At 69.4% G+C, this 57,430-nt stretch carries 45 protein-coding genes, 3 rRNA genes, 2 pseudogenes and 1 riboswitch (1 of these 51 cut by a window edge); of the genes and pseudogenes, 36 read left to right on the top strand and 14 right to left on the bottom strand.

Features of this window, described 5'->3' with window-relative positions; translation table 11 throughout:
- The 13 genes from OG897_RS35875 to OG897_RS35940 all read left to right on the top strand — a co-directional run.
- Positions 1-840, top strand: a 16S ribosomal RNA gene (locus tag OG897_RS35875); the annotation flags it as partial.
- Between the two features lie 295 nt (positions 841-1,135).
- Positions 1,136-4,261, top strand: a 23S ribosomal RNA gene (locus OG897_RS35880).
- Positions 4,262-4,337: 76 nt separating this feature from the next.
- A 5S ribosomal RNA gene (gene rrf, locus OG897_RS35885) occupies positions 4,338-4,454 on the top strand.
- Between the two features lie 151 nt (positions 4,455-4,605).
- The gene (locus tag OG897_RS35890) at positions 4,606-5,214 is read left to right on the top strand and encodes a CDP-alcohol phosphatidyltransferase family protein (protein ID WP_266663778.1); all 609 of its coding nucleotides are present in this window, start codon (positions 4,606-4,608) and stop codon (positions 5,212-5,214) included.
- A 117-nt stretch (positions 5,215-5,331) separates the two neighbouring features.
- Positions 5,332-7,827: a mannose-1-phosphate guanyltransferase gene (locus tag OG897_RS35895; protein WP_266663780.1), complete on the top strand. Its 2,496-nt coding sequence runs from the start codon at positions 5,332-5,334 to the stop codon at positions 7,825-7,827.
- 88 nt (positions 7,828-7,915) lie between these two features.
- Positions 7,916-8,851, top strand: coding sequence for a DUF881 domain-containing protein (locus tag OG897_RS35900; RefSeq protein WP_266663782.1), 936 nt, complete (start codon positions 7,916-7,918; stop codon positions 8,849-8,851).
- The gene (locus tag OG897_RS35905; RefSeq protein WP_040019805.1) at positions 8,848-9,180 is read left to right on the top strand and encodes a small basic family protein; all 333 of its coding nucleotides are present in this window, start codon (positions 8,848-8,850) and stop codon (positions 9,178-9,180) included. The genes OG897_RS35900 and OG897_RS35905 overlap by 4 nt, the downstream gene beginning before the upstream one ends.
- Complete coding sequence (locus OG897_RS35910) at positions 9,177-9,989, top strand: DUF881 domain-containing protein (RefSeq protein WP_266663785.1); 813 nt, start codon at positions 9,177-9,179, stop codon at positions 9,987-9,989. Before OG897_RS35905 ends, OG897_RS35910 begins: the two co-directional genes overlap by 4 nt.
- Before the next feature lie 478 nt (positions 9,990-10,467).
- Positions 10,468-11,007, top strand: a complete 540-nt coding sequence (locus OG897_RS40930; RefSeq protein WP_323188152.1) for an FHA domain-containing protein — start codon at positions 10,468-10,470, stop codon at positions 11,005-11,007.
- Between the two features lie 18 nt (positions 11,008-11,025).
- Positions 11,026-11,769 carry a MerR family transcriptional regulator gene (locus tag OG897_RS35925; protein ID WP_266663786.1) on the top strand — a complete coding sequence of 248 codons (744 nt, stop codon included), beginning with the start codon at positions 11,026-11,028 and terminating at the stop codon, positions 11,767-11,769.
- A 65-nt stretch (positions 11,770-11,834) separates the two neighbouring features.
- Positions 11,835-12,308 (top strand): bifunctional nuclease family protein, encoded by a 474-nt coding sequence (locus OG897_RS35930; RefSeq protein ID WP_185033262.1) that lies wholly within the window; start codon positions 11,835-11,837, stop codon positions 12,306-12,308.
- 238 nt (positions 12,309-12,546) lie between these two features.
- A complete protein-coding gene (locus OG897_RS35935) occupies positions 12,547-13,158 on the top strand; it encodes a MerR family transcriptional regulator (protein WP_266663788.1) in 612 nt (203 codons plus the stop codon).
- Between the two features lie 91 nt (positions 13,159-13,249).
- Positions 13,250-14,662 carry a DNA polymerase IV gene (locus tag OG897_RS35940; RefSeq protein WP_266663790.1) on the top strand — a complete coding sequence of 471 codons (1,413 nt, stop codon included), beginning with the start codon at positions 13,250-13,252 and terminating at the stop codon, positions 14,660-14,662.
- A gap of 253 nt (positions 14,663-14,915) precedes the next feature.
- On the opposite strand, the gene OG897_RS35945 is transcribed toward OG897_RS35940, so the two are convergent.
- Positions 14,916-15,233 (bottom strand): PRC-barrel domain-containing protein, encoded by a 318-nt coding sequence (locus OG897_RS35945; RefSeq protein ID WP_266663791.1) that lies wholly within the window; start codon positions 15,231-15,233, stop codon positions 14,916-14,918.
- 124 nt (positions 15,234-15,357) lie between these two features.
- Positions 15,358-15,454: riboswitch (glycine riboswitch) on the top strand.
- A gap of 199 nt (positions 15,455-15,653) precedes the next feature.
- Here OG897_RS35945 and gcvP point away from each other — a divergent pair.
- Positions 15,654-18,542: an aminomethyl-transferring glycine dehydrogenase gene (gene gcvP, locus OG897_RS35950; protein WP_266663792.1), complete on the top strand. Its 2,889-nt coding sequence runs from the start codon at positions 15,654-15,656 to the stop codon at positions 18,540-18,542.
- Between the two features lie 120 nt (positions 18,543-18,662).
- On the opposite strand, the gene OG897_RS35955 is transcribed toward gcvP, so the two are convergent.
- Together OG897_RS35955 and OG897_RS35960 are read right to left on the bottom strand one after the other, a co-directional pair.
- Entirely contained in the window at positions 18,663-18,860 is a 198-nt protein-coding gene (locus tag OG897_RS35955) for a DUF5999 family protein (protein WP_308436993.1), read from the bottom strand.
- A 326-nt stretch (positions 18,861-19,186) separates the two neighbouring features.
- The gene (locus tag OG897_RS35960; protein WP_266663793.1) at positions 19,187-19,792 is read right to left on the bottom strand and encodes a hypothetical protein; all 606 of its coding nucleotides are present in this window, start codon (positions 19,790-19,792) and stop codon (positions 19,187-19,189) included.
- 505 nt (positions 19,793-20,297) lie between these two features.
- Here OG897_RS35960 and OG897_RS35965 point away from each other — a divergent pair.
- Together OG897_RS35965 and OG897_RS35970 are read left to right on the top strand one after the other, a co-directional pair.
- On the top strand, positions 20,298-21,806 hold the full coding sequence (locus tag OG897_RS35965) for a glutamate--cysteine ligase (RefSeq protein WP_266663794.1): 1,509 nt from the start codon (positions 20,298-20,300) through the stop codon (positions 21,804-21,806).
- Between the two features lie 406 nt (positions 21,807-22,212).
- On the top strand, positions 22,213-23,013 hold the full coding sequence (locus OG897_RS35970) for a CPBP family intramembrane glutamic endopeptidase (RefSeq protein WP_266663796.1): 801 nt from the start codon (positions 22,213-22,215) through the stop codon (positions 23,011-23,013).
- Positions 23,014-23,026: 13 nt separating this feature from the next.
- On the opposite strand, the gene OG897_RS35975 is transcribed toward OG897_RS35970, so the two are convergent.
- Positions 23,027-23,854: a PhzF family phenazine biosynthesis protein gene (locus tag OG897_RS35975; protein WP_266663798.1), complete on the bottom strand. Its 828-nt coding sequence runs from the start codon at positions 23,852-23,854 to the stop codon at positions 23,027-23,029.
- 571 nt (positions 23,855-24,425) lie between these two features.
- Here OG897_RS35975 and OG897_RS35980 point away from each other — a divergent pair.
- On the top strand, positions 24,426-25,901 hold the full coding sequence (locus OG897_RS35980; RefSeq protein ID WP_266663800.1) for a SulP family inorganic anion transporter: 1,476 nt from the start codon (positions 24,426-24,428) through the stop codon (positions 25,899-25,901).
- 34 nt (positions 25,902-25,935) lie between these two features.
- On the opposite strand, the gene OG897_RS35985 is transcribed toward OG897_RS35980, so the two are convergent.
- The gene (locus OG897_RS35985; RefSeq protein ID WP_266663803.1) at positions 25,936-26,367 is read right to left on the bottom strand and encodes an SRPBCC family protein; all 432 of its coding nucleotides are present in this window, start codon (positions 26,365-26,367) and stop codon (positions 25,936-25,938) included.
- 365 nt (positions 26,368-26,732) lie between these two features.
- On the opposite strand from OG897_RS35985, the gene OG897_RS35990 reads away from it, so the two are divergent.
- The gene (locus tag OG897_RS35990; protein WP_266664576.1) at positions 26,733-27,194 is read left to right on the top strand and encodes a Clp protease N-terminal domain-containing protein; all 462 of its coding nucleotides are present in this window, start codon (positions 26,733-26,735) and stop codon (positions 27,192-27,194) included.
- A gap of 157 nt (positions 27,195-27,351) precedes the next feature.
- Positions 27,352-28,368, top strand: a complete 1,017-nt coding sequence (locus OG897_RS35995; protein WP_266663805.1) for a DMT family transporter — start codon at positions 27,352-27,354, stop codon at positions 28,366-28,368.
- A gap of 247 nt (positions 28,369-28,615) precedes the next feature.
- On the opposite strand, the gene OG897_RS36000 is transcribed toward OG897_RS35995, so the two are convergent.
- The gene (locus tag OG897_RS36000; RefSeq protein ID WP_266663807.1) at positions 28,616-29,314 is read right to left on the bottom strand and encodes a pyridoxamine 5'-phosphate oxidase family protein; all 699 of its coding nucleotides are present in this window, start codon (positions 29,312-29,314) and stop codon (positions 28,616-28,618) included.
- Between the two features lie 23 nt (positions 29,315-29,337).
- Here OG897_RS36000 and OG897_RS36005 point away from each other — a divergent pair, with 23 nt between their 5' ends.
- Entirely contained in the window at positions 29,338-30,699 is a 1,362-nt protein-coding gene (locus OG897_RS36005; RefSeq protein ID WP_266663810.1) for an aminotransferase class I/II-fold pyridoxal phosphate-dependent enzyme, read from the top strand.
- Between the two features lie 34 nt (positions 30,700-30,733).
- Here the strand turns inward: OG897_RS36005 and OG897_RS36010 are convergent, their stop codons facing one another.
- A complete protein-coding gene (locus tag OG897_RS36010; RefSeq protein ID WP_266663812.1) occupies positions 30,734-31,759 on the bottom strand; it encodes a DMT family transporter in 1,026 nt (341 codons plus the stop codon).
- 74 nt (positions 31,760-31,833) lie between these two features.
- Between OG897_RS36010 and OG897_RS36015 the strand changes: the two genes are divergently transcribed.
- A complete protein-coding gene (locus OG897_RS36015; protein ID WP_266663814.1) occupies positions 31,834-32,739 on the top strand; it encodes a LysR family transcriptional regulator in 906 nt (301 codons plus the stop codon).
- 84 nt (positions 32,740-32,823) lie between these two features.
- Here OG897_RS36015 and OG897_RS36020 read toward each other — a convergent pair whose 3' ends face one another.
- Positions 32,824-33,297, bottom strand: coding sequence for a pyridoxamine 5'-phosphate oxidase family protein (locus OG897_RS36020; RefSeq protein ID WP_266663816.1), 474 nt, complete (start codon positions 33,295-33,297; stop codon positions 32,824-32,826).
- Positions 33,298-33,435: 138 nt separating this feature from the next.
- Between OG897_RS36020 and OG897_RS36025 the strand changes: the two genes are divergently transcribed.
- Positions 33,436-34,074, top strand: a complete 639-nt coding sequence (locus OG897_RS36025) for an isochorismatase family protein (protein WP_266663818.1) — start codon at positions 33,436-33,438, stop codon at positions 34,072-34,074.
- Here the strand turns inward: OG897_RS36025 and OG897_RS36030 are convergent.
- Positions 34,047-34,280: pseudogene (locus tag OG897_RS36030) on the bottom strand (ArsR/SmtB family transcription factor); the annotation flags it as partial. The gene OG897_RS36025 and the pseudogene OG897_RS36030 sit on opposite strands and share 28 nt — an antisense overlap.
- Before the next feature lie 14 nt (positions 34,281-34,294).
- Here OG897_RS36030 and OG897_RS36035 point away from each other — a divergent pair.
- Positions 34,295-34,531: pseudogene (locus OG897_RS36035) on the top strand (MFS transporter); the annotation flags it as partial.
- Here OG897_RS36035 and OG897_RS36040 read toward each other — a convergent pair.
- The 4 genes from OG897_RS36040 to aspT (OG897_RS36055) form a co-directional block, all read right to left on the bottom strand.
- Complete coding sequence (locus OG897_RS36040) at positions 34,419-36,074, bottom strand: bifunctional phosphatase PAP2/diacylglycerol kinase family protein (protein ID WP_266663820.1); 1,656 nt, start codon at positions 36,072-36,074, stop codon at positions 34,419-34,421. The pseudogene OG897_RS36035 and the gene OG897_RS36040 sit on opposite strands and share 113 nt — an antisense overlap.
- Positions 36,075-36,571: 497 nt before the next feature.
- Positions 36,572-38,227 carry a bifunctional aspartate transaminase/aspartate 4-decarboxylase gene (locus OG897_RS36045; RefSeq protein ID WP_266663826.1) on the bottom strand — a complete coding sequence of 552 codons (1,656 nt, stop codon included), beginning with the start codon at positions 38,225-38,227 and terminating at the stop codon, positions 36,572-36,574.
- 55 nt (positions 38,228-38,282) lie between these two features.
- Positions 38,283-39,986, bottom strand: a complete 1,704-nt coding sequence (gene aspT / locus OG897_RS36050) for an aspartate-alanine antiporter (protein ID WP_266663828.1) — start codon at positions 39,984-39,986, stop codon at positions 38,283-38,285.
- 3 nt (positions 39,987-39,989) lie between these two features.
- The gene (gene aspT, locus OG897_RS36055) at positions 39,990-41,675 is read right to left on the bottom strand and encodes an aspartate-alanine antiporter (protein ID WP_266663830.1); all 1,686 of its coding nucleotides are present in this window, start codon (positions 41,673-41,675) and stop codon (positions 39,990-39,992) included.
- 213 nt (positions 41,676-41,888) lie between these two features.
- On the opposite strand from aspT (OG897_RS36055), the gene OG897_RS36060 reads away from it, so the two are divergent.
- From OG897_RS36060 to OG897_RS36075, 4 genes are all read left to right on the top strand, one after another.
- Positions 41,889-42,527, top strand: a complete 639-nt coding sequence (locus OG897_RS36060) for an HdeD family acid-resistance protein (RefSeq protein ID WP_266663832.1) — start codon at positions 41,889-41,891, stop codon at positions 42,525-42,527.
- A gap of 93 nt (positions 42,528-42,620) precedes the next feature.
- The gene (locus OG897_RS36065) at positions 42,621-43,589 is read left to right on the top strand and encodes an ABC transporter ATP-binding protein (RefSeq protein WP_266663834.1); all 969 of its coding nucleotides are present in this window, start codon (positions 42,621-42,623) and stop codon (positions 43,587-43,589) included.
- A gap of 115 nt (positions 43,590-43,704) precedes the next feature.
- Positions 43,705-44,694, top strand: a complete 990-nt coding sequence (locus OG897_RS36070) for an iron-siderophore ABC transporter substrate-binding protein (protein ID WP_266663836.1) — start codon at positions 43,705-43,707, stop codon at positions 44,692-44,694.
- 22 nt (positions 44,695-44,716) lie between these two features.
- On the top strand, positions 44,717-46,795 hold the full coding sequence (locus OG897_RS36075) for an iron ABC transporter permease (RefSeq protein WP_266663838.1): 2,079 nt from the start codon (positions 44,717-44,719) through the stop codon (positions 46,793-46,795).
- 57 nt (positions 46,796-46,852) lie between these two features.
- Here OG897_RS36075 and OG897_RS36080 read toward each other — a convergent pair whose 3' ends face one another.
- Entirely contained in the window at positions 46,853-47,242 is a 390-nt protein-coding gene (locus OG897_RS36080) for a VOC family protein (RefSeq protein WP_266663840.1), read from the bottom strand.
- Between the two features lie 730 nt (positions 47,243-47,972).
- On the opposite strand from OG897_RS36080, the gene OG897_RS36085 reads away from it, so the two are divergent.
- From OG897_RS36085 to OG897_RS36125, 9 genes are all read left to right on the top strand, one after another.
- Positions 47,973-49,313 (top strand): hypothetical protein, encoded by a 1,341-nt coding sequence (locus OG897_RS36085; protein WP_266663842.1) that lies wholly within the window; start codon positions 47,973-47,975, stop codon positions 49,311-49,313.
- Positions 49,314-49,501: 188 nt separating this feature from the next.
- Positions 49,502-50,821: an acetyl-CoA carboxylase biotin carboxylase subunit family protein gene (locus tag OG897_RS36090; RefSeq protein WP_266663844.1), complete on the top strand. Its 1,320-nt coding sequence runs from the start codon at positions 49,502-49,504 to the stop codon at positions 50,819-50,821.
- Entirely contained in the window at positions 50,818-51,537 is a 720-nt protein-coding gene (locus tag OG897_RS36095; protein WP_266663846.1) for a tryptophan 2,3-dioxygenase family protein, read from the top strand. The genes OG897_RS36090 and OG897_RS36095 overlap by 4 nt, the downstream gene beginning before the upstream one ends.
- Positions 51,534-52,715, top strand: a complete 1,182-nt coding sequence (locus OG897_RS36100; protein WP_266663848.1) for an aminotransferase class V-fold PLP-dependent enzyme — start codon at positions 51,534-51,536, stop codon at positions 52,713-52,715. Before OG897_RS36095 ends, OG897_RS36100 begins: the two co-directional genes overlap by 4 nt.
- Positions 52,699-53,958, top strand: a complete 1,260-nt coding sequence (locus tag OG897_RS36105; RefSeq protein WP_266663850.1) for a tryptophan 2,3-dioxygenase family protein — start codon at positions 52,699-52,701, stop codon at positions 53,956-53,958. Before OG897_RS36100 ends, OG897_RS36105 begins: the two co-directional genes overlap by 17 nt.
- On the top strand, positions 53,955-55,607 hold the full coding sequence (locus tag OG897_RS36110) for an FAD-dependent monooxygenase (RefSeq protein WP_266663852.1): 1,653 nt from the start codon (positions 53,955-53,957) through the stop codon (positions 55,605-55,607). Before OG897_RS36105 ends, OG897_RS36110 begins: the two co-directional genes overlap by 4 nt.
- Positions 55,608-56,591, top strand: coding sequence for an aminotransferase class IV (locus OG897_RS36115; RefSeq protein WP_266663853.1), 984 nt, complete (start codon positions 55,608-55,610; stop codon positions 56,589-56,591).
- On the top strand, positions 56,588-57,370 hold the full coding sequence (locus tag OG897_RS36120) for a cyclase family protein (RefSeq protein WP_266663855.1): 783 nt from the start codon (positions 56,588-56,590) through the stop codon (positions 57,368-57,370). The genes OG897_RS36115 and OG897_RS36120 overlap by 4 nt, the downstream gene beginning before the upstream one ends.
- 12 nt (positions 57,371-57,382) lie before the next feature.
- Positions 57,383-57,430, top strand: partial view of a methyltransferase gene (locus OG897_RS36125; RefSeq protein WP_266663857.1) — the beginning only. The gene runs 651 nt beyond the window's last position; only the first 48 of its 699 coding nucleotides appear in the window; it begins with the start codon at positions 57,383-57,385; the stop codon falls past the right edge of the window.

Genomic DNA, 57,430 nt, shown 5'->3' on the forward strand with positions numbered 1-57,430 from the left:
AACACCGGTGGCGAAGGCGGATCTCTGGGCCATTACTGACGCTGAGGAGCGAAAGCGTGGGGAGCGAACAGGATTAGATACCCTGGTAGTCCACGCCGTAAACGTTGGGAACTAGGTGTTGGCGACATTCCACGTCGTCGGTGCCGCAGCTAACGCATTAAGTTCCCCGCCTGGGGAGTACGGCCGCAAGGCTAAAACTCAAAGGAATTGACGGGGGCCCGCACAAGCAGCGGAGCATGTGGCTTAATTCGACGCAACGCGAAGAACCTTACCAAGGCTTGACATATACCGGAAAGCATCAGAGATGGTGCCCCCCTTGTGGTCGGTATACAGGTGGTGCATGGCTGTCGTCAGCTCGTGTCGTGAGATGTTGGGTTAAGTCCCGCAACGAGCGCAACCCTTGTTCTGTGTTGCCAGCACGCCCTTCGGGGTGGTGGGGACTCACAGGAGACTGCCGGGGTCAACTCGGAGGAAGGTGGGGACGACGTCAAGTCATCATGCCCCTTATGTCTTGGGCTGCACACGTGCTACAATGGCCGGTACAATGAGCTGCGATGTCGTGAGGCGGAGCGAATCTCAAAAAGCCGGTCTCAGTTCGGATTGGGGTCTGCAACTCGACCCCATGAAGTCGGAGTTGCTAGTAATCGCAGATCAGCATTGCTGCGGTGAATACGTTCCCGGGCCTTGTACACACCGCCCGTCACGTCACGAAAGTCGGTAACACCCGAAGCCGGTGGCCCAACCCCTTGTGGGAGGGAGCTGTCGAAGGTGGGACTGGCGATTGGGACGAAGTCGTAACAAGGTAGCCGTACCGGAAGGTGCGGCTGGATCACCTCCTTTCTAAGGAGCATCTAGACACCACTGGTGTCCAGAGACCATTTCGTCGGCAAATGTCCGGCGGTGGTTGCTCATGGGTGGAACGTTGACTATTCGGCACGGTTCGGTGAGGGACACAAGTACTGCTTCGGCGTGGAACGTGCATCTCATGGAATCGGGTCGGGCACGCTGTTGGGTGTCTGAAGGCACGGCCGTGAGGCTGTACTTCAGTGCCGGTCCCAGTGCACTCGTTCTTCGGAGCGGGGTGATGGGTGGCTGGTCGTTGTTTGAGAACTGCACAGTGGACGCGAGCATCTGTGGCCAAGTTTTTAAGGGCACACGGTGGATGCCTTGGCATCAGGAACCGATGAAGGACGTGGGAGGCCACGATAGGCCCCGGGGAGCTGTCAACCGAGCTTTGATCCGGGGGTGTCCGAATGGGGAAACCCGGCAGTCGTCATGGGCTGTCACCCATACCTGAACACATAGGGTATGTGGAGGGAACGCGGGGAAGTGAAACATCTCAGTACCCGCAGGAAGAGAAAACAACCGTGATTCCGGGAGTAGTGGCGAGCGAAACCGGATGAGGCCAAACCGTATGCGTGTGATACCCGGCAGGGGTTGCGCATGCGGGGTTGTGGGATCTCTCTTTCACGTTCTGCCGGACGTGAGACGAGTCAGAAACCGTTGGTGTAGGCGAAGGACATGCGAAAGGTCCGGCGTAGAGGGTAAGACCCCCGTAGCTGAAACATCAACGGCTCGTTTGAGAGACACCCAAGTAGCACGGGGCCCGAGAAATCCCGTGTGAATCTGGCGGGACCACCCGTTAAGCCTAAATATTCCCTGATGACCGATAGCGGATAGTACCGTGAGGGAATGGTGAAAAGTACCGCGGGAGCGGAGTGAAATAGTACCTGAAACCGTGTGCCTACAAGCCGTGGGAGCGTCGCTGTCATTCTTCGGAATGGCAGTCGTGACTGCGTGCCTTTTGAAGAATGAGCCTGCGAGTTAGCGGTGTGTAGCGAGGTTAACCCGTGTGGGGAAGCCGTAGCGAAAGCGAGTCCGAATAGGGCGATTGAGTTGCACGCTCTAGACCCGAAGCGGAGTGATCTAGCCATGGGCAGGTTGAAGCGGAGGTAAGACTTCGTGGAGGACCGAACCCACCAGGGTTGAAAACCTGGGGGATGACCTGTGGTTAGGGGTGAAAGGCCAATCAAACTCCGTGATAGCTGGTTCTCCCCGAAATGCATTTAGGTGCAGCGTCGTGTGTTTCTTGCCGGAGGTAGAGCACTGGATAGGCGATGGGCCCTACCGGGTTACTGACCTTAGCCAAACTCCGAATGCCGGTAAGTGAGAGCACGGCAGTGAGACTGTGGGGGATAAGCTCCATGGTCGAGAGGGAAACAGCCCAGAGCATCGACTAAGGCCCCTAAGCGTACGCTAAGTGGGAAAGGATGTGGAGTCGCAGAGACAACCAGGAGGTTGGCTTAGAAGCAGCCACCCTTGAAAGAGTGCGTAATAGCTCACTGGTCAAGTGATTCCGCGCCGACAATGTAGCGGGGCTCAAGCGTACCGCCGAAGTCGTGTCATTCCAGCACATACCCCCAACGGGGGCTGGGATGGGTAGGGGAGCGTCGTGTGCCGGGTGAAGCAGCCGCGGAAGCGAGTTGTGGACGGTTCACGAGTGAGAATGCAGGCATGAGTAGCGATACACACGTGAGAAACGTGTGCGCCGATTGACTAAGGGTTCCTGGGTCAAGCTGATCTGCCCAGGGTAAGTCGGGACCTAAGGCGAGGCCGACAGGCGTAGTCGATGGACAACCGGTTGATATTCCGGTACCCGCTTTGAAACGCCCAATACTGAATCAGACGATGCTAAGCCCGTGAAGCCGTTCCGGACCCTTCGGGGAAAGGAAAGTGGTGGAGCCGGTGACCCGGATCTGTACTAGGTAAGCGATGGGGTGACGCAGGAAGGTAGTCCAACCCGGGCGGTGGTAGTTCCCGGGGTAAGGGTGTAGGGCGTTGTCTAGGCAAATCCGGACAACATATAGCCTGAGACCTGATGCCGAGCCGATTGTGGTGAAGTGGATGATCCTATGCTGTCGAGAAAAGCCTCTAGCGAGTTTCATGGCGGCCCGTACCCTAAACCGACTCAGGTGGTCAGGTAGAGAATACCGAGGCGTTCGGGTGAACTATGGTTAAGGAACTCGGCAAAATGCCCCCGTAACTTCGGGAGAAGGGGGGCCATCACCGGTGATTGAATTTACTTCATGAGCTGGGGGTGGCCGCAGAGACCAGCGAGAAGCGACTGTTTACTAAAAACACAGGTCCGTGCGAAGCCGTAAGGCGATGTATACGGACTGACGCCTGCCCGGTGCTGGAACGTTAAGGGGACCGGTTAGTGATCTTTCGGGGTTGCGAAGCTGAGAACTTAAGCGCCAGTAAACGGCGGTGGTAACTATAACCATCCTAAGGTAGCGAAATTCCTTGTCGGGTAAGTTCCGACCTGCACGAATGGCGTAACGACTTCTCGACTGTCTCAACCATAGGCCCGGTGAAATTGCACTACGAGTAAAGATGCTCGTTTCGCGCAGAAGGACGGAAAGACCCCGGGACCTTTACTACAGTTTGATATTGGTGTTCGGTTCGGCTTGTGTAGGATAGGTGGGAGACTGTGAAGCTGTGACGCCAGTCATGGTGGAGTCGCCGTTGAAATACCACTCTGGTCGTGCTGGATGTCTAACCTAGGTCCGTGATCCGGATCAGGGACAGTGTCTGATGGGTAGTTTAACTGGGGCGGTTGCCTCCTAAAGAGTAACGGAGGCGCCCAAAGGTTCCCTCAGCCTGGTTGGCAATCAGGTGTTGAGTGTAAGTGCACAAGGGAGCTTGACTGTGAGACCGACGGGTCGAGCAGGGACGAAAGTCGGGACTAGTGATCCGGCAGTGGCTTGTGGAAGCGCTGTCGCTCAACGGATAAAAGGTACCCCGGGGATAACAGGCTGATCTTCCCCAAGAGTCCATATCGACGGGATGGTTTGGCACCTCGATGTCGGCTCGTCGCATCCTGGGGCTGGAGTCGGTCCCAAGGGTTGGGCTGTTCGCCCATTAAAGCGGTACGCGAGCTGGGTTTAGAACGTCGTGAGACAGTTCGGTCCCTATCCTCTGTGCGCGTAGGAATATTGAGAAGGGCTGTCCCTAGTACGAGAGGACCGGGACGGACGAACCTCTGGTGTGCCAGTTGTCCTGCCAAGGGCATGGCTGGTTGGCTACGTTCGGAAAGGATAACCGCTGAAAGCATCTAAGCGGGAAGCCTGCTTCGAGATGAGTATTCCCACCCCCTTTGAGGGGTTAAGGCTCCCAGTAGACGACTGGGTTGATAGGCCAGATGTGGAAGCCCGGTAACGGGTGGAGCTGACTGGTACTAATAGGCCGAGGGCTTGTCCTCAGTTGCTCGCGTCCACTGTGTTAGTTCTGAAATAACGAACAGCTGTGAAAACACCAGCGTTCAAATTTCATAGTGTTTCGGTGGTCATAGCGTTAGGGAAACGCCCGGTTACATTCCGAACCCGGAAGCTAAGCCTTTCAGCGCCGATGGTACTGCAGGGGGGACCCTGTGGGAGAGTAGGACGCCGCCGAACAATCATTGTGGGAAAGCCCCGCACCAGTAATGGTGCGGGGCTTTTCTGCGTTTAAGGGGGCACGATGTACCCCTGTGCGGCCAGTGGTCGTGGCTGAGGGTAAGGTCAGGGGGAAAATCGTTGGCACGTTCCCACAGCAGGAGGCCCCCGGGTGGAGGTCCAGGAGACTCGCGTTCAGACGGACCGAGTCCTCACCATCCCCAACATCCTGAGCATGGCTCGCCTCGTCGGCGTGCCCTTGTTCCTGTGGCTGATTCTCCGCCCGGTGTTCGGTGGACCCAACAGCGACTGGTGGGCCTTGTTGGTGCTGATGCTCAGTGGCATCAGCGACTACCTCGACGGCAAGCTCGCGCGCAAGTGGAACCAGATCAGCAGTCTGGGACGGTTGCTCGACCCGGCGGCTGACAGGCTCTACATTCTGTCGACCCTCGTCGGGCTGACCTGGCGCGAGATCCTGCCCTGGTGGGTCACCGGCGCCCTTTTGGCGCGCGAGCTCATGCTTCTCGTGATGGTGGGTATCCTCCGTCGACACGGCTATCCGCCACCGCAGGTGAACTTCCTCGGCAAGGCAGCCACGTTCAATCTGATGTATGCCTTCCCGTTGTTGCTGCTCAGCGATCGCGGCGGGTGGCTCGGCGAACTTGGTGCTATTTTCGGATGGGCGTTCGCCGGATGGGGTACAACCTTGTATTGGTGGGCAGGGATTCTCTACGTGGTCCAGGTCCGTCGGCTCGTCAAGGCGGACGCCGCGACCGATTGAGCCTGTCTAAGCGGCGCAGCGCGGCGCCGGCCCTCGTAGACCTCTGAGGCTGTGAAGGTGAGCTCCGGGCGGGCTCAGTCGGCTGGATCTTTCTCTTCAAAGGAGGAATCTTCCGACATGAAGGCCGTCGTGATGGCCGGCGGTGAAGGCACACGCCTTCGCCCCATGACCTCAAGCATGCCCAAGCCTCTTCTGCCGGTGGTCAACCGGCCGATCATGGAGCACGTGCTGAGGTTGCTCAAGCGGCACGGGCTCAGTGAGACCGTCGTCACCGTGCAGTTTCTGGCTTCGCTCGTCAAGAACTACTTCGGCGACGGGGAAGAGCTCGGAATGGAGCTCACTTATGCCAATGAGGAGAAGCCACTCGGCACCGCGGGCAGCGTGAAGAATGCCGAAGAGGCGTTGAAGGACGACGCCTTTCTGGTCATTTCCGGGGACGCGCTCACCGACTTCGATCTGACCGACCTCATACGTTTCCACAAGGAGAAGGGCGCACTGGTCACGGTGTGCCTGACCAGGGTGCCGAACCCGTTGGAATTCGGCATCACGATCGTGGACGAAGAGGGGAAGGTCGAGCGGTTCCTGGAGAAGCCGACCTGGGGACAGGTCTTCTCGGACACCGTGAACACGGGCATCTACGTGATGGAACCCGAGGTCTTCGACTACGTCGACGCGGATGTCTCGGTGGACTGGTCGGGGGATGTCTTCCCGCAGCTGATGAAGGAAGGCAAGCCGATCTACGGCTATGTCGCCGAGGGCTACTGGGAGGACGTCGGCACCCACGAGAGCTATGTGAAGGCTCAGGCCGACGTGCTGGAGGGCAAGGTCGACGTCGAGCTCGACGGGTTCGAGATCTCGCCCGGAGTGTGGGTCGCGGAAGGCGCCGAGGTGCACGCGGACGCCGTGCTCCGGGGGCCGCTGTACATCGGGGACTACGCCAAGGTCGAGGCCGGGGCGGAGATCCGTGAGCACAGCGTGGTGGGGTCGAACGTGGTGGTGAAGAGCGGGGCCTTCCTGCACAGGGCCGTCGTTCACGACAACGTCTACATCGGGCAGCACAGCAATCTTCGCGGCTGCGTGATCGGTAAGAACACCGACGTCATGCGGGCCGCCCGGATCGAGGACGGAGCGGTCATCGGAGATGAGTGCCTCGTCGGTGAAGAATCGATCATTCAGGGCAATGTGCGGGTCTACCCGTTCAAGACGATCGAGGCTGGGGCCTTCGTCAACACGTCGGTGATCTGGGAGTCCCGTGGGCAGGCGCACCTCTTCGGGGCGCGCGGGGTCTCCGGGATCCTGAACGTGGAGATCACGCCGGAGCTGGCGGTGCGGCTGGCGGGTGCGTACGCGACGACGCTGAAGAAGGGGTCGACGGTCACCACCGCGCGCGACCACTCCCGGGGTGCGCGGGCGCTGAAGCGGGCTGTCATTTCCGCGCTTCAGGCGAGTGCCATTGACGTACGGGACCTGGAGAACGTGCCGTTGCCCGTGGCGCGGCAGCAGACGGCGCGGGGGAGTGCCGGCGGGATCATGATCCGTACGACGCCCGGGGTGCCGGACTCGGTGGACATCATGTTCTTTGACGAGCGCGGTGCGGACCTGTCGCAGGGCGGGCAGCGGAAGCTGGACCGGGTATACGCGCGGCAGGAGTACCGGCGTGCGTTCCCCGGGGAGATCGGCGATCTGCACTTCCCGGCGAGCGTCTTCGACTCGTACACCGGGTCGTTGTTGCGGAATCTGGACGCGACGGGAATCGCGGATTCCGGGCTGAAGGTCGTCGTCGACGCGTCCAACGGCAGTGCGGGGCTGGTGCTGCCCAGCCTGCTGGGGCGGCTCGGTGTCGATTCGCTGACGATCAATCCGGGTCTTGACGAGGCGCGGCCGACGGAGACCGCGGATTCGCGGCGGGCCGGTCTCGTGCGGCTCGGGGAGATCGTCGCCTCCGCGCGGGCCGACTTCGGGGTGCGGTTCGACCCGGTGGGCGAGCGGCTGTCGTTGGTGGACGAGCGCGGGCGGATCATCGAGGACGACCGGGCGTTGTTGGTGATGCTGGACCTGGTGGCCGCCGAGCGGCGCAGCGGGCGGGTGGCGTTGCCGGTGACGACCACCAGGGTGGCCGAGCAGGTGGCGGCGTACCACGGGACGCAGGTGGAGTGGACGACGACGTCACCCGACGACCTGACCAGGGTGGGGCGCGAGGACGCGACCATCTTCGGAGGAGACGGGCGCGGTGGGTTCATCGTGCCGGAGTTCAGCAGTGTCTTCGACGGGGCGGCTGCCTTCGTGCGGTTGATCGGGCTGGTGGCGAGGACGCAGTTGACGTTGAGTCAGATCGATGCGCGGATTCCCCGGGCACATGTGCTGCGGCGTGATCTGGCCACGCCGTGGGCGGTGAAGGGGCTCGTGATGCGCCGGGTCGTCGAGGCGGCCGGGGAACGGTCGGTGGACACCACCGACGGTGTGCGGGTCGTGGAGGCCGACGGGCGCTGGGTGATGGTGCTGCCCGATCCGGCGGAGGCCGTCACCCACTTGTGGGCGGAGGGGCCGGACGACGACTCCGCCCAGGCGCTCCTCGACGAGTGGTCGGCGATCGTCGACAGCGCAGGTCACTGACGTAGGGCCGGTGTGCCGGAGGGCGGTTCGTGACGCCTTCCGGTGCGCCGGTGGGGGCATTCGGTGGTAGGGGCTGCGACATGCGACGATGTGCGGCATGTCGCAGCAGCCCCCCGTTCGGAGCACCCCTTCTCCACCGAGGCGTCCCGATGCGTCCATGTCGCTGCTGACGAACGTGATGGAGCACAGTCTCGACGACGGGTACGCCGAGGCGGCGGCCCGTCAGAAGGCCGACGGGACCGCCGGGATGCCGCGCACCCTGCGCAGGAAGCTCGGTCTGGCGGCCTGTCTGGTACTGGCTGCCGCCGTCGTGACGCTCGGCGCGGCCAATGCGCGGATAGCGGCTCCCGTCATCGCGAAGGAACGCGAGAAGCTCGTGGACCGGATTCAGTCCGAGACCGCTGCGGCCGACAAGCTGGAGAAGAACGTCGAAACCCTGCGGGTGGACGTGGGGGAGCGTCAACGGAAGGCGCTGGAGCAGCACGGGGGTGACCAGGCCGAACTGGTTTCCCTGCTCTCCGGAGCAACCCCGGTGTCAGGACCGGGCGTCAAACTGGTCGTGGACGACGCGAAAGAGACCGGTGAGGGCAGTGACGGGCCGCGTGGCAGCAGTGGCTTCGCCGATACCGGGCGGGTGCGCGACCGGGACATGCAGCGGTTCGTCAACGGGCTCTGGCAGTCCGGTGCGGAAGCCGTCGCGATCAACGGGCAGCGGCTGACGATGCTGTCGGCGATCCGGGCGGCGGGCGACGCGATACTGGTCGACAACAGGCCCCTGGCGCCGCCGTACACGGTGCTGGCGGTGGGGGGAAAGCACCTCAACACGACGTTCAACGACAGTGCCGACGGGCAGTACCTGCACGCGCTGCAGGAGAGCTACGGCATTCGTACGAGCGTCACCGACCAGGAGGAGGTGCGGCTCCCGGCCGCGCCGAGCCTGATCGTACGCATCGCCCAGCCGCTGGCCGCCGGCGGCGGGAAAGGCGTGGCCGAACCGAAGAAGACAGAGAAGGGCACATCGTGATCGCCGTACTGGGCCTCGTCGTGGGAGTCGTGGTCGGATTGCTGGTCCGGCCCGAAGTGCCGGCGGTGGTCGAGCCCTACCTGCCGATCGCCGTGGTCGCAGCGCTGGACGCGGTCTTCGGCGGGCTGAGGGCCATGCTCGACGGAATCTTCGTCGACAAGGTCTTCGTGGTCTCCTTCCTGTCGAACGTGGTGGTCGCCGCCCTGATCGTCTTCCTCGGCGACAAGCTGGGCGTCGGCGCACAGTTGTCGACCGGTGTGGTGGTCGTCCTCGGCATCCGGATCTTCTCCAACGCTGCCGCCATCCGTCGGCACATCTTCCGGGCGTGACGCCGGTGAGCAACGAGAGCGACGGCGCGAGCACCAGCGCGAGCGATGAAGAGCCTCAGGTAGCCGAAGAGCACCACAAGCACCGGGAAGTGACGGGACGTCAGCGATTGGTCGCGGGGCTGTGGCCGCCCAGGGTGACGCGGGCCCAGCTGATCGTGGCGCTGCTGCTGTTCGGGCTGGGGCTCGGACTGGCCATCCAGGTCAACTCCACCAGCGAGGACGGGGCGCTGCGCGGTGCGCGGCAGGAGGACCTCGTACGCATCCTGGACGAACTGGACGACCGTACGCAGCGCCTTGAGGACGAGAAGCAGCGGCTCGACGCCCAGAAGACGGAGCTGGAGACCAGTTCCGACCAGGCGGAGGAGGCGCGCAAGCAGACGCTGGAGAAGGAGCGTCAGCTCGGTGTGCTGGCGGGGACCGTGGGCGCTCAGGGGCCCGGGATCACGCTGACCGTCGGCGACCCGCACAAGACGGTCGAACCGGACCGGCTGCTCGACACCATCCAGGAGTTGCGGGCGGCCGGTGCGGAGGCAGTGCAGATCAATGACGTACGGGTCGTGGCCAACACGTATTTCTCCGGGGACGCAGGCAGTATTCAGATCGACGGGAAGAAGGTCACGGCTCCGTACACCTTCAAGGTGATCGGGAAGCCGCAGGATCTGGAGCCCGCGCTGAACATCCCCGGCGGGGTCGTCCAGACTCTGGAGAAGGAGCAGGCCACCGCCGTGGTGAAGCGACTTGAGAAGATCGTCGTGAATGCCTTGCGACCGGCGAAGCGGCCTGACTACGCTCGGTCGTCATCCCAGTGAAGCCGGGGCGAATGAGCGTCGTCGGACACGGGCATGAGGTTGCGGGGGGTCGACGCACCAAGGACGTGGTGCGTGGTGGAAACTGTCCGAGTGATACGGACGTTGTGAAGATGTCCAAGTCAGCAGGTTTGTTGACGCAGGGTTCGTCCTGCCCCACGGGCGGGTCTGTTTCGGTCAAGGGGAATCGCCCGTGAAGTTGTTTGCGAAATTGTTCGGCAAGAGTGCACGTGACGACAGCAGCTCCCACACTGCGCGTCACCGTGCCCCGCGCCCCGGTGAGACGGAGGAGCAGGGCGGCGACCGCCCGCTCTTCCGTGACGAGGTCGGCGGCCACGGCGCGCCGTCTGTTGACCCGGCTGGTCCCGGCCGCATAGGTTCCGGAGAACCATCAACCTCAAGTACGGGTGGAGGGTTCACTCCCGACCCGTACGCAACCAGCGCCCATCACACTGGGCAGCCGCGGCAGGAGGATCCGTCCATGTCGGCGTTGCCTGTTTGTACGAGGTGCGGTCACCGGAATGCCGCGGACAGCCGCTTCTGCTCCAACTGCGGTGCGCCGCTGCGGGCCGGAGCCGCCGCCGAGCGGCCTTCGGAGACCACGTCGACCATCTCCATCTCGGGCCTTGAGGCGTACGAGGCGGAGAAGACCGGTCAGACCCAGCTTCCGTCGCTGTCGCCCGAGGCCCAGGCCGCGGTCGACGCGCTTCCGCTGGGTGCGGCGCTGCTGGTGGTGCGGCGCGGTCCGAACTCGGGTAGCCGCTTCCTGCTGGACGGTGAGCTGACCACGGCCGGCCGCCACCCGCAGAGCGACATCTTCCTCGACGACGTGACCGTGTCGAGGCGGCACGTCGAGTTCCGCCGGGGCGGGGACGGTGGTTTCACCGTCTCCGACGTCGGCAGCCTCAACGGCACGTACGTCAACCGGGAGCGCATCGACGCGGTTCCGCTGGCGAACGGCGACGAGGTGCAGATCGGTAAGTACCGGCTGGTCTTCTACGCGAGCCAGCTGGGCGTCTGATCCCTTCAGGGAAGGTCCATGCTGCGAATCCAGACGGGCGGTGCCGTGCGCGGCGCCGCCTCCGCCGGCGGCAGGCTGATGAGCATCGGTTCGGTGCTCAGCCTGCTGCGCGAGGAATTTCCCGAAGTAACGATCTCCAAGATCCGCTTTCTGGAGGCGGAGGGGCTGGTCGAGCCGCAGCGCACGCCGTCCGGGTACCGGAAGTTCGGTCCGGCGGACGTGGAGCGGCTCGCTCAGGTGCTGCGGATGCAGCGCGACCACTACCTCCCGCTCAAGGTCATCAAGGAGCACCTCGACGCGCTGGAGCGCGGCGAGGACGTCCGGCTGCCGTCCCCGGGCGGGCCGCGCGAGCTGCTCGACGGGGCGCCGGAGGTGGCCGCGGAGCGGGTGACCGTGGCACGGCTCGGGCGCGACGAGCTGCTGGCGGCCGCTGAGGTCGAGGAGAGCGAGCTCGGCGAGTGGGAGGCGTACGGACTCATCTCGGAACTGCCCGACGGCGGTTACGACGCGGAGGCCGTCACGGTGGCGAGAATCGTCGCGGACCTGGGGCGCTTCGGTCTGGAACCGAGACACCTGCGGGCCATGAAGGCCGCGGCGGACCGGGAGGCCGGGTTGATCGGCAATGTCGTCGCTCCGTTGCGGCGACACCGCAATCCGCAGACGAGGGCGCATGCCGAGGCGACCACGAGGGAGCTCGCGGGGCTCTCCGTACGACTGCATGCGGCGCTGGTACAGACCGCGCTGAGGTCCGGCTCGAACTGAGCCGCAGGTGGAGTGAACAGGAGCCCGACTACCCAAACCGGTCGGGCACGTCCTAGGGTTGCTGTGTGAATGAGCTCGACGTCGTAGGTGTCAGGGTGGAAATGCCCAACAACCAGCCGATCGTGCTCCTGCGTGAAGTGGGAGGCGATCGGTACCTTCCCATTTGGATCGGACCGGGTGAGGCCACTGCCATCGCCTTCGCCCAGCAGGGGCTGGCCCCCGCCAGGCCGCTGACGCACGACCTCTTCAAGGACGTGCTCGAAGCGGTCGGCCAGGAGCTCACCGAGGTGCGGATCACCGATCTGCGGGACGGGGTCTTCTACGCCGAGCTGGTCTTCGCCAGCGGTGTCGAGGTCAGTGCCAGGCCGTCCGACGCGATAGCGCTCGCGCTGCGCACCGGAACGCCGATCTACGGCAGTGACGGGGTCCTGGACGATGCCGGGATCGCGATTCCGGACGAGCAGGAGGACGAGGTCGAGAAGTTCCGTGAGTTCCTCGACCAGATCTCGCCGGAGGACTTCGGCACCAACAGTCAGTGATCCGGTGAACGGCCGGTGGGTCGGTGATCCAGCGGTCGGTGATCCAGTGAGTCGCACGTCCCCGGTGGGCCTTCGGGTCCCCGGGGACTTCTGCGCATTCGAGTAGCCTTTCCCCGAGGAGAGATACGGGAAACCACTCTCAGGGTGATTATCACTCGGCGTGCCGAGTGTGGCGATCGTTGACGCACCCCGGGTGACTGCCTACCGTCGACAAGGCAGGTCAAGGACGGAGGTCGGCGTGAGAATCAGCGGCGACGGTACGGCGACGGGCGGGCCGTATCCGCTCGGCAGTTCGGCCGACCCCACAGCGAGCCCCACAGACAATCAGCACCCCCGCGCGGCGGCCCAGCCCGCTGTCGAGACGGTCGGATACCGGGGGCCCACCGCGTGTGCCGCGGCCGGGATCACGTACCGGCAACTGGACTACTGGGCGCGCACCGGGCTCGTGGAGCCGAGTGTGCGGCCCGCGTACGGGTCGGGCACGCAGCGGCTGTACAGCTTTCGCGATGTCGTCGTACTCAAGATCGTCAAGCGGTTCCTGGACACCGGGGTCGCGTTGCAGAACATCCGGGCCGCCGTGCAGCACCTGAGGGCCCGGGGCTTTCAGGATCTGGAGCGGATGACGCTGATGAGCGACGGGGCGACCGTCTACGAGTGCACCTCGCCGGACGAGGTCGTCAGCCTGTTGCAGGGGGGCCAGGGAATCTTCGGGATCGCCGTGGGCGTGGTGTGGCGGGACGTCGAGACGGCGCTGTCGCAGCTGCACGGGGAGCGGGTGGACACCGGCGAGACCCTGGTCGGGAACAACCCGGGGGACGAGCTGGCGCGGCGGCGGAACCGGGCCGTCTGAGGCCGGTGCGGAGCCGGGGGCGGGTGTGGTCCGGCGGGGCCGTGTACCGGGTGCAGGCCGATTGTCAGTGGCGTAGGGCAGCATCGGTGGGGTGAGGACCGCGCCGACCATTCTGCATCTCGACATGGATGCCTTCTACGCCGCTGTGGAGCAGGCGGCGAAGCCCAGCCTGCGCGGAAAGCCGGTCGTGGTGGGCGGGCTCGGGCCGCGCGGGGTGGTCGCCACTGCTTCGTACGAGGCGAGGCGGTTCGGCGTGCATTCGGCGATGCCGACGGCGCAGGCGCGGAGGCTGGCGCCCCATGCCGCGTATCTGGTGCCTCGGTTCGCGTTGTACCGGGCGGTGAGCGAGCTGGTGATGGAGCTGCTGGGGCGGCTGTCGCCGTTGGTGGAGCCGCTCAGCCTCGATGAGGCGTTCGTGGATCTGGAGGCCGGGGGAGTGGCGGACGACGAGGCTTCCGCGCGGGCGGTCGGGGAGCGGCTGCGCGAGCAGATCAAGGAGCTGACGGGGCTCAGCGGGTCGGTGGGGCTCGCGGGGTCCAAGATGCTGGCGAAGATCGCGTCCGAGGAGGCCAAGCCGGACGGGCTGCGTCTCATAGTGCCGGGGAGCGAGCGGGACCTGCTCGCGCCGATGCCGGTGCGGATCCTGCCGGGGGTGGGTCCGGCTACGGGTGACCATCTGCGGCGGGCCGGGATGACGACGGTCGCGCACCTGGCGGAGGCGGGCGAGGACGAGCTCGTACGGCTGCTGGGGAAGGCGCACGGGGCGTCGCTGCACCGGATGGCTCAGGGGCTCGACGACCGGCCCGTGGTGGCCGAGAGGGACGCGAAGTCCGTGTCGGTCGAGGACACCTTCGACGTCGACCTGCACGACCGGGTGCGGGTGCGGTCGGAGGTGGAGCGGCTGGCGGACCGGTGCGTGGAGCGGCTGCGGGGGGCCGGGCGGTCGGGGCGGACCGTGGTGCTCAAGGTGCGGAGGTTCGATTTCTCGACGCTGACGCGGTCGGAGACCCTGCGGGGGCCGACGGATGATCCGGGGGTGGTGCGGGAGGCGGCTGCAAGGCTGCTGGAGGGGGTGGACACGACGGGCGGTGTGCGGTTGCTGGGGGTGGGGGTGACGGGGCTCGCGGACTTCACGCAGGAGGATCTCTTCGCGCAGGCGGCGCGGGACGCCGAGGCCGCTGGGGCTGAGGGAGGGGGTTCGGTGGCGGGTGATGCCGGTGAGGCCGAGGTGGAGGTGGTGGCTCCGGAGCCGGTGGAGGTGCCTGAGGAGGCGGCCGGGGAGCGGCGGTGGCTGGCCGGGCACGACGTGTGGCATGCGGAGTACGGGGCGGGGTGGGTGCAGGGGAGTGGGGTGGGGCGGGTGACGGTGCGGTTCGAGGAGCCGGGGTCGGTGGGGGCGGGGCGGGTGCGGACGTTTCGGGTGGATGATCCGGGGTTGGAGGTCGGGGAGCCGTTGCCGTTGGTGGGGCGGGGCGGGGTGGTGGGTGACCTGCGGTCGGGCTGAGGGGGCTTGTCCTGCGCGCAGGGGGCTCCGTTCTGCACGGCGGGATGGGGGGGGCGGGGTGGATTCGTGCTGCGGTGCGGGTGGGGTGAGCGGTGCCTCGGTGCGCCTCCGGCGGGCTGCCCCGGTTCCGCCCCTTCACCTCAAGCGCTGGCCGCGCGGCTGTCCCGGAGATGTGCGGGTGCGTGGGGGCTGGGCGCGCCCGCGCGGCGGAGCCGCACAGTGTTACAGCCCCGCGCCCCTCACGGGGCGTGCCCTAGCGGGGGAGGTGGAGGCCGTAGTGGTGGTAGAGCTGGAGTTCCTGTTCGGGGGAGAGGTGGCGGCCGACGCCGAAGTCGGGGGCGTCGCGGATCAGGGCCTTCTCGAAGGGGATGCGGAGGGTGTCGTCCTCCAGGCGGCTGGGTTCGAGGGGGACGAAGGCGTCGCGGGAGAAGAGGCCCGTGCGCAGGGCGGCCCATTCCGGGACGCCGGTGGCGTCGTCCAGGTAGACCTCGTCCACCGTTCCGATCTTGGTGCCGTTGCGGTCGAAAGCCTTGCGGCCGATCAGGCTGCGCGGATCGATGTCGGTCTGCACGGTCCCTCCAACTGGTCGCAACTGCGGGGTGAATCCCCGTAAAGCACTACGAAAGAGCAGAATTGCGAGGCTGGCCACTTGAGGGATGGGTGGGAGAGTGCGCTGGTAGGCTGACGGAGGCTGCTGACCCTGTGCGGGAGAGTCCTCCGAGTGGATGTCGGAGGCGCCGAAGGAGCAACTCCTCCCCGGAATCTCTCAGGCCCCTGTACCGCACGGACGAGGTCACTCTGGAAAGCAGGGCGGGTGGCGGAATCGGCGCAGGCCGGTGCGTGACCTTTCCTCACCGACGGTGAAAGTCGGAGTGCTGTTCGTGGCGCTCCGGTGAAGCTCTCAGGTTGAGATGACAGAGGGGGAGGCCGTCCGGGTACCCGTGTCGTGGTGCCCCTCGCAGGTCGTGTCGGACCAGGAGGCCTTCCGCAGATGACTGCCAACCGTCGTATTCCGCTCGTAGAGCTTGAGCGTGGCATTCCCTTTGAGCAGCGTCACATCGGCCCTGATGGGGAAGCTCAGGCCAAGATGCTCGCGCAGGTCGGCTACGGGTCGCTCGACGAGCTGACCGCCGCCGCGGTGCCGGACGCCATCAAGAACGCCGAGGCGCTGGGTCTCCCGGACGCGCGCACCGAGGCCGAGGTGCTGGCTGAGCTCCGTACGCTCGCCGACCGCAACCAGGTGCTGGCCCCGATGATCGGGCTGGGGTACTACGGGACCTTCACTCCGCCGGTCATCCTGCGCAACGTCATGGAGAACCCGGCCTGGTACACGGCGTACACGCCGTACCAGCCGGAGATCTCGCAGGGGCGGCTCGAAGCGCTGCTCAACTTCCAGACGATGGTGGCCGAGCTGACCGGGCTGCCGACGTCGGGGGCTTCCCTGCTCGACGAGGGCACCGCCGCCGCCGAAGCCATGTCGCTCGCGCGGCGGGTGGGCAAGGTGAAGAACGGGGTGTTCCTGATCGATGCGGAAACGCTTCCGCAGACCGTTGCCGTGATCCAGACACGGGCCGAGCCGACCGGCGTGGACGTTGTCGTCGCCGACCTGAGTGACGGCATTCCGGCAGAGATCGCCGAGCGCGGTGTGTTCGGCGTGCTGCTCCAGTACCCGGGTGCTTCCGGTGTGGTGCGGGACATCAAGCCGGTGATCGATGCCGCGCACGAGCTGGGCGCGATCGTCACCGTCGCCGCTGATCTGCTGGCGTTGACGCTGCTGACGTCGCCGGGTGAGCTCGGGGCCGACATCGCGGTCGGTACGACGCAGCGGTTCGGCGTTCCGATGGGCTTCGGCGGGCCGCACGCCGGGTTCATGGCCGTGCGGGACAAGTTCGCGCGCAGCCTCCCGGGGCGCCTCGTGGGCGTGTCGGTGGACGCGGACGGGAACAAGGCGTACCGGCTGGCGCTGCAGACGCGTGAGCAGCACATCCGTCGTGAGAAGGCGACGAGCAACATCTGTACGGCGCAGGTGCTGCTGGCCGTCATGGCCGGGATGTACGCCGTCTACCACGGGCCCGAGGGGCTGAAGGGGATCGCGCGGCGTACGCACCGCTACGCGTCGATCCTGGCCGAGGGGCTGACGGCCGGTGGCGTCGAGGTCGTGCACGGCACGTACTTCGACACGCTGACCGTACGGGTTCCGGGCAGGGCCGACGAGGTCGTCGCCGCCGCGCGCGAGAACGGTGTGAACCTCCGCCGCGTCGACGGCGACCTGGTGTCCGTGGCGTGTGACGAGACCACCGCGCGGGCTCAGGTCGCCGCCGTGTGGGCCGCGTTCGGGGTCGAGGGCGACATCGTCGCGCTGGACGGGACCGTCGGCGAGGCGCTGCCCGAGGGGCTGCTGCGCACGGACGCGTACCTTACGCACCCCGTCTTCCACCAGCACCGCTCCGAGACGGCGATGCTGCGCTACCTGCGCAAGCTCGCCGACCGGGACTACGCGCTGGACCGGGGCATGATCCCGCTGGGTTCGTGCACGATGAAGCTGAACGCGACGACCGAGATGGAGCCGGTGACCTGGCCCGAGTTCGGGCAGATCCACCCCTTCGCGCCGGTCGACCAGGCCGCCGGTTATCTGACGCTCATCCGTGAGCTGGAGGAGCGGCTCGCCGAGGTCACCGGGTACGACGCGGTGTCGATCCAGCCCAACGCCGGTTCGCAGGGTGAGCTGGCCGGTCTGCTGGCGGTGCGGGCGTTCCACCGGGCGAACGGCGACGAGCAGCGGACCGTCTGTCTGATTCCGTCGTCGGCGCACGGGACCAACGCGGCGAGCGCGGTCATGGCCGGGATGAAGGTCGTGGTCGTGAAGACCGCGGACGACGGCGAGGTCGACGTCGAGGACCTGCGGGCGAAGATCGAGCAGTACCGCGACGAGCTGTCGGTGCTGATGATCACGTACCCGTCCACGCACGGTGTCTTCGAGGAGCACGTCGCGGACATCTGCGCGACCGTGCACGAGGCCGGCGGGCAGGTGTACGTCGACGGGGCGAACCTGAACGCGCTGGTGGGGCTGGCGAAGCCGGGCAAGTTCGGCGGCGACGTCTCGCACCTGAACCTGCACAAGACCTTCTGCATCCCGCACGGCGGCGGCGGTCCCGGCGTCGGTCCGGTCGGTGTGCGCGCGCACCTCGCGCCGTACCTGCCCAACCACCCGCTCCAGCCGTCCGCCGGGCCCGAGGCGGGCGTCGGGCCGATCTCCGCCGCGCCGTGGGGGTCCGCCGGGATTCTGCCGATCTCGTGGGCGTACGTACGGCTCATGGGCGGTGAGGGCCTGAAGCGGGCCACACAGGTGGCGGTGCTGGCCGCGAACTACATCGCGAAGCGGCTGGAGCCGCACTACCCGGTGCTGTACACGGGACCGAACGGTCTCGTCGCGCACGAGTGCATCGTGGACCTGCGTCCGTTGTCGAAGGCGACGGGTGTCAGTGTCGACGACATCGCGAAGCGGCTCATCGACTACGGCTTCCACGCGCCGACCATGTCGTTCCCGGTGGCCGGGACGCTCATGATCGAGCCGACGGAGAGCGAGAACCTGTACGAGCTGGACCGGTTCTGCGACACGATGATCGCGATCCGGGGCGAGATCGAGAAGGTCGCGGCGGGCGAGTGGCCGGCCGAGGACAACCCGCTCTGCAACGCCCCGCACACGGCGGCAGCGCTCGGCGGTGCGTGGGAGCACCCGTACAGCCGCGAGGAGGCCGTGTTCCCGGCCGGGGTTTCGGCGGCGGACAAGTACTGGCCGCCGGTGCGCCGGATCGACGGTGCGTTCGGCGACCGCAATCTGGTCTGCTCGTGCCCGCCGATGGACGAGTACGACAACTGAGCGGTGAAGCCCGGCAGTTGACATGAGTGGGGGCCGGTTCGGAGTGGAAACTCCGGGCCGGCCCCTTCGTCGTACGTCCTGTTCCTGGCGTACGCCGACTGTGTCAGGTCGTGCGGTCGGCTAGGCAGCGGTGGCCACGTCCAGTGGGCGGTGCGGTGCGATGATCTGCCCGTTCGGCAGGAGTTCGCCGGTGTCCTCGAAGAGGAGGACGCCGTTGCACAGCAGGCTCCAGCCCTGCTCCGGGTGGTGCGCCATCGGATGGGCGGCCTCCCGGTCTGCGGATTCGGCGGTCGGGCAGGGTGGCTGGTGCTGGCACATGGATGGGTTCTTTCGCTGCGTGGTGGTCGAGAAGGTGTTCCTGCGGCTCGAATCGGTATTCATGGCCGCCCCCCGTATCAGTTGGTCCGGTCCCAGTGTTGCCCTACGGGCGTCGATCCGCAGGGATTTCACGGCAGCTCTTCCTACTGAACAAGGACGCGTCACCCGTGCGGACGGTTCAGCTCAACTGTCCCCTCTCTTCGGGTGGTTCGGGGTGGCCCGGGTGGGCTACTCCGGATGGGGCATCCGGGCGCAGCGACGCCCCGCGCCGTCGGGCAGGGGGCGCGGGGCGTCGTACGGAGAGAGTACGGAGGCGGGCGGAGGGCTCAGGCGGGCTGGCTCAGGAGCGGAGACGCCTTCGGGGCCGGTGCGGGAGCGAGACGCAGGGCCAGGGTGGGCATCAGGTCGGCGACCGTGCAGGGGCGGTGCGCGCAGATGCCGGGTGGTGCGGGCGCCAGGGGGATCAGTACGTCGGAAGGGGCGGGGGCGCCGGTCGAGGCGTCGGCGGTGGGGTCGCCGTGCAGCCACAGGGTCAGCATGTAGAGGGCGGGGATGGACAGCAGGCGCGGCTGGCAGTCGGCGGCGAGCGACTCGGCCTGGCGCAGCGCGCGTTCGGTGGAGCTCAGATAGGGGCCTTCGAGGAAGTGCGAGAAGGTCCAGCCGTCGGGGGTGAGCACGGTGTCGGCGGCGGCCACCGCGCGGTCGCCGCTGCGGATGAGGAACCGCCAGCCGGTGAGCCGGGTGCGGCACGGGCCGTCGCCGGGGGCGGGCTGGTCCAATACGTGGACGGGGAGCGGGAGTTCGGGCTTGTGCGGGCCCTTCAGGGCACGCAGGGCCGGGGTGCGGGCCTCGCGGACGGCAGTGGGGGAGCCGAGTGCCGCGAGGACGCTGCGCAGGGCGGGCGCGGGAGCCGGGGGTACGTGCAGCGGCATGGTGGGACGCCTCTCGCTCGGGAGACACGGTGGAGCCTGGGCGGTGCGGACGGCGCTGTCAGCGGTGCGGGGCCGGAGGGGGCCTTGGGCGAGAGCCCGGCGTCAACTCTCCGCCTCGTTCGCGGAGTTTATACGACACGTGTTCACACGAAGTTTCCGCTAGTCGTCGTGGATATTGCACGCAAGGCCGTATCCAGTCTTTTTGGACGGAGGTGTGGTGGAGGGAAAGGCGCTGGTATTCGGTGCGACTGCCGGATCGGGGCAGGTATTTCGCCCTGGGTGCGGTCGGCCTGAACTCGTCGGCGTTTTGGACCACAGTGGTGAGGGTGGTAACGGCGATCTGCGTCATGCCTGCGGAATGTGCCCCGAGGAATGTACGGCGAGCCTCCTGTGCGCCGGTCGTGCGCGGGGCGTTATGGATCAGTCCGCCGGGGCATCATCGACCGTGAACCACAGGTCGCAGCGGTCGTGCCGCGGGCTGCCCCGGCTGAGGAAGGACGGTCCGATGGGTGAGAAGGTCGTGGCAGACGGATTTGATCTGTCGGACCGGCAGAGGTACCGGCACAAGCTCCACCAGTGTCTGGAGGGGCTCGGGAGGTTGCTGAAGGAGAAGCAGTTCGACCGGCCGAAGAATCTCATGGGGCTGGAGATCGAGCTGAATCTCGCGGGGCCCGACGGACTGCCGAAGATGATGAATGCCGAGGTGCTGGAGCGCATTGCGAGCCGGGATTTCCAGACGGAACTCGGGATGTTCAACCTTGAGGTCAATATCGTTCCGCACCGGTTGGGCGGAAGGGTTCTCGATCAATTGGCGGAGGAACTGCGGACGGGGCTCGGATATGCCCATCGCAAGGCCGCCGAGGTCGATGCGGGGATCGTGATGATCGGGATTCTGCCCACGTTGGGGCGGGACGATCTGGTGCATGCCAACCTGTCGGACGTGGACAGGTACGAGCTGCTGAACGAGCAGATCGTGACGGCCAGGGGCGAAGCCTTCCAGCTGGACATCGAAGGCGTGGAGCGGTTGACGTGCACGTCGGAGTCGATCGTGCCCGAGTCGGCCTGTACGTCGGTGCAGTTGCATCTCCAGGTAACGCCGGGGCGGTTCGCGGACGTGTGGAACGCGGCACAGGCGGTGGCCGGGGCGCAGATCGCGGTGGGGGCCAACGCCCCGTTCCTGTTCGGGCAGGAGCTGTGGCGGGAGTCGAGGCCGCCGCTGTTCACGCAGGCGACCGACACCAGGCCGCCGGAGCTGATCGCGCAGGGGGTGCGGCCGCGTACCTGGTTCGGGGAGGGGTGGGTGGAGTCGGCGTACGAGTTGTTTGAAGAGAACCTGAGGTACTTCCCGGCGTTGCTGCCGATCTGTGATGAGGAGGACCCGCTGCGGGTGCTGGACGACGGTGGGGTGCCGCAGCTGAAGGAGATGGTGCTGCACAACGGGACCGTGTACCGGTGGAACCGGCCGGTGTACGGGATCGCGGACGGGGTGCCGCACCTGCGGGTGGAGAACCGGGTGTTGCCCGCGGGGCCGACGGTGACCGATGTGATCGCCAATGCGGCCTTCTACTACGGGCTGGTACGGGCGCTCGCCGAGGATTCCCGGCCGGTGTGGCGGCGGATGGCGTTCGAGGACGCGGAGGCGAACTTCGACGCGGCGTGCCGGTACGGGATCGAGGCGGAGATGGTGTGGCCGCGGGCCGGGCGGGGCGGGGGTGTTCAGAAGGTGTCGGCGGTGAAGTTGGTGCGGGAGGAACTGTTGCCGCTTGCCTCGGCGGGGCTGGACGCGTGGGGGGTGGAGGCGGCGGACCGGGACCGGTATCTCGGGGTGATCGAGGAGCGGTGCCGGAGGAGGGTGAACGGGGCTTCCTGGCAGGTGGATACGTATCACCGGGCGGTGGAGGCGGGGTTGGGGAGGGAGGCGGCGCTGGCGGCGATGACGCGGAGGTATGGGGAGTTGATGTGGGGTGGGGAGCCGGTGCATTTGTGGCCGGTGGGGTTTCCGGGGCCTGGTTGAGGGGTGGGCGGGGCTCCCTTGGTGGGGGTGGGGCGGTGCCTGGGGTGGGCGGGGGTGCTCCGGTGTAGGGCGGGGCGCTCCGGGGTGGGCCCGGAGCGAGGGGGCCGCCCCCTTGCCCGCCCGTTCCGCCCCCGGGGGGCGGCCCCGCCGCCCAAGGAGGCTGGGCGGAAGCGGCGCCCAAGGAGGCTGGGCGGAGGCGGCGCCCAAGGGGGCTGGGCGGAAGCGGCGCCTAAGGGGGCTGGGCGGAAGCGGCGCCTAAGGGGGCTGGGCGGAAGCGAAGCCCAAGGGGGCTGGGCGGAAGCAGAGCCCAAATGGGGGGTGGGGGGTGTGAGCGATTGCCCATGGTGGGGGGCGGGAGAGGATGGGGGTGACATGTAGAGGTTTGAGTGCAAGGGGATGTGGGCGGATGGCTGAGGTGGCTTCTGGGGGGTCGGTGCAGGAGGGGCAGGTGGGCCTCAGCAGGCGGGTGTTGGGGACCGAGTTGGTGATTGTGCTGGCTCTGTCGCTCGGGGCCAGTGGGGTTTCGGCGCTGATTCGGTTCGTCGGGGCGTTGACCCGGCCGGGTGGGCTGAAGGATCAGGCGGCGAACCTGAATTCTTCCGCTGCGCCCGGGAGGCCGTGGCTGGATCTGACGTGGCAGTTGTTCGGGATCTCGACGGCGCTGGTGCCCGTGGCGCTCGTCGCGTACCTGCTGCTGAGGGAGGGGAGCGGGCTGCGCCAGATCGGGTTCGACCGGTTGAAGCCGTGGTCGGACCTGGGGCGCGGGACGCTGGTCGCGGCGGGAATCGGGAGTGCCGGGCTCGCCTTCTACCTCGTGATGAACGCGGCCGGGTTCAACCTCACGGTGGTCCCTGAGTCGCTGCCCGAGGTGTGGTGGAAGTACCCCGTGCTCGTTCTGTCGGCGATCCAGAACTCCGTTCTGGAGGAGGTCATCGTCGTCGGGTACGTGCTGCGCAGGCTGGGGCAGTTGGGATGGACGCCGATGGCGGCGCTGATCGCGAGCTCCGTGCTGCGTGGGTCGTACCACCTGTACCAGGGGATCGGCGGCTTCATCGGGAACGTCGTGATGGGCGTCGTCTTCGTCCTGCTGTACCGGAAGTGGGGGCGGGTGGGGCCGCTGGTGGCGGCCCACGCGCTGCTCGACATCGGGGCGTTCGTGGGGTACGCGGTGCTGGCCGGGAAGGTGGGCTGGCTGCCCACCCTCTGAGGGGATGGCCGGGTCAGGGGGAGACGAGCAGTTCGGACTCCAGGACGGTGACCGCATGGCCCGTGAGGTGGGTGCGGTCGCCTTGCAGGGACGTACGGACGAGGCCGGTACGGCGGCCGCCCTGGAAGCCGGTGAGTTCGGTGCGGCCGAGGCGCTCGGACCAGAACGGGGCGAGGGCCGTGTGGGCGCTGCCCGTCACCGGGTCCTCGTCGATGCCGTACGCGGGGAAGAAGCAGCGGGAGACGAAGTCGTACCCCCGCGCCGGGTCCTCGGCGAGCGCGGTGGCGATGACACCCCGGCGGGAGAGGGCGGCCAGGGCCTTCAGGTCGGGGGCGAGGTCGCGGATCTCCTTCTCGCTGGTGATTTCGACGAGGAGGTCGCCGACCTGGTCGCCCGTGTAGAGGACCGTGAGGGGTTCCGTGCCGAGGGCTTCGGCCAGGCCGTCGGGGGCCTCGGTCGGCAGGAGCGGGGCGGTCGGGAAGTCCAGGGTGTGGGAGCCGTCGGCGTTCGGGGCGGCGGTGAGGATGCCGCTGCGGGTGGAGAAGTCGACGGGACCGGTCGTGAGGCCCGTGGTGCGCAGGACGTGCGCGGTGGCCAGGGTGGCGTGGCCGCACATGGTGACCTCGTCGGTGGGGGTGAACCAACGAAGGGCCCAGAGCGGGCTGCCCCCCGTGGGCGGGAGGGGGTGCGCGAAGGCGGTCTCGGCGAGGTTGAGCTCGGCGGCGACGTACTGGAGCCAGGAGTTCTCGGGGAAGGCGGTGGCGTCCTCCAGGAGCAGGATGGCGGCGGGGTTGCCGTGGAAGGGGACGGAGGTGAAGGCGTCGACTGTGCGGATCTGCATGGGGGGAGCGTACGGAGGCGGGTGTGGGGGTCGGCATGGCCAATCCAGGGCGGGTGGACTGGGGATGGGGCTCAAGTGGGTTGGTTCGTATGGGTGATTGAGGGGCATGGGTGGTGAGTTCGGGGGGTTAGGGTGCTTCGGTCGTTGTTGGGGTCGAGGAGGCGTTGTGGCGGTATTTATGTTGCAGTTGGCGGAGGGTGTCGACGATGTGGTCGAGGCGCGGGCGGCGGGGCGGACCGCGTCCGGGGAGATCGTGCTGGAGTCTGCGGATGAGCGGGGGAATCCTGTGCGGATCAGGACTTATCGGGCGGATGCGGTGACGGCGGTGTTTCGGCGGGGGCCTGGGGATTCGGGGAGTTACGGGTGGATTCCCCAGCCGGTGAGTGGGACGTGGTGGTGTTACTGAGAGCGGGGTGCGGATGGGTGGGTGGTCGCGGTGCGTTCCGGGGGCTCCGCCCCCAGGCCCCCGCCCGCCTTCTGCGGGCTGAGCCCCCTGCCCCGCCCCTGAAGGGGCGACTAGAGTGGGGGTCTTTGTGCCCGAGGGGCGCGGTATTCCTACGGAAACGGCTTCATGTTCTCCCTGCTCACGCTCCGCCCCTCCCGCCCAGACTGGCTGGCCTCCCCGCAGGTGTTCCGTACCGAGGTGCTCGGCGGACTCGTGGTCGGGCTGGCGCTGATTCCGGAGGCGATCTCGTTCTCGGTGATCGCGGGGGTCTCGCCGAGCGTCGGGCTCTTCTCCGCCGTGACGATGGCCGTGGTGATCTCGGTGGTCGGCGGGCGCAAGGCGATGATCTCGGCGGCGACGGGGGCCGTCGCGCTGGTGGTGGCGCCGTTGAACAAGGAGTACGGGCTCGGGTACCTCGTGGCGGCCGTCATCCTGGGCGGGCTGATGCAGGTGGCGCTGGGGGCGCTCGGAGTCGCGCGGCTGATGCGGTTCGTGCCGCGCAGCGTGATGGTGGGATTCGTCAACGCGCTGGCCATCTTGGTGTTCATGGGGCAGTTTCCCGAGCTGACCGGGGTGCCCTGGATGGTGTATCCGCTGGTCGTGGGCGGGCTGGTGCTCACCGTGCTGGTTCCCAAGGTGACGAAGGCCGTGCCCGCACCGCTGGTGTCCATCGTGATTCTGACGCTGATCACGGTCGGGGCGGGCATCGCCGTGCCGACCGTGGGGGACCGGGGCGCGTTGCCCTCGTCGCTCCCCGTGCCGGGGCTGCCGGACGTGCCGTTCACGACGGACATGCTGAGCACCATCGCTCCGTACGCCTTCGCGCTCGCGCTCGTGGGGCTTCTGGAGTCGCTGATGACGGCGAAGCTGGTGGACGACGTCACGGACACGCACTCGAACAAGACCCGTGAGTCGATCGGTCAGGGCATCGCGAACATCGTCACGGGGCTGCTCGGCGGCATGGGCGGGTGCGCGATGATCGGCCAGACGATGATCAACGTGAAGGTGTCGGGTGCGAGGACCCGGCTGTCGACCTTCCTGGCGGGGGCGTTCCTGCTGGTCCTGTGTCTGCTGCTGGGGCCGGTCGTCTCGGAGATCCCGATGGCGGCGCTGGTGGCGATCATGGTTCTGGTGTCGGCGGCGACCTTCGACTGGCATTCCGTGATGCCGAAGACACTGCGTCGGCTGCCGCTCGGCGAGACGCTCGTCATGCTGATCACCGTCGTGTGCGTGGTGGCCACCCACAACCTGGCGGTCGGCGTCGTCGTCGGTTCCGTCAGCGCGATGGTGATCTTCGCGAAGCGGGTGGCACACCTGGCGGACGTGGAACGGGTGGTGGAGGGGGAGGGAGTCACGTACACCGTCACCGGGGAGTTGTTCTTCGCCTCGTCGAACGACCTCGTCTTCCAGTTCTCGTACAAGGACGATCCCGCGGACGTGGTGATCGACCTGTCCCGCGCGCACATCTGGGACGCCTCGACGGTCGCCGCGCTCGACGCCGTGGAGGCGAAGTACGAGCGGTACGGGAAGACGGTCACGCTGAAGGGGCTCAACGGGCCGAGTGCGGCGATGCACGGGAAGCTGGCGGGGCGGCTCGGATAGACCTTCGCGGGCCCCCGGCGTCAGGCGGCTGGCGTCAGGCGGTCGGCGTCGCCAGTCCGCGGAGTGATTCGGTGAGGGCCGTCGTCGCGGAGTCCTTGAGCTTTCCCGCCATCAACGACACGGCCGAGCCCGTGAATTCACCGTCGATACGGGCCACGGTGGCGCCCGAGTCGGCAGGTGTCAGCGAGTAGCGCATCGCCAGGCTCACCCCCATCGGGCCCTTGCCGCGCACGGCGAGGAGCCGGTCCTCCACCAACTCCTCGACGGTCCAGTCGACTTCGGCGGGGAAGCCCATCAGCTTCATGTTCTCCCGGTACGTCGACCCCACCGCGAGGGTGCCGGGGCCGCCGTTCGGGAAACTGGTGTGCATCGCGTTCCACCGGTCGTACGCGGTGAAGTCCGTCAGGCGGGACCAGAGCGCGCCCGGAGTTGCTTCGATGCGTGCCTCTGCGCTGACCTCGGCCATTGGGTTCGTCCCTTCCGCGGGGAATCCTGCTCGATGTCGCGGAACGTAGCCGCAGGGCCTCGAACATTCAATACTGACGAACTGTCAGATGGGGTGGGGTGGGCGGGAGCGGCTCCCCGGAGGTGTTCTGGTGCCGTTCGGTGCCCTTCTCAGGGAAGTTTCATCCGATCTCCTCCGCAAGGAGGAGGGGGTGAGAGGCCGTGCCCAACTCCGGTGGGACGCCAAGATGCTCCCCCGCGCGGATGACCGCGCCGGGGTGCGGGTGATGGGGTGAAGACGTGCACCTTCCCGCCCGACCTCCTTCCGGATCGACCGGTTCTTCCGGTACTTCCGCTGCCGGAGGCGTCGTCCACCCGCGCGCAGACATCGAGGCCAGGCTCACCGCAGAGCTGGCCGCGGTGGTCGCAGGTGCGCGCCGTCGGGCCGTCCGGGACGGCGACCGCCAGATCGACACCGCCCATCTGCTGCACTCGCTGCTGGAGGCCGACCCCGACGTGCGCGAGGTCTTCGAGGGCGGCGCGCAGCTCGCCCGTGTCCTCGGCTATCTCGTGCAGCGCAGCATCGGGTACGGGCTGCGCTGGCAGGCCAGGGTCGAGGGTGCACCCCTGGCGACGCCCGTGACCGGCTGGTCGCCCGCAGCGGTGCGCGCCATGGAGGCCGCCCTCGCGCGGGCGGCGGTGCGCGAGGATCCCCGCGCCGGTGGCATAGACCTCCTTTCCGCGCTTGCGGGCGACCCTGACTGCCGGGCGGTCGAGGTGCTGCGGCATGCGGGCGTCGACCCGGAGGGGCTGGCGGGGAGCCCGTGGGTGGGGTCCCGTACGGCCTGACGGGTCGGTCGGCGACCTGCCCGATGCGGCGTGTCACGTCGGTTGCGTACAGCGGAAAACCCTTGCGGTTGTGGCCTTTTGGGGCGGTTTGCCGGGCTTCCGTCTCGACAGGTGTGACACAGGTGACGGTCCTGACCCCACCTGACATGATGTGCCGATGCACGCTCAGGGAAGGAGTGTCGGCCTCGGTCTCGCCCTGGTCTCGGCACTCGCATTCGGTGGTTCAGGTGTCGCGGCCAAGCCGCTGATCGAGGCGGGGCTCGACCCGCTGCACGTGGTGTGGCTGCGGGTGGCGGGGGCGGCGCTCGTGATGCTGCCGCTCGCCTGGCGGCACCGGGCGCTCGTGCGCCGCAAGCCGGTACTGCTCGCCGGGTTCGGCCTGCTCGCCATCGCCGGAGTCCAGGGCTTCTACTTCGCCTCGCTGTCGCGGATTCCGGTCGGGGTCGCCCTGCTCATCGAGTACCTCGCGCCCGCGCTGGTGCTCGGCTGGGTGCGGTTCGTGCAGCGCAGGCCGGTGACGCGGGCGGCAGCCGTGGGCGTGGTGCTCGCGGTCGGCGGCCTCGCGTGCGTGGTCGAGGTGTGGGCGGGGCTCAGCTTCGACGCCCTCGGGCTGCTGCTCGCGCTCGGCGCGGCCTGCTGCCAGGTCGGGTACTTCGTGCTGTCCGACCAGAGCGGCGAGGGCGACGACGCGGTCGATCCGCTGGGCGTCATCGCGTACGGACTGCTCGTCGGCGCCGGTGTCATGACGGTGATCGCGCAGCCGTGGAACATGAGGTGGGGCATCCTGGGCGGCGCCGTCGACATGGGCGGCAGCCAGGTCCAGGCGTGGGCGCTGCTCGGCTGGGTCGTGCTGATCGCGACCGTCGTCGCGTACGTCACCGGGGTGAAGTCCATTCGGAGGCTGTCGCCGCAGGTGGCCGGGGTGCTGGCCTGTCTGGAGGCGGTCATCGCGACGGTGGCGGCCTGGGTGCTGCTGCGCGAACACCTGTCGACGCCGCAGATCGTGGGCGGGGCCGTGGTGCTGATCGGCGCGTTCATCGCGCAGTCGTCCACCCCGAAAGCCCCGAGCGAGGGGCCGGTGGCGGGCGGTGTCCCGGACGCGGGAGAAGGCGGCCGCGACGGCGACATCACCGACACTGAGGGTGCGTTGTCGGCCGGGCGGACCTCCCCGTAGGGGGCGGTCATGTTGAGCGTACGCGTACTTCCGCCCCTCGCCGCTTTCCAGCGCGCGGGGCCGCAGGGCCTGTCCGGCGGCCAGGTCCGAGGACCGAAGGACCCCGGGGATGCCCCGGGGTGGCGGCCGCCCTGGTGTTCGCGGTCAGGGACCTCGGTCCGCTGTCGCTGTCGTTCTGGCGGTGTGCCTGCTGACGTTCGCGCGGCGGGGGGCCTTGGCGGCGTAGCGCTGCTGCGAGCGGCCCCGCTCAGAGAGTGGTGAGGTAGGCGGGGAGGGGGACGGCCGGGTCGAGGTCGTCGGCGGGGATCGGGGCGCCGTGGCCGCGGGTGAGGGGGACGACTCCGGTCCAGTGCGGGAGGGTCGCGTCCTCGGGCTCGTCGTTCGGGCCGCCGGTACGGATCTTCGCCGACACTTCGTCAAGATCCAGGCGCAGTACGGCTGTCGCGGCCAGCTCCTTGGCGTTCGCGGGGCGCGAGTCGCGGGAGCGGCCGGGGACGACGTGGTCCACGAGGGCGTCGAGGGCGATGCGCCGTTCCTCCTCGTCGACGACCGGGCGCGCGGTGCCGTGCACGACGACGGAGCGGTAGTTGATGGAGTGGTGGAAGGCGGAGCGGGCCAGCACGAGACCGTCCACGTGGGTGACGGTCAGGCAGACCTCGATGCCCGGGGCCTCCTCCGTGCGCCCGGCGGCCCGCAGCGGGCGCGATCCGGTCGAGCCGTGCACGTACAGGCTGTCGCCGATCCGCCCGTAGAGCGTGGGCAGGACGACGGGTGCGCCGTCGCGGACGAAGCCGAGGTGGCAGACGTACGCCTCGTCCAGTATCGAGTGCACCAGTTCACGGTCGTAGGAGGCGCGTTCGGGGGAGCGGGTGGGGACGGTGCGGTCGGTGGGGGTGTAGGAGGCCGGGGCGGCGGGGGCGGTGGTGTCCTGCATTGCGCTCTCCATTGCACTAGTGCATACTGCGTTTTGTGCTAGGAGAGTATCGGATCAGCGGCGGACGTGCAGCAGAAATTTCCGCGAGTGTGGAGCGCGGGGTGGGGGAAGGTGCGCTCGCGCCGGGGCAACTCCTGCCGCCTATGCGGGAGTTGGCGGCCGAGCTGGGGGTGAATCCCAATACGGTCGCGTCCGCGTACCGGATGCTGCGGGAGCGCGGAGTGATCGAGACGGCCGGGCGGCGGGGGAGCCGCATCCGGGCGCGGCCCGCCGTGACGGCGCGCGAGTCGATCCGGGCGGACCTTCCCGAGGGCGTACGCGATCTGTCAATGGGCAATCCGGACCCGGCGCTGCTGCCGTCGTTGCGGGATGCGTTGGGGTGGGCCGTGGAGCGGGCGGACGCGCGGCCCGTGATGTACGGGGAGGAGACCGTCGAGCCGGAGCTGGCGCGGCTGGCCCGGGAGGGTTTCGACGCGGCAGGGGTTCCGGACGGGCCGGTGGCGGTGGCATCGGGTTCGCTGGACGCGATCGAGCGGGTGCTGGCCGTACACCTGAAGCCGGGGGACACGGTCGCGGTGGAGGATCCCGGGTGGGGGGCCATGCTCGATCTCGTGCCCGCGCTCGGACTGCGCGCTGTGCCGGTGGCGGTGGACGACGAGGGGCCGCTGCCGGGTGAGGTGGAGCGGGCCCTGCGGGGCGGGGCGAGAGCGGTCGTGGTGACGTCCCGGGCGCAGAATCCGACGGGGGCGGCGGTGAGCGCGCGGCGGGCGGCGGAGCTGCGGGAGGTGCTGGCGGGGTGGCCGACCGTGTTGTTGGTCGAGGACGACCACGGGCACGGGATCGTGGATCTGCCGGTGAACGCGCTGTCGGGTGGGCCTGCCGGTGCGCGGGCGGGTGGTGGGCCGTGGGTGTTCGTGCGGTCGGTTTCGAAGGGGTACGGGCCGGATCTGCGCGTTGCCGTGCTGACGGGTGACGCGGAGACCGTGGACCGGGTGCGGGGGAGGCAGCGGCTCGGGCCCGGGTGGGTGAGCCGACTGCTCCAGCAGGCGGTGGTGCGGTTGTGGACCTCGGGTGCGGTGGACACGGACGCGGTGGCGCGCTCGTACGGGGAGCGGCGGGACGCGCTGGTCGCGGGGCTGGCGGAGCGGGGCGTGCGGGCGTACGGGCGGAGCGGGATGAACGTGTGGGTGCCGGTGGCGGACGAGACGGGGGTGGTGGCGCGGATGCTCTATGCGGGGTGGGGGGTGGCGCCGGGGGCCCGGTTCCGGATGGCGGCGGGGGCGGGGGTCCGGTTGACCGTTTCCTCGTTGGGGGTGGAGGAGATCGGGGTGGTGGCGGATGCGGTGGCGGATGCGGTGGGGCCGGGGCCGAGGGAGGAGGGGCGGAGGTACGGGTGAGCGGGCGCGGGTGGGGGTGTTGGTGGGGTGCGGTTCAGGCCGCTGCGCGGGACCTTTCTTCTCTCTTCGCCAGGGCGTTGTGGCTGGGCGCGCCCGCGCGGCGGAGCCGCACGGTGTTACTGCCCCGCGCCCCTACGAGGGCGGCGCCTGCCAGGACGATGAGGGCGCCGACGGGGGTGTTCCAGGTGAGGTGTTCGTTGAGGAGGGTGACTCCGGCGGCGGTGGCGATCACCGGGATGAAGTAGGTGACCGTCTGCGCCGTCGTGGGCCCGACCTCACGGACCAGGTCGTACTGGATGAGCATGGCGAGGCCCGTGCCGAGTGCGCCGAGGGCGATGACGGAGAGGAGGGGGAGCAGGGGGAAGTGGGTGGGGAAGGTGGTGAAGAGGGGGGTGACCACCGCGAGTTGGGCGGTGCCGAGGAGGAGCTGGGTGCCGGTCATCGAGAGGGCCGAGTCCTTGTTGCCGCCCAGGGTGCGGCGCAGGTAGATCCAGCCGATCGGGTAGCTGAGGGACGCGAGGAGCGCCATCGCGGTGCCGGTCGGGTCGACGCCCGAGAAGCCCTGCCACGCGCCGAGCACGGTCAGTACGCCGATGAAGCCGAGGCCCAGGCCCGCGACGCGGCGGCGGGTGGGGCGGTCCTCCGAGAGCGCCACGAGGGAGAGGGCCATGCCCCACAGCGGGGAGGTGGCGTTGCAGATGCCCGCGAGCGTGGAGGGGATCGTCAGCTCGGAGTAGGCGAAGAGGGAGAAGGGGAGCGCGTTGAGGAAGAACGCGGCGACCGTGAGGTGACCCCAGGTGCGGAGGGCGCGGGGCAGGCGCTGGCGCTTCAGCGCCATGGCCGCCACCAGGACCAGGGCGCCGAAGAAGAGCCGACCGAAGGTGACCTGGAAAGGGGCGAAGCCGTGTGTGCCCACCTTGATGAAGAGGAAGCTGAAGCCCCAGATCAGGGCGAGCGCGGCGAAGCGTACGCGCCAGTCGAGCAGCGGGCGGTGAGATGGGGCGGGAGGGGAGGAGGGCGGCGCGGTGGTGCGGCTCCGGGCCGGGGTCACGAGGGTCATGAGGGTCACCATGGACCGGTTCAACCTCGTAGCACAAGCAACTTTTCGTGGCGGGACCGCGTAGCATTGCTTACATGTTGAATCTGGAGAGGCTGCGCACCCTGGACGCCCTCGCCCGGCACGGGTCGGTCAGCGGGGCGGCGGAGGGGCTGCACGTCACCACGTCCGCCGTGTCGCAGCAACTGGCCAAGCTGGAACGGGAGATCGGTGAGCCGCTGCTCGCCAAGAACGGGCGGGGGGTGCGGCTGACGGAGGCCGGTCGGCTGCTCGCCGGGCACGCGTCGGCCATCCTGTCGCAGGCGGAGCGCGCCCAGGCCGACATCGAGGCGCAGCGGGGGCGGGTCGTCGGCGATCTGACGCTGGCCGCCTTCCCGACCGCCGCCCGTGGGCTGGTGCCGACCGCGCTCGCCGGGCTGCGTGACCGTCACCCCCAACTCCGGGTGAAGATGCGGGAGATGGAACCGGATGCGGCGGTGAGGGGCGTGGTGCGCGGGGACTGTGACGTCGCCGTCGTCCTCGACTGGTACAACAAGCCGCTCTCCATGCCCGCCGGGCTCGCCAAGCGTGAACTCCTCGACGACCCGGCCGACGTCGCGATGCCGGTCGGGCATCCGCTCGCCGGGCGGGGCGAGGTGGACCTCGCGGAGTTCGCCGACGACGACTGGGTGACCTGGGCGGAGGGGGAGTTCTGCCACGAATGGCTGCTGCTGACGCTGCGGGGGGTGGGGGTGGAGCCCAGGCTCGCGCACGTGGCGGAGGAGCATGCCACGCAACTCGCGCTCGTAGAGGCCGGGTTGGGGGTGTGTGTCGCGCCCAGGCTCGGGCGGGGGCCGGTTCCGGAGGGGGTGAGTGTGGTGCCCGTACGGCATGCCATGCGGCGGCACGTGTACGCGGTGTGGCGCGCAGACGCCGACCGGCGGCCCTCGATCAGGGCGGCGGTGGAGGCGCTGGCGGCGGCGGGGGAGCGGGTGGCCAGTTAGGGGCGTCCGGCGAGGGCGCGGCCCGCAAGGGCCCTTCTGCCAGTGCCCTTCTGCCAGTGCCCTTCCGCGAGGGCTCTTCCGGGCTCAGAGGGCGGCCAGTTTGCGGAAGTCCCAGGAGGCGACGGCGTCCGGGGTCAGGCGCAGCCAGGCGTGGCGGCCGTCGTGCGGCATCTCGGCGAGGCCGAAGTACTTCTGTGTGAACATCCGCTCGGGGTCGGTGAGTTCGGGGCAGTCCTCGCCGGTGCGGGGAGCTTCGCCGACGAAGACCGCCGTGCCGGAGAGTTCGACGCCGCGCAGGTCCGCGTACTCCACGCCGTCGTCCACCACGACCGCGATCCGGGGGTCCTTGCGCAGCTGTCCCCAGCGGCGGCTGCGGGTGATCGAGTACAGCCAGAGCGAGGTGCCGTCCCACACGAACCACAGTGCGCCGATGTGCGGGGCGCCGTCCGCCGAGACCGTGGCCACCCGGCAGGTGCGCTGCTCGGTGAGGTAGGTGTCGCGCTCGGCGTCGGTCATCATGATGCGGCGGCCTCGGCGCTGGGTGTCGGTGGTGGTCATCTGGGCTCCCCTGCAAGGTGTCTGATGCTATGTCAGGTGTATGCGTCAGAAAGCATGCGGGCTCTTCCTTCGGGGCGCAATGGCCGTTAGGGTCGCGGCCCGGTCCTGGGGTGGTGGGAACTTCGGAGGGGTGTCGGGATGTCGTCGTACGAGCGGCTGGTGGCTCAGCTCGATCCGGGAACGACCGTGCTGCTCACGGTGGAGTGCCAGGAGGGTGTCGTCGGCGAAGACAGTGCGCTGCCCGAACTCGCCGCCCAGGCAAGGAAGTCGGGGGTTCTGGGGAACGTCGCCCGGCTGGTGGCGGCCGCGCACGGGGCCGGGGTGCAGGTCGTGCACGCGGTGGCCGAGCGTCGGCCGGACGGGCGCGGGGCGAGCCGTAACGCACGGTTGTTCCGGGCGGCGGAGCGGCTGCCCGTGCAGCAGATCGCGGGGACGCGAGCGGTGCGGGTGGCTGAGCCGATCGAGGTCGCGGAAGCCGACCTCGTGGTGCGGCGGCTGCACGGCCTGTCGCCGGTCGCGGGAACGGGCGTGGACGCGCTGCTGCGGAATCTGGGGTGCCGGAACGTGGTGGTGGTCGGGGTGTCGGCGAACGTCGCGGTGCCGAACGCGGTCTTCGACCTCGTGAACCTGGGGTACGGCGTGGTCGTGGCAGAGGACGCGATCGCCGGGGTCCCGGAGGAGTACGTGGCGGCCGTGGTGCGCAACTCGCTGGCGCTCGTGGCGACGGTGGCCGGGACGGGGGACGTGTGCGGGGTGTGGGGGGAGGGGCGGACGTAGCGGCGCTGGCGGTGGGCCGTCAGCAGGCCGGTGCGGCGCAGGACGGCCAGGTGGCGGGATGCCTCCGGGAGCGAGAGCTCCCAGACGCGGGCCAGTTCGCCGGTGGTGTGCGGGCCTCGGGCCAGGGTGCGCAGCAGGCACAGGCGTACGGGATGGGTGAGGGCTTCCCGGCGCAGGGTGCCCGTCTCCAGCGGCACCGGTCGTGGGAGGTCCGGTTCGGGTCCTGTACGCGGGCAGCGCCACCGCGCTCGTCGCCATCCTCGGTCCGGCTCGCGCGCTGGGCCGTACGCTCGCCCGCTTCGAGCTCTCCGCGGGACTCGGCCTCGCGGTGTTCCCGGCGGTGATCACCGCGCTGGCCCCTCACGGTCCGACGGCCCTGTGGGGCGGCCTCGCGACTGCGACGCTCCTCTCAGCCGGAGCTGTCGCCAGGGGGAAGGAGCGCCGTCAGGCGGGGTGAGGCGGGCGGTCGCGGTGAGGAACTGCTGGCGGATCTCGCCGAGGTCTCCGGCCGGGCTGTAGACGGTGAGGGCTCCCCGGGACTTCGTGAGGCGGAGTGAGTCCGGGGAGGGGGTCGTCTCGCCGTCGTGGGCGAGGAGGTCGACCTCGGTCAGGTCGTCGAGGGCGAGCCGCTCGACGCGTTCGGTGTGGAAGACCCGGGAGCGGTTCAGTGCGCCGCCGAGGGTGGAGACCGCCAGGCGGGTGCGGGCCAGGCGGGCGTCGGCGTCGACCGTACGGACGTCCAGGAGGCCCTCGTCCAGGTACGGGCGGTGGGAGGGGGCCAGGCCGTCGGGGTAGTAGTGGCCGTTGCCCGCGAACAGGAGCCAGAGCGTGCGGGGTTGGCCGTTGACGCGCAGGTGGAGGGGGGTGGCGTCGCGGAGGACGGAGAGGAGGGATACGGCTGCGGCGGGCCACTTGCCGATGCGGTCCTCCCACTGCTCGCGGCGGCGGACCAGTTCCGGGTAGAGGCCGATGCTGAAGGTGTTCACGAAGTCGGTGACGGGGGTGCCGTCGGTGCCGTCGCCCGTGCCGTCGTCCGTGCCGTCGGTCACGTGGGCCAGGTCGACGCGTACCGCTTCGCCGTGCTGGACCGCGTGCGCGGTGTCCTCGAAGGTGGCGGCGCCCGCGTCGAGGGCGAAGTGGTTGAGGGTGCCGCCGGGGAAGACGGCGAGGGGGAGGCCCGCCCGCGCCGCGCGGGAGGCCGCCGCGCTGACGGTTCCGTCGCCGCCGCAGACGCCGAGGACACCGGCCAGTTGGTTCGCCCGTACGACTGCCTTGTCGAGGATGTCGAGGAGGTCGTCGCCCTGCTCGCGGACCAGGATCTCCGCCTCGGGGAGGAGGATGCGCAGGTGCTCGTGGGCGGGGATGCGGCCCGGAACGCCTTTGCCTGAGCCCGAGTTGGCGACGATGACCAGGCCCTCGCCGTGGGGGAGCGCCGGGGCTTCGACGCGGGTGCGGCCGTCGCGTACGAAGGGCGGGCGTGGGGGCCACCAGTAGCAGGTGACGGCCGCTGCGGCGATGCCCAGGGCGCAGCCCGCGAGGACGTCACCGGGGTAGTGCACGCCGACGTACACCCGGGAGAAGGCGACGGCGGCGGCGACCGGGGCGACGAGCGCTCCGTACCGGGGGGCTTCGAGGGCGACTCCGGCGGCGAAGGCGGCGGCCGACGCGGAGTGGCCGGAGGGGAAGGAGGAGGTCCAGGGGGTTGTGGCGGGGCGGCGGACGAAGGGGACGCGGTCGGTGGCGGGTCGGTGGCGGCGGACCGCGTACTTGGCGACGACGTTGGTGGCGAGGGAGGCGAGGGCGAGGGAGCCGATGCCTCGGCGGGCGGCGCGGCGGGCTTTCGGGCCGCCGAGTGCGGCGAGGGTGGCGGCGGAGGCGAACCAGAGGCGGCCGTGGTTGGCGGCTCGGGAGAGGGCGGGGAGGGCTTGGTCGGCGCCGGGGATGTGGGCGGAGGCGATCTTGTCGAACACGGTGTGGTCGAGGTGGGTGAGGGGGTGCATGGGGCGGCCCCTTTCGGGGGGTTGGGGGCTGTGGAGCATGCCCTTTAGGGGCGCGGGGCTGTGTCACTGTGCGGCTCCGCCGCGCGGGCGCGCCCTTGAGGGGCGCGGGGAACTGCGCGGCCGGCCACGACGCGCCCGCACGTGTGCGGGACTGCCGCGCGGCGAGCGCTTTAGGTGAAGGGGTGGGTCTGGGGCGGCCCGCCGCAGGCGCACCGGGGTGCGGCGGCACCCGTCGGGCGAGGTAAGGGCGGGCGGCACCGGGGTGGGCCCGGAGCGAGGGGTGCCGCCCCCTTGCCCGCCCGTTCCGCCCCCGGGGGGCGGCCCCGCCGCCCAAGGGGACGAGGCAACGGCCCCGCCGCCCACGGGGACGAGGCGAGCCCCGCCGCCCAAGGGGGCCCGGCGCCCGAGGGGGTGGGGCGGAAGGGGAGGAAGGGATGGTCCCGCCGCCCCTGGGGGGAGGCGGGGGAGGGGAGGCCCGGCGTCCAAGGGGGTGGGGGTCAGGGGGTGGGGGTGGAGGACTGCCATTCGGTGATGTAGTCGGCGAAGATCTTGCGGAGGTGGTGGCCGATCTGGAGGTAGTCCAGGTCGTCCAGGTTCGCCAGGGAGGCGCGGACCGACCATTCCGGGCCGTCGAAGCCACCCCCGTTGAGAAGGACCACGCCGGTCTGCTCGGCCAGGCGGAACAGCGGGTCGACCGGCTCGTAGTTCTGCTCCAGGAAGTCCGCGAAAGCCTTGCCCTGGACGCGCTCGGCCTCGGCGAGGAGGTCGAGCTCGATGTAGTACGCCGCCCGCTTCGGGTCCTCCGCGATCTTCATCTGTGCGCCTTCGAGGAGGAGTTCGAGGCGGCGGTGGCAGATCGCGCGGATGCGGCGCTTGTACTCCTGGCCCTCCTCCAGCATGTCGAAGAGGGAGAAGAGGACCATCATGACCTGTTGGGGGAGGGAGAGGCCCGCGGTGTGGTTCAGGGCGACCTGGCGGGAGTCGGCGACCAGACGGTCGATGAAGCGGATCTTCTCGGGTTCCAGGGTGAGGGTGCCGTACCGCCGGGCGAGGGCGTCCTTGGTCTCCTGCGGCAGCGCGGCGATCATCTCGTCGATCACGTTGTCGTCGTGCAGGCCGATCACGCCGATGCGCCAGCCCGTCGCCCCGTAGTGCTTGGAGTACGAGTAGACCAGGAGCGTGTTGCGGGGGAGGTCGGCGGCGATCGAGCGGAACCCCTCCACGAACGTGCCGTACACGTCGTCCGTGACGATGACGAGGTTCGGGTTCGAGGTGGCGACGATCTCCTTGATCTGGTCGGTGACCCGCTGGGAGAGCGCGAGGGACGGCGGGTTGCTCGGGTTGACCAGGCAGACCATCCTGACCGAGGGGTCGGCGAGCTTGGCGACCTCCTCGGTGGGGTAGCGCCACTCGCGCACCCCGTTCTCGGCGAACATGCTGGCCGAGACGGGGACCACCTCGAAGTCGTACGTGTCGAGTTCCGGGATCTCCAGGTACGGGGTGAACTCCGGCACCATCAGCGCGATCTTGTCGCCCTTGTGGAGGATGCCGTTCTTCATGAGGGAGTCGAACAGGTAGCACATGGCCGCCGTGCCGCCCTCGGTGGCGAAGACGCTGAGGTTGTCGGCCGGGGGGTTCTTGTCGAACATCTCGTCCTGGAGGTAGCCGCGGACGACCTTCTCGCAGTGCGTCAGCATGCGGTCCGGGCTCGGGTAGTTGTCGCCGATCATCGAGTCGGCCATCTCGTGCACGAAGTCGTCCCTGACGAAGCCGAAGCGCTCCACCGCCAGGTCGAAGCTCGCCTTCAGCATCTCGATGCCGGGCAGGTCCGGATGCGTGCGCACGAAGCGCTCGAAGCGCTCGCCCGCGCCCGCCTTCTCCGGCATGCCGCCCAGGTTGTCGGCCGTCCAGACCCGGCGCGACTCGCCGAGGGCGAAGTAGCCGAGGGCGTGGAACGCCTCGCGGGGGCCGGTGGCGACCCAGTTGGGGTTGCCTCGGCCCGCGTTGAGCATGGTGCGGGCGGCCTCGCCCTTCTGGCCCGGCTTGTCCGCCTGCGCGGACTCGGCCAGCTTGATGAACTCGGCCTTCAGCTCGAAGGGGCTGAGGGAGGAGAGACGCTTCATCTCCTCGCGGCTGTACGTGGACTTGGGCATGGTGCGTCTCCGTTGCGCAGAAGGGGCGTTCAGTGGTGGAGCAGGTCGACGACCGTCAGTGATGGAGCAGGACGACGACCGCGCCCCAGATGGTCAGCAGCACGTTCCCGATGGCGTACGGGATCGTGTAACCGAGCGTGGGGATCTGGGACTTGGCGTTCTCGTTGAGGGCGCCGATCGCGGCGGTGGTGGTCTGGCCGCCCGCCAGGACGCCCATCAGGATCGGGAAGCGGATCTTCTGTACGTGATGGCCGAAGAGGAAGCCGACCAGGAGCGGGACGACCGTGGTGACCGCGCCGAAGACCAGCAGGCCCCAGCCCGCCGTGGACAGTCCGCTGGTGAAGCTGGGACCGGCGTTGATGCCGACGATCGCGACGAACATGCACAGCCCGAGTGTGTCCATCAACCACTGCGCGCCCGGCGGTACGTTGCCGAAGGTGGGGTACTTGCCGCGCAGGTAGCCGAAGACGAGGCCCATGATCAGGCCGCCGCCCGAGGTGGAGAGCGAGATCGGGACGCCGCCCATGGTGAGCGCGGGGATGCCGACGCAGCCGCCGAGGAAGATGCCGAGGCCCACCCAGATCATGTCGGTGGCGAAGGAGGTGGGGACCGGCTTCCCGATCGCCTTGCCCGCCGGGTCCACGAGGCGCTTGGGGCCGGTGAGGATGAGGGTGTCGCCGCGTTCCAGCCGGGTGCTGAGCCGGTAGGGGAACTCCGTGCCGGACCGGTACAGCTTGTCGACGTACACACCGACCATGAACGGCTCGCGCCGCAGGTCGGCGACGGTCTTGCCGAGCTGTGCCTTCTCGGAGGCGACGACGTGCAGGTGCTCGGTCTGGTAGCCCAGGAGTTCGACGTCGTCGGCCTCGCCGCCGATGTGGGTGCGGGCGTCGTACTCCACCAGGTCGCCGCGCAGTGCGCTCAGCGCGACGGTGTCGCCCTCGGCGAGGACCGTCGACTGGGACGGGGACAGAATCTGGCCGTCGCGTCTCACCTGGGTGAGGTAGATACGGCGGCCCAGTTCCTTCTGCTGGTTCTCGAAGTCCTCGACCGTGCGGCCCACGATGTCGGGGCGTTGCACGGTGTACGCGCGCAGCACGACCTCGTAGTAGCCCGCGTCCAGGTCGGGGTTGTCGTTGGGGGCGTCCATCTCCTTGGCGAGCGTGGCGCTCTCGGTGGCCAGGTCGCGGCGGTAGAGGCGGGGCAGGACGTTGGCGAGCAGCATCGCGCAGAGGATCGTGCCCAGCGGGTACGTCACCGCGTAGCCGACCGCGACGAGGTTCTCCTCCGTCTTGGCGTCGGCGCCGCTCAGCCCCGGCAGGGTGCTGATGGCGTCCTGGGCGACGCCGATCGCGGCGGACTGGGTGAGCGAGCCGCTCATCAGGCCCGCCGTCAGGCCGGGACCGTAGCCGAGCATCGCGGCGAAGCCCCACGCCACCAGCAGGCCGGTCACGCAGACGACGACCGCGTTGAGGACCTGGGGGAGCCCGTCCTTCTTGAGGCCCCGGAAGAACTGCGGACCGACCTTGTAGCCCAGGGCGAACAGGAACATGATGAAGAACAGGTCCTTCACCGTGCCGTTGACCGGCACCTTCAGCTGCGCGCCGAAGAGCAGGCCCATCACCAGGCAGCCGGTGACGGCGCCCAGTGCGATGGTCTTGTAGTGGATCTTCCCGACGAGGAAGCCGAGCGCGACCACCAGGAAGACGAGCAGTTCGGGGTGCGGCTTGAAGATGTCCCGCACCAGGAAGTCGATCATGGGTCAGGCCCCCAGGACACCGACGAGGATCGGTCCCGTCAGCGGAAGAAGGAAGTTGGAGAGGGTGTAGGTGATCGTGTAGCCGAGCATCGGCACCGAGCTCTGGGCCGTCTGGGTGATGGAGGTGATGGCCGGGGTGGAGCACTGCTGTCCGGCGATCGCACCGATCAGCAGGGGCTTCTCGATCTTCAGGAGCTTCCGGCCGACGATGAGGGAGAGCGTCGCGGGCACCAGCACCATGGCGATCCCGGCGAACGGCAGCAGTGCTCCGTACTCCTTGAGCAGCGGCCACGCCTGCGGCCCCGAGACCAGGCCCGTACAGGCGATGAACAGGGCGAGACCCATGTCCTTCAGCGTGTTCGCGGCCTGCGGCGGGAACGCGCCGAAGGTCTGCGTGCGGGAGCGGAACCAGCCGAAGAGCAGCCCGGAGATCAGGCAGCCGCCGCCGGTGCCCAGCGACATCGGGATGTCGCCCATCGTGACCACGAGCTGGCCGATCAGGGAGCCGACGACGATGCCCAGGCCCAGGTAGATGAAGTCGGTGGCGTCGTTCTTGACCACCGCGCCGATCTTGGCGACCAGCTTGGAGAGCCCGGAGCGCGCGCCGACCAGGGTCAGGACGTCGCCCCGGTGGACGACGGTGTCGGGGTTGGCGGGGAGCTGCTGGTCGCCGCGCAGGACGTCGGTGATGTAGACGCCGTCCTTGATGAACTCCGGGTGCCTGCGCTGGAGTTGGTCGATGGTCAGGCCGTCCGTCGCCTTGTCGGTCACGGCGATCTGGCGGGAGGTGAGCGGGGTGTCGAGGCCGGGGATGCCGGGGGTCTCCGGGCCGATGAGGCGGCCCGCCTCGATGGTGTTGGCCCGCCGTCCGACGATCAGGACCAGGTCGGAGAGGGTGAGGCGGAGGTTCGGGGCGGCCGGGTAGACCTTGCTGCCCCGCTTGACCGCCTCGACCGTGATGCGTCCGTCGAGGCCCGACTCCAGGTCGCTGACGGTGCGGCCGTCCGCGTGCGTCACCAGGTACGTACGTCCGACCAGGCCGGGCAGCGCGGCCCGCTCGTCGGACTCCAGGCCGCCCTGACCGCCGCCGCCGCGCATCTTCTCCCACAGCTCGCGGGAGGCGTCGGCCAGGTTGATGCGCATCAGCATCGGCATGATCTGGCTGGTGTAGAGCACGATCGTGATCAGGCCGAAGAGGTAGCAGACCGTGTACGCGGTGGCGACGTGGCCCTGGTACTGGGTGATCTGGTCCGGTGTCAGGTTGCCGAGCTTGCCGATGGCCTCGGTCGCGGTGCCGACGACCGCGGACTCGGTGGCCGCGCCCGCGAGGATGCCGGAGGCGGTGCCGACGTCGAGGTCGAAGACCTTCGCGAGGCCGTACGCGATGCCCAGGACGCTGACCAGCTCGATGAGGCAGAGCACGAAGAAGCGCAGGCTCTTGCGGTTGAGGTTCGCGAAGAACTGCGGGCCCGCCAGGTAGCCCAGCGAGAAGATGAACAGGGCGAAGAAGACGGTCTTCACGTCGCCGGAGACCTGAACCTCCGCCCAGGCCCCCATCAGCAGGGACACGATCAGGGTGCCGCAGATGCCGCCGAGCGTGATGGGCCCGACACGGACCTTGCCGACCAGGTAGCCGAGGGCCAGACACAGGAACAGCGCGAGTTCGGGATGGTCCTTCAGAACGCCCATAGTCGTCAGATCCCGGAGAGAGTCGGATGAGGCTGATGAAAGCGGTGCAAAGTGGGACTTGTCGCTCAACGTAGCAACGTGACTACGGGTCGGCACGTCCGGTGGGGGCGCTCGGTGGGCGTGCCCGGGTCGCTCGCGGTGCGGGTTCGGTGAGTGTTTGCTCTAGTGGGGGTGCACGTTGTTCTGGTGGGGGGTGAACGGAGGAATCGCTCCATGACCACGGATCAGACGTCACCCCAGCCCCCGCCCCCGGCGTCCGAAGGGGGCCCGCAGTGGGGCCCGCGCCCCGAGGAGGGGCCGCTGCACCGGCTCGGCAAGGGGGCCTGGCAGGCGGTGCTCGCCGCCGGTCTCGCCGCACTCGTCCTGGGTGTCATGGTGCTCGCCTGGCCGGGCGCCACGCTCGTGGCCGTCGCCGCGCTCTTCGGTGTCTACCTGCTGGTCAGCGGCGTGATGCAACTGGTCGCGGCCTTCGGCACCCATGTCTCCACGGCGTTGCGGGTGATGGCCTTCATCAGTGGCGCGCTGTCGATCCTGCTGGGCCTGTTCTGCTTCCGCGGTGCGATGCAGTCGCTGCTGCTGCTCGCCCTGTGGATCGGCATCGGCTGGCTGTTCCGCGGCATCACCCAGACGATCGCCGCCGCCTCCGACTCCGCGGTCCCCGCCCGCGGCTGGCAGATCTGCCTCGGCATCCTCACCGCCATCGGCGGCGTCGTGCTGATCGCGTCACCGCTGAGCTCGGTCGCCGTGCTCACCGTCCTCGGCGGCTGCTGGCTGCTCGCGGTCGGCGTCGTCGAGATCATCACGGCCTTCAGCATCCGCAGCAAGGCGCGCAAGGTGCCGCGCGAGCTCTGAAGCACCCCGTGAAGCAGGCCCCCCGACCGGCCGTCAGGCCGGATCGGGGGAGGGCGTTTTCGGCCAAGTTTAGGTTAGGCTAACCTTCAGTACGTGAAAGCCGGTGAAGAACTTCCGCAGGCCGCGACCCCCCGTGGCCACACCCTCTCCGCCACGGGCGTGACGGTGGCGTACGACGGTGTCGACGTCGTGCACGAGGCGTCCCTGGAGCTTTCGCCCGGCCAGGTCACCGTCCTGGTCGGGCCGAACGGCAGCGGAAAGTCGACGCTGCTGCGCACCGTCGCCCGCCTCCAGCAGGCGCGGCACGCGGCGCTCACCCTCGACGAGGGCACCGACGGCCTGGCGCTGAGCCCCCGTGAGTTCTCGCGGCACGTCGCCCTGCTGACCCAGGGACGGCCCACGCCCAGCGGGCTCTCCGTACGGGACGTCGTGGACTTCGGGCGCTACCCCTACCGGGGGCGCTGGGGCAAGGCCGACCCGGGCGGCCGGGAGGCAGTGGACCGGGCGCTGGCGATGACCGGCGTCACCGAACTCGCCGAACGCGGTGTCGAGCACCTGTCCGGCGGTCAGCTCCAGCGGGTGTGGCTCGCGGGGTGCCTCGCGCAGGAGACCGGCGTACTGCTCCTCGACGAGCCGACGACGTATCTCGATCTGCGCTACCAGGTCGAACTGCTCGATCTGATAAGGGACTTGGCCGACGACCACGGCATCGCCGTCGGCGTCGTGCTGCACGACCTCGACCAGACCGCGGCCATCGCGGACCGGATCGTCCTGCTCAGGTCGGGCCGGGTCGTCGCGGACGGCACCCCCGAGGACGTCCTCACCCCGGAACGGCTGACCGACACGTACGGCATCCGCATCGAGGTCTCCACCGACCCGCTCACCGGACGGCTGCGCACCCGTGCCATCGGCCGCCACCACACCCGGCGGACCCCCGACGGCGTACGCATGCTGGACAGCGACAGCGCGCGGGAGGACACCGCCGCGCAGGGCGAAACCGCCGCGCGGGGTACCAGATCCGCGCAGGCCGACGAGCCCGCTCAGGCCGGGAACCGCGCGTAGCGCCGTACCACCCCAGACTTCTCCGTCCCCGTACGACCACCCCGTACAACCACTCCGTACGACCCCCAGCAGAATCGCGCACCCCCGCGCACTTCGAAAGGCTCAAGTCCCCGTCATGAGACGACACCTCCTCCTCGCCGCCGCAGCCACCACCACGGCCGTCCTCGCCCTCAGCGCCTGCGGCACCACGGAGCCCGCCGCGGACAAGAAGAAGGAGACGAAGGCCGCCGAGGCCATCACGCTCACCGGCGCCGACGGCAAGACGGTCAAGCTCGACGCCCCCGCCAAGAAGGTCGTCGGCACCGAGTGGGACGTCGTCGAGCAGCTCGTGTCGCTCGGCGTCGAGCCGGTCGGCGTCGCCGACATCAAGGGCTACAACGACTGGGACAAGGCCGCCCCCCTGACGAAGTCCCCGAAGGACATCGGCACCCGCGGCGAGCCCAGCATGGACACCGTCGCCGCCCTCGCGCCCGACCTGATCGTGGCCACCACGGACCTGCCGCCGGCCGCCGTCAAGCAGCTGGAGAAGGTCGCCCCGGTCCTGACCCTGAAGGGTGCCGACGCCAAGGACCCCATCGGCACCATGACGAACAAGCTGGACCTGATCGGCAAGGCCACCGGCACCACGGCCAAGGCCGACGAGCTCAAGAAGGGCTTCGAGACCAAGCTCTCCACCGCCAAGGCGGAACTGGAGAAGGCCGGGCACAAGGGCACCAAGTTCGCCTTCGCCGATGGCTACCTCACCGGCAACCAGGTCGGCATCCGCCCCTTCACCAGCGGCTCGCTGATCGGCGCGGTCAACGACAAGCTCGGCCTGGTGAACCCCTGGAAGGTCGAGGGCGACAAGGACTACGGTCTGGGCAAGGCCGACGTCGAGGGCCTCACCAAGCTCGACAAGGACACCGAGTTCGCCTACATCTCCAACGAGGCGGACAAGAGCAGCACCGTCTTCGACGGCACGCTCAAGGACAACGCCGTGTGGAAGTCCCTGCCGTTCGTCAAGGGCAACAAGGTGCACCGCCTGCCCGACGGCGTGTGGATGTTCGGCGGCACCGCGTCGATGGAGAAGTACGTCGACTCCGTCGTCACCGCGCTGAAGAAGTAACGACGGGACACGCGTAAACACCATGGCCGTCACCACCACCGCACCCGCCGCCCCCACCCCGGCGGCGACCTCCCGGAAGGGCGGCGCGGTAGCGGTGACGGCCGTGCTCGTCCTGCTGGTCGCCGTCCTCGCCGTCGCCGACATCACCCAGGGCACCGCCCACGTCGGTCCCGGCGAGGTCTTCAAGGCGCTCACCGGGCAGGCGGACTCCGCGGATTCCTCCGTCGTCCTCGCCTCCCGGCTGCCGCGCATGGTCGCCGGAATCCTCGTCGGCGCGGTCCTCGGCATGGCGGGCTGCGCCCTGCAGGCCGTCAGCCGCAACGTCCTCGCCTCGCCGGACACCCTCGCCATCAACGCCGGTTCCTACCTGGCGCTCGGGATCGTCGCCACGACCGGTCTCTCGCTGCCGATGTTCGCCTCCTCCGGCGTCGCCTTCGTCGGCGGCCTCGCCGCCGCGGCGATCGTCCTGGGCATGTCCGGACTCGGCGCGGGCACCGTCCGGCTGGTCCTCGCGGGCACCGCCCTCACCCTCGGCCTGACCGCCGTCACCGAGGGACTGCTGCTGCTGTTCCCCGTGGAGACGGAGGGGCTCCACCAGTGGAACCAGGGCAGCATCGCCCAGAACGGCTTCGGCGGAGTGCTGGGCATGCTGCCGATGCTCGTCGTCGGACTCGTCGGACTCATGCTGGTGGCCCGCCGGGTCGACGCGCTGGCGCTCGGCGACGACGCCGCCCGGGGCCTGGGCGTCAACGTACGCGCCACCCGCGTGATCACCGTCGTGCTCGCCGCGCTGCTGTCCGCGGCGGCCGTCACCCTCGCCGGACCGATCGGCTTCGTCGGCCTGGTCGCCCCGGCCGTCGTCCGGGTCCTGGCCCGCCGCTACCGTGAGTTCGCCAAGGTCCGGGGCAACGTCACGGCCTCCGCACTCACCGGCATCCTCCTGGTCCTCGCCTCGGACGTCGCGCTGCGCACGCTGGTGTCCGCGGACACCTCGGTGGGCGTGCCGACCGGCGTCGTCACGAGCCTCGTCGGCGCGGTCTTCCTGGTCACCCTCGCCACCCGGGGCCGCGACCTGGGCGCCGCGTCCCCGCCGGACAAGCTGCGCATCCGCAGCCGTACGGTCTTCGTCACCGTGACGGCCACCCTCGTCGTGGTCCTGGTCGTCCTCGTGATCGCCTCCGTGCTGCTCGGCGACTCCATGCTGCTGCTCGGCGACGTCGTGAACTGGGCGCAGAACAACGCGGGCCGGGCCGTCACCTTCGTCCTGGACACCCGGGTGCCCCGCGTCTGCGCCGCGCTCCTCGCGGGCGCCGCGCTGGCACTGGCGGGCACCCTCATCCAGGCCGTCACCCGCAACCCGCTCGCCGAGCCCGGCGTCATGGGCGTGTCCGGCGGGGCGGCGCTGGGGGCGGTGCTCCTGGTGACGTCCGTGCCGCTGGCCGGTCCTGCGGAGATGGCGGTCGCGGCCTTCGCGGGTGCGGCCGTCGCCGCCGTCATCGTGTTCGGCCTGTCCGCACGCGGCGGCTTCCAGCAGAACCGCCTGGTCCTGGTCGGCATGGGCGTCGCCACCGCGACCACCGCGCTGATCAGCCTCCTCATCGTCCTCACCGACCCGTTCAACGCCACCAAGGCGCTGACCTGGCTGTCCGGTTCGACGTACGGGAGGAGCTTCCCGGACCTGGTGCCGCTGGGCGTCTTCCTGCTCCTGGGCCTCGTGGTGGCGTTCGTACGGCGGACCGAACTGGACCTCATCTCCCTCGACGAGGACACCCCGCGCCTGCTCGGCCTCGGCCTGTCCCGGTCCCGGCTCGGCCTCCTCGCGCTCGGCGTGCTGCTGAGCGCGGCGGCCGTCGCCGCCGCCGGAACCATCGCCTTCGTCGGCCTGGTCGCCCCGCACGCGGCCCGCGCCCTGGTCGGCCGCAGGCACGTACGGGTGGTGCCGGTGGCGGTGCTGCTCGGTGCGGTGCTGGTGGGCGCGGCGGACGTGATCGGCCGGACCGTCATCGCTCCGGCCCAGGTCGGCGCGGGCATCGTCACCGCGATCATCGGCACGCCGTACTTCCTGTGGCTGCTGGCACGCAGCCGGGCGGACGCGCGCTAGAGACGGCCGAAGGGGGGGCGGACCGGAGCACTCCGGTCCGCCCCCCTTCGGCGTGCCTCAGGGCTGGGTCGCGATCTGGACCAGGTTGCCGCAGGTGTCGTCCAGTACGGCGACCCATACCGGCCCCGCCTCCATCGGGTCCACGGTGAAGCGCACCCCGAGCGCGCTCAGCCGCTCGAATTCCGCCTTCACGTCGTCCACGGCGAACTGCACGGCCGGGATGCCGTCCGCGAACAGCGCGGTCTTGTACGCCTTCGCGGCGGGGTGCATGTCGGGCTCCAGCAGCAGCTCGGTGCCCTCGGGGTTCTCCGGCGAGACCACGGTCAGCCAGCGGGCTTCCCCGCCCACCGGGACGTCGTGCTTCTTCACGAAGCCCAGCGTGTCGGCGTAGAAGCTCAGGGCCTTGGCCTGGTCGTCGACGAAGACGCTGGTCATGTTGATCCGCATGCGGTGCTCTCCAGGGGTCGGTTGCGGGCCTTCGTCAGCGATTGTGCTCCGTGCCGCCCGGGCGCGCCCTTCGGCCGGACCGGGTGCCAGGTGGTCACGTCAGGCCAATACGCATATGCCTTAAGCATGTGCGAATTCTGTGCGGCCCTGGTTTCCGACTGCATTCCGGCCAATCCGGCTGGCGATGGTCCTTTCGCGGGCGGCTGCCGGGGCGGGTGCGCGGAGAGGAGAGGCGTCCGTCCGGATAGCGGTGAACGCCGCCTCTTCGTGTACACGTGTCAGGGCGACGAACTGGTACAGCGGGATTCCGTCGACGGGGCGACGCCCCGGCGGGAGAAGAGCGGGCCCGGATACGCGCTTCAGTGAAAGCGGCCGGAATGCCCGAATTGGTAAAACCATCGAATCAGCCACCCCGTGCCGCTTGTGATGTGGCACACAATTGACCCCGGCGGTGGCTCAAGTTTCACTCGATCCGCTCGACCGTTCCCGGCACGCCAGGGGGCGGGAGAGCACGGGGGATTTACTCACGGATGTCGCGTCGGCCCGTTTCGCCGACGCGGGATGCGAGAGGTGCGGATCGATCAGTGGTGAGCACATTCCCCTTGGCATGTCCGGATCCCCCGTGGATTCGGCCGCCCTGCGAGGCGCGTTCCACTCATAACCAACTACTGATCACGCTGCGACGGAAAGCGCGTCGCAACCTCACCTTTATTTTGAGGGAGTACGGCCGGTGTTACGACGCGTCACGGAGAAATACGTCGAGGAATGCAGTGCCCCGGATTCACGGCTGCGCCATGCCGCGCACGAGATGAATCTCCCGGCCACCTACGGAGAGTCCTACGGGCGGCTGATGCTCGACCGGCCGCTGTTCGCCTCGGAGTCCGAGATCAGCGGGTTCGCGGCGGACCTGTCCGGACTCTTCGACATCCTCACGTCGTTGCCCGCCCGGCTCTTCGGCGGCGACCTGCGGCGCTACTGCGACGCACTCGGGATGGACGGGCGCCTCGCCGAGCTGATGTGCCGGGGCGCGAGCGGACGGCCGCCGCTGTACGCGAGGGCCGACGCCTATCACGACGGGTCCGCGTTCAAGCTGCTGGAGCTCAACATCGGCAGCCAGCTCGGCGGTACGGACTTCGCGCAGCTCAACCGTGCGTTCCTGGACGTGCCCGCCTTCAAGGAATTCGCCCAGGAGCACCGGCTCGGGCACATCGACACCCTCGCCAGGCTCACCCGTACCCTGCGGGAAACGGGCGGCACGGTCACCGACGGGGAACCCGTGGTGGCCCTGATCGAGGCCAGGGGCGGGATCGACGCCCACCGGCACGTCTTCGACGCCCTGCGCGAGGCGATGCTCGACCACGGCGTACGGCTGCTCCTGGGCGAGGTCCAGGAACTGGGCGAGCGCAACGGCAAGGTCACCCTGCGCGGGGCCCCGCTGGACGTGGTGCTCCGCTACTTCGTCGCGAGCGAGGTGGCCGACGACCGGGCGGGACAAGACAGCCTCGACCTGCTCGTCCGGGCGCACCACGCGGGCCGGACCGTGCTGTACACCCCCCTCGAAGGGGCGATGTTCGCGAGCAAGGGGAGCCTGGCGCTCCTGCACGACCCCCGGACCCGGGAGACCTTCTCCCCGGCGGAGCACGCCGTCGTCGACCGCGTCATGCCCTGGACCCGGCTGCTCGGCGCGGACAGACACACCGCGGCTCAGCACGCGGAACTGCTGGACCGCTGCCGGGAGCAGCAGGAGGACCTCGTCCTGAAGCCGGGCGTCGGCCACGGCGGCGTCGGCACCGTGATCGGACACGAGGTCACCGAGGAGCAGTGGCGGCAGGCGCTCCTGGACCGGGCCGCCGGAGACCACGTGGTCCAAGAACGCGTCCGGCCGGTGCCGGAACCCGTCGTGGACGCGGAGACCGGGGCCGTGGCGGACTGGGTCGCGAACTGGGGCGTCTTCGTGGACACCGGCGGCTACGCGGGCGGCTTCGTACGTGCCCTCAAGCCGGACGACGGCGCGGTCGTCGCCTTCGCGAACCCCGGCACCCGCAGCACCTGCGTGTTCACCGCCCCCTGACCCCCGGCCCCGCAGTTCCCCCGGGTGAACCGCGCATCCCCTCCCGCCCGCCGCCTCATCCGGAGAGTCCGCCCGCCCACGGCCGACCGTCCGCAGACCGTCCTGCCTCCAGCCCGGAGACACCCCCTCCTCCGGGGCATCGCCATGGCGCCGCACACCGTGCCGCGCCTGTGAAGGGAGCTCGCGGCATGACCCGAAACCCCCGGGATGCCATGGAACGACGACCGCACGTCGTGGTCGTCAACCAGTGGAAAGAGCACTACGCCGACTACGCCCGCTACCTGAACCACACGACCCACCGCGTCACCTACATCACCACTCCGGTGGGACGCGGTTGCGTCCCCCCGGCAGCCGCCGAGGTCGCGCTCGTCGAGTCCACCGGCGATCTGGCCGAGGTCCGCACCGCGCTGGACGGACTCGTCCGGCGGCACGGACCCGTGCGGCGCATCGTCGCCCTCAAGGAGGGGGACCTCCTGGTCGCCGCCCAACTGCGCGCGGACCGGGGGCTGCCCGGGCCACGGCCCGCCGACCTCCTGGCGTTCCGGGACAAGTACGTGATGTGCACGGCGGTCGCCGACGCCGGTCTGCCGGTACCCGTGTTCACCGCCGCCGGCGACCACGACTCGGTACGCGCGTTCGCGGAACTGGCCGGATGGCCGCTGGTGGTCAAACCGAGGGTCGGCGGCTCCAGCGACGGCGTCGTGGTGCTCGCGGGCCCCGGCGACCTGGCCCGGCTGCCCGACTTCACCGAACCGATGCTCGTCCAGGCGTTCAACCCGCACCCGATCTACCACGTCGACGGCGTGTTCGACGGCCGGGCTCCGACCTGCCTGCGGGCCTCCCGCTACATCAACAGCTGCCTCGGGTTCCGCGACGGCACCTTCCTCGGTTCCGTGGAGGAGGACGACCCCCGGATCGTGCGGGCGATCGAGACCTCGGCCACGGCCTTCCTCGGCGCGCTGACGGGGGCGCCGACGCCGTTCCACCTGGAACTGTTCGTCGAACGCCGGGGCGAGGACGTGACCTGCACCTTCCTGGAGGTCGGGGCCCGTGTCGGCGGCGCGGAGATCCCCTTCCTCTGGCGCGAACTGCACGGCTACGACCTCATGCGGGCCGCGTTCGACCTCCAGGCCACCGGGACCACGGGAACGGCGCCCCCGCCGCGTGCGGCCTCCGGCCCGGTCGGCGGCTGGCTGCTGGTCCCCGCCCCCACCGCCCGGCCCTGCCTGATCACCGAGGCCACCTCGATGGTCGGCCGCCGGCCCGGCCCCTACGCCGAAGCACTCCTGAGCCCCGGTGAGGTACTGCCCGCCGCGGACGCCTACTACGAGCACGTCGGCGGGCGGTTCCGCTTCCGCGGCACGAGCAGCGCCGAGGTGGAGCGGGCGCTCGCCGCGACGGCCACCCGGTTCAGGGTGAGCGCCGCCCCCGTACCACCCGCCGAGCAAGCCGCCCCCGTACCACCCGCCGAGCAACCGGCCTACCGCATACCCGAGGTGACAAGGTGAGGGACTACTCCGAGCAGATCCTGTCCGGAGAGGGCAAGGACGACTACGCGCGCTACATGCGGACCGACGAACTGCTCTCCCTGCAACGGCGCCCCGACGAGGTCGTGCACCGCGACGAACTCCTCTTCCAGGTCGTGCACCAGTCCACCGAGCTGTGGCTCAAACTCGCCTCCTCGGAACTGGAGACGGCCACCGGCCTCGTGACGGCCCGCGAACTGGACCCGGCCATCGAACTGCTGCGCAGGGCGACGCTCGGCGTGGTCCTGGTGACGGAACAGCTCGACATGATGCGCTTCCTGTCGCCCTGGGACTTCCAGACCATCCGCACGATCCTGGGGCACGGCTCCGGCGCGGACTCCCCGGGGTGGCGCGCGGTGCAACGGCACGGCCGACAGCTGGGGCGCGCGCACGCCGCCCTGGTCGAGGAGCGGGGCACCGACCTCGCCGAGCTCTACCGCAGCGGCGTCGCCAGCGCCGACCACCGGCTGGTCGAGGCCATGGTCGCGTGGGACGAGCAGGTGTCGCTGTGGCGGGTGCGGCACTTCAAGATGATGACGCGGATCATCGGCCACGACGTCATCGGAACCCAGGGCACCCCGGTGGACGTCCTGGCGAAGCTCATCGAGTACAAGTTCTTCCCCGAGCTCTGGCGGGTGCGCACGGAACTCACCGACACCGGCCCCATGGGCAAGTACCACCTGGCGGAGTCGGTATGAGCGCCCCTGCCGGAGCGGCCGCCTTCCGGGCCCGCTTCCCCGCCCTCGACCGAAGGACGCACCTAGCCAGTTGCAGCCTCGGCGCCCGCTCCACGGACCTCGACGAGGCGATGGTCCGCATGCTCGACGACATGGCCGAAGGGGACGCGCCCTGGGCCCTGTTCGAGGAGCAAGTGGGCCGTGCGCGCACCGAGTTCGCCGCGCTGATCGGCGCACGCGTCGACCAGGTGGCCGTGGTGCCCAACGCCTCCGTCGGCGCCTACCAGGTCGCCTCGGCCCTGGACTGGAGCACCCGGCCGACCGTGGTCAGCACGACCCTGGAGTTCCCCTCCGTCGCCCATGTGTGGCTGGCGCAGCGCCCGCGCGGAGCCGAGGTCCGCCACGCCGAACAGGCCGAGGACTACGCCGAGTTGATCGACGAGCGGACCCGCCTGGTGTCGGTGCCGCTCACTGGGTACCAGGACGCCGCCCGGCTCCCGGTCGCCGAGGTGGCACGCCTCGCGCACGACGCCGGGGCCCGGGTGTTCGTCGACGCCTACCAGGCGGTGGGCGTCGAGCCGGTCGACGTCGACCGGCTGGGCTGCGACTTCCTGGTGGCCGGCACGATGAAGTACCTGCTCGGGCTGCCGGGCCTGGCCTTCCTCTACGTACGCGAACCTCAACGGGACCTGTCCGAGCCGCAGTTGACAGGCTGGTTCGGCCGAGTCGACCCGTTCGCGTTCGACCCGAAGCGGCTGGACTTCGCCCCCACGGCCGCCCGCTTCGAGACGGGCACCCCCGCAGTCCCCGCCTGCTACGCCGCCGTCGCCGGGCTCCGGCTGATCCGCGGACTCGATCTGCTCGCCGTACGTGAGCACGTCCTGGACCTGACGGACCTGGCGATCAGTCAACTCGCGGACAGGGGGCTCCCGGTACGCACCCTCCCACGGGAGCGGCGGGGCGCCCACATCGGTCTGGTGGACGCCGATCCGTCCGCACTCGGGCGTCGCCTCGCCGATCGCGGCATCGCGGTCAGCCCGCGCGGCGACGTCGTCCGCCTCTCCTTCCACTACTACAACAGCACCTCCGACGTGGCCGCACTGTGCGCCGCACTCGACGAGTGCCGGGGCACCCGCGGCCTTTCCCCTCACCGATCCGGTCACTGGTCGAACGGCAGGTCTCATGCCCCCACAAGCTGAGTTACGTTCCTGGCTCCACGATCCCGATCCGAAGAAGTTCCCCTACGACGCGGTCGTCCAGTACTTCCACGGCGTCGGCAAGCACTTCGTCCACGCCGAACTGCTCGAACTGCTCGCCGAAGTACGCGATCTGCTGCCCGTCATGCGCGGACCCTGGCCGCACGTGCAGACCCTCGCGGCCTTTCTGAGCACGGCCCTGGACAAGCCGGACGAGCGCTACGACTACCCCACCTACCTGGCGCTGGCGCTGCTCCGGCTCCCCTCCGTGGACGACCCGGTGGAACAGGCGCCGTTCGCCCGCTCCCGGTGCGACCGGCTCGTCGTCCAACTGATCGGCGACGCGCTCTCCTTCGAGCTCGCCGCCCTCGACGGGCGCACCCTGCTGTTCCCCAAGATGCGGCCCGCACCGCACCTGGTGGCCAAGCGCTGCAAGCACGGACTGCGCGCCATGCAGCCCGCACTGGCGCGGATGGCCCTCGACGGCGGACTCGGCGCCCCCGAGACCACCGAACTCGTCCGCCAGGCATGCTCCGTGGTGCACGCCGACATGTCCTTCGCCGAGCGGCGGTCCGTCGGTCTTGGCATCCTGCCGGTGGACACCGTGCACGACGAGTACCTGTTCCTGCGGGTCCTCCAGGCGTTCGAGACCACGTTCGCGCTGCTCGCCGTCCAGTTGCGCGCGGCGACGGCGGCCCTCGCCGAGCGCCGGACGGACCGGGCGGTGCACTTCCTCGACAGCTCGCAGGCGGCGCTGCGGGAGTCCGCCCCGCTGTTCTCGATGCTGGCGACGATGCAGATCGAGTCGTTCCGCACCTTCCGCGAGTTCACCGAGGGCGCGAGCGCGATCCAGTCGCGCAACTACAAGATCATCGAGTCGCTGTGCCGCAAGCCCGACGAGGAACGCCTCGACTCCGCCGCGTACCGCTCGGTCCCCGAGGTGCGCGAGCGCGTCCTCGCCGACCAGACGACGCTCGACGACGCGTACACGGAGGCGTGCGCCTCCGGCGACCTCGACGCCGCCGACCGCGAGCGGCTCACCCGGTCGATGGAGGAGTTCGCCCGCGCCCTGCTGCGCTGGCGCAACACCCACTACCGCCTCGCGGTACGGATGCTCGGCGAGGCCACCGGCACCGGCTACACGGAAGGCACGCCGTACCTCGACTCGGTGCGCAACGTGCCGGTGTTCCGCACCGTCAGCGTGACGGACGAGACCAGGACCAACACGGCGGTGGGGACCCGATGACCGCGTACGACGCACCCGTGGGAATCGTGGGAGCAGGACCGATCGGCCTGGTCGCCGCGTTGCGCCTGGCTGACCTCGGAGTGCCGAGCGTCCTGCTGGAGGCGAGCCCCGAACTGCTCAAGCAGGGCTCGAAGGCGTGCCTGATCCAGGGCGACGTCCTGGACGTCCTCGACAAGTCCGGCTGCGCGGACCAGATCAAGGACGAGGGCGTCACCTGGACCGTCGCCAGGACCTACGTGCGCAACAAGGTGATCAGGTCCGCCGAGTACCCGCTCGGCCCCGGCTTCGGCCCGTTCGTCAACATCTCCCAGCACCGCATCGAGCAGGTCCTCGCCGAGGCGGCCGAGGCACACCCCCTCTGCGACCTGCGCTGGGGGCAGGAGGTCGTCGGCGTGTCCCAGGACGCCGACGGGGTGACCGTACGGGTGAACGGCGAGGAAGGGGAACGCTCCCTGCGCTTCGCCCACCTGGTCGCGTGCGACGGCGTGCGCAGCACCCTGCGCGAGATGCTCGGCGTGCGGTGGACCGGCTACACGCACAAGGACCGCTTCCTGATCACCGACATCCGGGCGAAGCTCCCGCTGGCCAAGGAACGGCACTTCCACTACGACCCGCCGTTCAACCCCGGCCGCCAACTGGTGATGCACCCGCAGCCCGACGACATCTGGCGCATCGACTGGCAACTGCCCCCGGACGCCGACATCGAGGCCGAACGGGCGGACGGCCGGTTCGACCGGCGGGTCCGGGACGTCATCGGCGACATCCCGTACGAGATCGACTGGGTCAGCACCTACCGGTTCCACCAACGGGTGGTGGAACGCCTGCGCGTCGGCCGGGTGCTGTTCGCCGGAGACGCCGCGCACGCCCTGCCGCCCTACGGGTCGCGCGGCATGAACAGCGGCATCCAGGACGCCGACAACCTCGCGTGGAAGCTCGCCCTCGTGCACGCCGGGCACGCCGACGAGGAACTCCTGGAGACGTACCACACCGAGCGGTACGCCGCGGCGAAGGAGAACCTGCGCGTCACCGAGGCGACGATCCGGTTCATGGTGCCGCCCAACCTGGCCCGCCGCTGGGCCCGTTCGGCGCTGCTCACCCTGTCGCACGCGTTCGGCAGGGCCCAGAAGCACGTGAACAGCGGCAGGATGGCCGAGCCGTACGTCTACACGGAGTCGCCCCTCGTACAGGCGGCCGACGACGACGCCCTCCTCGGCTCGTTCGCCCCCGACGGCCACGTCGAGGTGGTGTCGGGACCCGAAGGGCACCCTCACGAGGACGGTGGCCGGACCCGGCTGCGCCGACTGCTCGGCGACGGATTCGTCGGGCTCTGCTTCGCCCCCGACGCCGCCCGGGCCGCGGCCCTGGTGCGGGGCGCCCGGGTGCAGCCCTGGCGGGTACCGGCCCGCCTGGTGGTCGTCCTCCCGTGGGGTGCGGCGACCGAAGGACTCCCCGCCGACATCCACGTCGTACGGACGAAGGAGGCATCGCTCCTGAAGACCTACGGGGCCGAGCGGGGCACCTGGTACCTCGCCAGGCCCGACGGGCACCTCGCCGCCCGCTCCACCCGGGGCTCGGACTTCGCCGCCGCACTGGACAGGGCCGCCGGAGCCCCCGCCAGGACCCGGCCCCTCGTGAAAGGAACCCTCTGAATGACCGCCACCACACCCGCGTACGCCTGGCTGAACGGCCGGCTCGTCCCCTGGGACCAGTGCGTCGTCCACGCCCGCAGCCAGGGGGCCTTCTGGGGCGCGAACGTCTTCGAGGGCATCCGCGTCTACACCGGTCCCGGCGAGGGCGAGCTGTCGGCGTTCCGCGTCAGGGACCACCTGGAGCGGCTGCGCCGCTCGATGAAGAGCCTGCACATGGAGATCGACCACACCGACGACGAACTGGCCCGGGCCTGCGACGACCTCGTCCTGGCCAATGACTTCGGCACCGACGCCCACGTCTGCGTCGTCGCGTACTTCGGGCTCGGCCCGAACTTCGATCCGCTGGCCCACACCACCGAGACGGGCGTGCACATCACCTCCACGCCGGTGCCGCGCTCGGCCGCCTTCGCCGCGGGCGTGTCGGCCTCGATCTCCTCGTGGCGGCGCATCGGCAACGACGCGATGCCGCCGCGCATCAAGACCGGTGCGAACTACCACAACAGCCGCCTCGCCCAGCACGAGGCGGTGCGCAACGGCTTCGACACCACGCTGCTGCTCAACGCGCGCGGCACGGTCGCCGAAGCGCCCGGGTCCTGCGTGGTGATGGTCCGCGACGGCGAACTCATCACCCCGCCCGGCACCAGCGGGGTCCTGGAGGGCATCACCGTGGACACCGTCGCAACGCTGGCCCGCGAGCAGCTCGGGATCCCCCTGCACCGCAGGGAGATCGACCGCACCGAGCTGTACGTCTGCGACGAGCTGTTCCTGTGCGGCACCATGTCCGAGCTGCTGCCGATCACGAGCGTCGACCGGCTGCCGGTGGGCGACGGCACACCCGGCGCACTGACCCGCGCGCTCCAGGACCACTACACCGACGCCGTACGCAACCGGGGCGCACATCCCGAGTGGTGCACACCGGTCGCCCGCGCGGCGGGGGACGGGCCGACCGGGGCCGTCCGCGCGTCCGAGGAGGCACTGGCATGACGGTCCTCGCGGCACTGACGGCCGCGCTGAGCAGCGGCGCGGTCGAGGTGATCGACCTGACCGCCCCGCTGGACGAGCAGACGCCGATCATCAGCCTGCCGCCCGAGCGCGGCCAGCCGTGGCCCTTCGCCCGCGAAGTGATCAGCAACTTCGACGACGCGGGCCCCACGGTCTACTGGAACAACATCCGCCTCTCCGAGCACACCGGTACCCACTTCGACGCCCCGGCGCACTGGCTCTCCGGCAAGGGCGGGCACGACGTGTCCCAGGTCCCGCCGGACCGCCTGGTCGGCCCGGCCGTGGTGCTCGACCTGACCGGGGAGGTGGAGCGCGACCCCGACTTCCTGCTGCGGCGCGAGCACGTCGAGGCGTGGACGGCCGAGCACGGCCCCCTGCCCGCGAACGGCTGGCTGCTCTACCGCACCGGCTGGGACGCCCGAGGAGGCGATCCGGAGAACTTCCTCAACGACCGGCACACCCCCGGCGTCGCCCCGGAGTGCGCGCGCTGGCTGGCCGAGGAGACCCCGCTGGCGGGCATCGGCGTGGAGACCGTGGGCACCGACGCGGGCCTGGCGGGGGACTTCGCCGACCAGCCCTACCCGTGCCACTGGTTCCTGCACGGCGCCGGGAAGTACGGCCTGACCCAGCTGCGCAACCTCGCGCTGCTGCCGCCCACCGGCGCGGTGCTGATGACGGGACCGCTGCCGATCGTCGGCGGCTCCGGCAGCCCCACCCGGGTCCTCGCGCTGGTCGAGCGCACCGCCACGGAAAGCACCTAGGGAGCACACGTCATGGACAAGAAGGACGACGCCGGATTCGCCCGGGGCAGCGACCTGCTC

Origin of the sequence: Streptomyces sp. NBC_00237, assembly GCF_026342435.1 — a bacterium.
Lineage (GTDB): Bacteria > Actinomycetota > Actinomycetes > Streptomycetales > Streptomycetaceae > Streptomyces.

What these genes read in the sequence shown, in the direction of transcription:
- OG897_RS35895 (WP_266663780.1), top strand. Translation starts at nt 5,332, where the DNA reads ATGAAGGCCGTCGTGATGGCCGGCGGTGAAGGCACACGCCTTCGCCCC.
- OG897_RS35900 (WP_266663782.1), top strand. Translation starts at nt 7,916, where the DNA reads ATGTGCGGCATGTCGCAGCAGCCCCCCGTTCGGAGCACCCCTTCTCCA.
- OG897_RS40930 (WP_323188152.1), top strand. Translation starts at nt 10,468, where the DNA reads ATGTCGGCGTTGCCTGTTTGTACGAGGTGCGGTCACCGGAATGCCGCG.
- OG897_RS35925 (WP_266663786.1), top strand. Translation starts at nt 11,026, where the DNA reads ATGCTGCGAATCCAGACGGGCGGTGCCGTGCGCGGCGCCGCCTCCGCC.
- gcvP (WP_266663792.1), top strand. Translation starts at nt 15,654, where the DNA reads ATGACTGCCAACCGTCGTATTCCGCTCGTAGAGCTTGAGCGTGGCATT.
- OG897_RS35955 (WP_308436993.1), bottom strand. Translation starts at nt 18,860, where the DNA reads ATGTGCCAGCACCAGCCACCCTGCCCGACCGCCGAATCCGCAGACCGG.
- OG897_RS35960 (WP_266663793.1), bottom strand. Translation starts at nt 19,792, where the DNA reads ATGCCGCTGCACGTACCCCCGGCTCCCGCGCCCGCCCTGCGCAGCGTC.
- OG897_RS35965 (WP_266663794.1), top strand. Translation starts at nt 20,298, where the DNA reads ATGGGTGAGAAGGTCGTGGCAGACGGATTTGATCTGTCGGACCGGCAG.
- OG897_RS35970 (WP_266663796.1), top strand. Translation starts at nt 22,213, where the DNA reads ATGGCTGAGGTGGCTTCTGGGGGGTCGGTGCAGGAGGGGCAGGTGGGC.
- OG897_RS35975 (WP_266663798.1), bottom strand. Translation starts at nt 23,854, where the DNA reads ATGCAGATCCGCACAGTCGACGCCTTCACCTCCGTCCCCTTCCACGGC.
- OG897_RS35980 (WP_266663800.1), top strand. Translation starts at nt 24,426, where the DNA reads ATGTTCTCCCTGCTCACGCTCCGCCCCTCCCGCCCAGACTGGCTGGCC.
- OG897_RS35985 (WP_266663803.1), bottom strand. Translation starts at nt 26,367, where the DNA reads ATGGCCGAGGTCAGCGCAGAGGCACGCATCGAAGCAACTCCGGGCGCG.
- OG897_RS35995 (WP_266663805.1), top strand. Translation starts at nt 27,352, where the DNA reads ATGCACGCTCAGGGAAGGAGTGTCGGCCTCGGTCTCGCCCTGGTCTCG.
- OG897_RS36000 (WP_266663807.1), bottom strand. Translation starts at nt 29,314, where the DNA reads ATGGAGAGCGCAATGCAGGACACCACCGCCCCCGCCGCCCCGGCCTCC.
- OG897_RS36010 (WP_266663812.1), bottom strand. Translation starts at nt 31,759, where the DNA reads ATGACCCTCGTGACCCCGGCCCGGAGCCGCACCACCGCGCCGCCCTCC.
- OG897_RS36015 (WP_266663814.1), top strand. Translation starts at nt 31,834, where the DNA reads ATGTTGAATCTGGAGAGGCTGCGCACCCTGGACGCCCTCGCCCGGCAC.
- OG897_RS36020 (WP_266663816.1), bottom strand. Translation starts at nt 33,297, where the DNA reads ATGACCACCACCGACACCCAGCGCCGAGGCCGCCGCATCATGATGACC.
- OG897_RS36025 (WP_266663818.1), top strand. Translation starts at nt 33,436, where the DNA reads ATGTCGTCGTACGAGCGGCTGGTGGCTCAGCTCGATCCGGGAACGACC.
- OG897_RS36040 (WP_266663820.1), bottom strand. Translation starts at nt 36,074, where the DNA reads ATGCACCCCCTCACCCACCTCGACCACACCGTGTTCGACAAGATCGCC.
- OG897_RS36045 (WP_266663826.1), bottom strand. Translation starts at nt 38,227, where the DNA reads ATGCCCAAGTCCACGTACAGCCGCGAGGAGATGAAGCGTCTCTCCTCC.
- aspT (WP_266663828.1), bottom strand. Translation starts at nt 39,986, where the DNA reads ATGATCGACTTCCTGGTGCGGGACATCTTCAAGCCGCACCCCGAACTG.
- aspT (WP_266663830.1), bottom strand. Translation starts at nt 41,675, where the DNA reads ATGGGCGTTCTGAAGGACCATCCCGAACTCGCGCTGTTCCTGTGTCTG.
- OG897_RS36060 (WP_266663832.1), top strand. Translation starts at nt 41,889, where the DNA reads ATGACCACGGATCAGACGTCACCCCAGCCCCCGCCCCCGGCGTCCGAA.
- OG897_RS36070 (WP_266663836.1), top strand. Translation starts at nt 43,705, where the DNA reads ATGAGACGACACCTCCTCCTCGCCGCCGCAGCCACCACCACGGCCGTC.
- OG897_RS36075 (WP_266663838.1), top strand. Translation starts at nt 44,717, where the DNA reads ATGGCCGTCACCACCACCGCACCCGCCGCCCCCACCCCGGCGGCGACC.
- OG897_RS36080 (WP_266663840.1), bottom strand. Translation starts at nt 47,242, where the DNA reads ATGCGGATCAACATGACCAGCGTCTTCGTCGACGACCAGGCCAAGGCC.
- OG897_RS36090 (WP_266663844.1), top strand. Translation starts at nt 49,502, where the DNA reads ATGACCCGAAACCCCCGGGATGCCATGGAACGACGACCGCACGTCGTG.
- OG897_RS36100 (WP_266663848.1), top strand. Translation starts at nt 51,534, where the DNA reads ATGAGCGCCCCTGCCGGAGCGGCCGCCTTCCGGGCCCGCTTCCCCGCC.
- OG897_RS36105 (WP_266663850.1), top strand. Translation starts at nt 52,699, where the DNA reads ATGCCCCCACAAGCTGAGTTACGTTCCTGGCTCCACGATCCCGATCCG.
- OG897_RS36110 (WP_266663852.1), top strand. Translation starts at nt 53,955, where the DNA reads ATGACCGCGTACGACGCACCCGTGGGAATCGTGGGAGCAGGACCGATC.
- OG897_RS36115 (WP_266663853.1), top strand. Translation starts at nt 55,608, where the DNA reads ATGACCGCCACCACACCCGCGTACGCCTGGCTGAACGGCCGGCTCGTC.
- OG897_RS36120 (WP_266663855.1), top strand. Translation starts at nt 56,588, where the DNA reads ATGACGGTCCTCGCGGCACTGACGGCCGCGCTGAGCAGCGGCGCGGTC.